We start from the raw sequence: 55,706 nt of genomic DNA, 5'->3' as shown, positions 1-55,706 counted from the left end.
CCTTTGGAAGGCCGGGGGTTGAGTTTCTGGGTCTGGGCTTGGGGTTGCTGCTGATGGCCACTCAGGTGTGGGTGTGGGCCTCTTTCCCCTCCGCCGACCATGAGCTCCACACCGCCAACGCAGTTGTTCCAGCAGAGGTGCTGTTGACAGTGACGTTTGGCTGGGGGTTCGGTCTGGTGGGAATCCATCGGCTGTTCCCCGCTTTAACGGAGTCAGAATGGCTGACGGCCTTGGGGGTGCTGCTGTTGTTCGCGACAGCGGTGCGGAGCACTAGCGGCTGTCGCTACAGCCTAGGGACTCCGTTCCACTACCTCTCTCCCCGCCTTCGGGCAGCTTACCGACCGGTGCTGGATGGCTTTGGCTTTCTGCTGGGGATCGTACTTTTACTTTCCCTAACGTTGCAGACATTGCAGCCAGAAGCAGGTCGCATCGGTGGTGGAAAGTACCTGGATTCCCCAGTGGCTCTGACCCTGGCCTCTGGGACTGTCCTGGTGGCCATTGTTTTGCGGCTTTGGGTGGAAGTGGCTCCCGCTTTTTATCGCGACGGCGGTGTCCATCCTGCTGGCTTGGAGAGCGAAAGCCCGTCTCCTTCCAGGGCGGAGGATGTCTCAACTGGCGGCAGCGGTCAGGAGGCTTCGTCGGCCATCTCATGGTCTGTAATGGAGGGGCTGTCCTATGGGCTGATCTGGGCTTTGGAGCTGTTGGTGGCAAGCGGCGTGTTGTGGGCTGTGCAGGGATCCCGTCCTGTTGCCCCTCTGCTTGCCGTCATCAATCTAAGCCTGGGGATCCTCTTTTGGATTGGGCCGGAAAAACTCCTCTTTGAGCGGCCCGATCGCGCTGGTGGGACGGAGTCCTCAGGGGGACAACTCCTGCAGCGGGTCAAGGCTCTGAGTTGCTGGGGGACAGCGCCGCTGATCTATGCCGGCTTGGGCTGGCTGGGATCCCATCTCGAACTCGAATGGAGCGAGCTGACAGGTCTGGGCAGCTTAGGTCTCTCCATCGTGCTGCTAGGCGTGGGGCGCCGACAGTCACCGGAGCAGCACCCCTGTCGCGAACAGGAAGGCCCTCCTCCTACCAACCGGAAGGGGATCCTGGGAGCTTTCGGAATATCGCTGGCGGCCTACGAGAGCTGGGTCTACTTTCTCGGCCAGCGAACTGGGGAATTCTGGGAGGACGAAGCGGCGGTGCTGACAGCTTTGCTAGGGCTGCTCTTGGCAGTGGGCTACTGCCTCTGTCCATCTTGGCTGGTGGCGACCCTGCGGCTGAAAGCGGCCTGGCTGCAGCGGATAGGTGCCGGCAACTGGGGCTTGGCCAGCCTCGCCCTTTGGAGTTTCGCTCTCAGCCCTTGGGGGAAGGGGCTCTGGGTGCTGACGGGATCCGGCCTGGTGGCCTATGCCGCCGGACAGGCGAGAACCTCAACTCTAGAATCTCCAACAGAGCAAAATTGGGTGCCAACGGTCTGGGGTTACCTCAGTGCATGGCAAGGAGCTGGGGTTCTGCTGGGCGGTGTGTTCCTGGGGCTGCCGCAGCTATCCATAGCGCGATGGGCCGGATCCCTGCTCTGTGGGCTGGGGCTGGTTTACCACGGCTTGCCCTGGCGACGGTGGGGCTGGCCGGCGGCTCCTTGGCAGAATACAGCCCTGGTGCTGCCCCTGGCCGCTTTTCTGGTAACCGCGGGAGGAAATAACACCCTTAATCTGCTGCTGGGGGCAACCTACTATGCCCTGCTGGCTATCTGGAGATCCCAAGTGCGCCTGGGCTATGTCAGCCTGTTCTTGAGCAACTGGATCCTGTGGAATTACGGCTGGCATCAGGATTGGGCTTCCCTGACGTTCTATACCCTGCCCCTGGTGGGATCCCTGCTCTATGTGGCCCAGGTGGATCCGGGATTACAGGAAGCCAGCGGGCGACAGGGGCGGCATTGGCTGCGGCTGGTTTCCTTGGGCACATGGCTGCTGGTGGTGCTGGTGGAAACCCACGGGCAACGGTGGACGGGATTTTGGCCGGTAGGGTTGGGTTTGGCCTTGGGTCTGCTGGGCTTGGCCTTGCGGGTAAGAGCCTATCTCTTCGTGGGCACGCTGGCCTTTGGGCTGGGGATCCTGCGGCAGGGATGGCTGTTGGTAACAACTGATGCGCTGCTGCTCTGGGCCACTGGGATCCTGCTGGGCCTGCTTCTGATTTGGACGGCAGCCAATCTTGAAAGGCGTCGAGAAGAGGTGGGATCCCGCCTCTCCGCTTGGCTAGGGCAACTGCAGAGCTGGGAATAGCTCCCCCCGTGGGAGAGGGGTCGAGAGTGAGCCAGTGGGGCAAGGGGCATGTCAAACTGGTGCTGGCCTTGCTTTGGAGGATGGGGTCTATTGCTGGGCAACGTTGACCCAAAGGTGTCTTCTCAGCCTAGGTGGAAAAAGCTTCTGCGGCAGATCTTGGCTCCTTGGCGCGAGTTCGATGGCATGTTGCTGGCCACGGTGCTGGCCTTGACAGGCATCGGCATTCTTGCCATCCGCAGCGCAGTCTGGGAGCGTCCCATCAGCTACTATTGGCTGCAGCAGTTGATCATGGCCGGGATCAGCCTGGTGTTTTTGGCGATGGTGGCGCGGATCCCCTATGAGCGGCTGCTGCGCTGGCACTGGTTTACCTATGGCCTGACCTTGGCGGGCTTGGTTGCAGTGCTCTTTTTCGGCACGGCAGGAGGGGGGGCGGAGCGGTGGATCTCCATTGCCGGCGTCCAGGTGCAGCCTTCCGAGTTTGCCAAGTTGGGGGTCATTATTACCCTGGCGGCCATTTTGCACCACTGGCCGATCAAATACTTCAGCCAAATTTGGGTGGCCGTTGCCGTCATCGCCCCTCCTTGGGTTTTGATCTTCCTACAGCCCAACTTGGGCACGGCCCTGGTGTTTGTGGCCATCTTGCTGGCCATGCTCTACTGGGCCGGGGCCAAGGGCAGTTGGATCCTTTTGCTGCTGTCGCCGGGGGTGGGGGCCATCCTCTACGGCCTGCACACCCGCCCCGAGCTGAGCTGGATGCTCTGGGTCTGGCTGATCTGGTGCTTGGGCATGGCGAGCCTGGCGGCTTGGCGGCTGCCTTGGCGGTGGACAGGAGCGATGACCTTTGGAGTGCTCAACCTGCTCTCCGGGCATCTGGGCCAGGTGGCCTGGCACATCCTCAAGCCCTACCAGCGGCGGCGGCTGGAGATCTTCATCGATCCCATGCAAGAGCCCTGGGGATCTGGCTACCACCTGATTCAGTCCCGCATCGCCATCGGGGCCGGCGGGCTCTGGGGCCGTGGCATCCAGCAGGGCACCCAAACCCAACTGGACTTCATCCCCGAGCAGCACACCGACTTCATTTTCTCGGCCATTGGGGAAGAGATGGGCTTTGTCGGCACCCTGACGGTGCTAATTCTGTTTTGGATTCTCTGTGCACGGCTCATCTGGATTGCCCAGGGGGCCAAGGACAATTTTGGCTCCCTAATTGCCATCGGGGTGCTGGCCATGATCCTCTTTCAGGCAGTTGTCAATATCGGCATGACCATCGGCCTGGCCCCCATCACCGGCCTGCCCCTGCCTTTTTTGAGCTATGGCCGCTCGGCTCTGCTGACCAACTTTCTGGCCATTGGCCTGGTGGAATCGGTGGTCATGCACCGCCAACGCACCACCTTATTCAGGTAATTTCAAGAGTTTTCTTCTCCCTCCTTTTCTGGCGACGCTGGCTCAGGTCGGTAGCCATGCCGCTCCGCAGCGCTCTCCTATCCGCGCGCAACGCTGCTGACGAGCCAGGGATCGACCCCTGCTTCTACTCCCTCCTAGTCTTTTCGTCCTCTCTCCTGGAGGGCCCTGGCGCGGTTGAGATCTCGATGCACCTACCCCACTTGCCTATGCGGTGGGGTAGTCAGACGCTGCCCAAAACCCCCTCCCGCCTAAAGAGCTGGCACGACTGCAACGCCTGCGGCAAGGGGTGTAAATTGCCAACGCGCCAGCACTAAGATGGGGACATCGAGTCCTGGGTTGTCAAGCTCCCATGTCGCCTCTCGATCCCGCGCTTTACTTTGACCACAGCGCCACCACTCCGCCTCGGCCGGAGGTGATCGAGGCCATGCGGCTGGCGATGCAGGAAAGTTGGGGCAACCCCTCCAGCTTGCACGCTTGGGGCGAACGGGCGGCCATGGCCATGGAACGGGCGCGGCAGCAGGTGGCCGAGCTGCTCAACTGTGAGCCGGAGACGCTGCTGTTTACCTCCGGCGGGACGGAGTCCAACAACCTGGCCCTGTTTGGGGTGGCGCAGCGCTACTCCACTCCCCAGCACCTGATCATCTCCAGCGTCGAGCACGCCTCGGTGGAGAATGCCGCCCGCCGCTTGCAGGCCCAAGGCTGGAAGGTAACCCGCCTGCCGGTGAACGCCGCCGGCCAGGTGGATCCCCAAACCCTGCTCCGGGCGCTGCAGCCCACCACCGTGCTGGTCTCCATCGTCCACGGCCAGAATGAGGTGGGATCCCTGCAGCCCATTGCCGAGCTGGGCCGCCTCTGTCGCCAGGCGGGAGTTCTCTTCCACACCGACGCGGTGCAGACGGTGGGGCGGATCCCCTTGGATCTGGCGCAACTGCCGGTGGACCTGCTCTCCCTGTCTGGGCATAAGCTTTACGGGCCGCAGGGGGTGGGGGCGCTCTACGTACGCCCGGGGGTGGAGCTGCAACCGCTGCTGCGGGGGGGCGGGCAAGAACGGCGGCTGCGAGCTGGCACCCAGGGGATCCCTGCCATTGTCGGTCTAGGGGTGGCAGCGGCCTTGGCAGCCCAAGAGCTGCAGCAGGAGACGGCCCGCCTGCGGCAGTTGCAACGGCAGCTGGCCCAGTTGCTGGCCTCTGTGCCAGGTTTGCGGCTAACTGGCCCCTCGGATCTGGAGCAACGCCTGCCCCACCACCTCAGCTACTGCACTGCCGCCATGCCGGGGAATGTGCTGGTGAGGGAGATGAGCCGCCAGGGGATCGCCATCAGCGCCGGCTCTGCCTGTAGCAGCGGCCAACGGATCCCCAGCCGCATCCTTTTGGCCATGGGCTATTCCGAGGCCGAGGCCCTGGGATCCATCCGCCTCAGCCTGGGCAAGGCCACCACCCAAGCCGCAGTTGAACAGGTGGCGCAGTCGCTGCGGGCTCTTCTCCTCTCGGCTGCGGGCGCTGGATCCCTTGAGGAGAAGGCAACCCAACCCCTGCCAGCGGCTCCTGCCGCTGAATTGGCGGCTGGGCTAAGGTGATAGAGAGTTACAGGGCTGGTCGTTATGGCTGAGATGAGTCCCTATCAAGTGTTGGGAGTCAGCGAAGAAGCCTCCTTTGAGGAGATCCAATCGGCGCGGGCACGGCTCCTGGCCAGCTTGGGTGCGGATGAACAGCAGCAGGAGCGGGTGGAACAAGCCTACGACGCCATCCTGATGCAGCGCCTGCGCCTGCGCAAGGAGGGCAAGATCGCCGTCCCCGACCGCATTCGCTACGCTGAACAGCGGGCTGCCCGTCCAGAGACAGAACCGAGTTTGCCCCGTCCCGCTGCCCAAAATCCCCCCTGGATCAGCCGCTGGCTGGATAGCCCCTCTGCCCCGGATATGCTCTGGCCCGCCGTGTTGCTGGGAGGACTGGTGGGTTGGGTTGTCTTGGCTCCCGATGAGTATCCCTCCCTGCAACTGGCGCTGGGGCTGATGGCCTGTATCTATTTCCTGTACCGCAAAGAGCGCCGCTTCCTTCGCGCTTTTCTCTTGGCGCTGGCAGGACTGAGCCTGGGACTGATGTTGGCCTACGCCATTGCCCTTCCCCTCACCGGCGGCGATGCCCCCGGCGCCCTGTTGGTGGGGATCACGTTTGCGGTGATGTGGCTGGTCACCAGCTTTCTGCGCTAGCTGGGGGGCTTCAGGTACACATTCCTACATATGTGCTGCCTGTCCATCTAAGTCGTTCCCTAACTCCCCTCTCCCTGAGGGAGAGGGGTTGGGGGTGAGGGCAGGAGCGCTTGGGTCGGCCCCTAGTTGGATTTGACCAGGCGGGGATCCGTCAAGGTCTTATCTGCCGAAGCGCCGCTGCCGCGACTGATAGCTGAGCAGGGCTTGGTGAAAGGCGGCGCGGTCGAAATCCGGCCAGAGGATGGGGGTGAAGTACTGCTCGGTGTAGGCCATCTGCCAGAGCAGGAAGTTGCTGATGCGCATCTCGCCGCTGGTGCGGATCAACAGGTCGGGATCCGACAAGCCAGTGGTGTAGAGAAATTGGGAAAAGAGGGCCTCGTCGATCTGATCCGGTTGCAAAAGCCCCTGCTGCACCAGGGTGGCAATCGAGCGGCAAGCCTGCACGATCTCCTGTCTGCCGCCGTAGTTGAGGGCCACCGTCAGGCAAATGCCCTCGTTGTGCTGGGTGCGTTCCACCGCATGCAGGATCGTGTCCTGCAAAGATCGGGGCAGGGCCGACAACTGGCCGGCAAACTGGATGCGCACCCCCTGCTGCACCATTTCCGCCAGTTCCTGCCACAGCACCTGCTCGAACAAGGTCATGAGGAAATCCACCTCCTCGCGGGCGCGGCCCCAGTTCTCCGTGGAGAAGGCGTAGGCGGTGAGGAGGGGGATCCCCCAATCGTGACAGCAGCGGAGCAACTCCTTCAAAGCCGCTACCCCGCGCTGATGCCCGACACTGCGGGGCAAGCCTCGTTTTTGCGCCCACCGCCCGTTACCATCCATGACCACTGCCACATGGCGGGGCAATAACTGCGGATCTAGGTCGGCAGGCAACTGCAGAAGATGGACAGGAGAAAGGGTCATGCGGATCAGTCTTTAGGAAGGGTTTTCTCAGGTTTGCGAAGGAGTTTGGCTAGATCTGGCAGGGATCCCCACCAGCGCAACAGCCCATTGTGAATCCACGGGTGGGCCCACAATCCCTGCAGAGGAGCATCCCGTTTTTTGGCTTCGCGCGGATGGCGCAACCGCTGCACCAGCAGTTCGTGGAGCTTGGCACTGGTCAGAGGTCGCTCGAGGCGTCCGCCTTCTGCCAGTGAGATGGATCCCGTCTCCTCTGAGACCACAATACACAAGCAATTGGCCTGTTCTGTGATCCCCATCGCCGCCCGGTGCCTCGTGCCCAGTTGGCGAGAGGCAGTTCGCTCCGAAACCGGCAGGATCACCCCTGCCGCGCGAATCCGATCCCGATGGATAATTACAGCCCCATCGTGCAGGAGCGTCGAGGTCTGGAAGATCGTCTGTAAGAGCTCCCGGGACACCCGCGCCTGGAGAGGAACCCCTTTATCGGTGAACACCCGCGAGTCAATGGGCTGATCTGGCTCGATGACAATCAGCGCCCCTGTCCGATTTTGGGAGAGTTCTCGCACCGCCTGCACCACCTCCTCCACCAAATCCTCCTTAGGGTCATCCTCGTCATCGTCTGTGCTGTTCGGCCACTCAACGCAGATGGCCCTCGCCAGTTGCTCCAGGAGCCGCCGAAACTCCGGCTGAAAGAGTACCCCCATCGCCACAGCCGCGGCCAGGAGCAAGCGATCCAAAATCAGGTGCACCAGCGGCAGCGAGGCGGTGGCCAGATACAGGACCAGCAGCACCATAAACCCCCGCACCAGCACCCCGGCCCGGCTCTCGCGGGTGTAATAGAGGGCCAAAGCCAATAGCAAGACGGCCAGAGCCCAGTCCAACAGGCTGAGAACATTAAACTGCTGTAGCCAAGCCCATAAGGCCGCCAGCATGCCGAAAAACCCCGTTCACGCTCCCCTCGTTGCGGACCCTTTGCCTACGCCATCCTGCGCCCCAGAACCTTTTGGCTCCGGAACCCCTGTTGGACTGCGGCCCCCTGACCAGCCTACCACTCACCTCCTACCTGTCTTCCAGTCTTTCCTGCCCCAGAGCCAGCGGGGTCGCCGCTGCAGAGAAAGCCGGGCCCCGCCCTCAACGGCAACGGTTACAGGCAGCCGTCTCTGCCCTTCACCGCTGCAACCGCTCCGGTAAGATGTCCTGACGGATCAGATCTGCATAAGTTTCCCGCCGCAGGATCAACTGGGCCTTCCCTTGGTTGACCAGCACTGCCGCGGGCCGAGGGAAGCGGTTGTAATTGGAGGCCATGCTGTAGTTGTAGGCCCCGCTGGTCAACACAACTAGGACTTCGCCGGGCGCTGGGTTGGGCAAAAGCACATCTTTCAAGAGCACATCCCCCGACTCGCAGTGTTTGCCGGCCACTGTCACCCGCTGGGTGGCCTCGGCCTCAGGGCGGTTGGCCAGAAGGGCGGTGTAGCGGGCTCCGTAGGTGATAGGGCGGGGGTTATCGGACATGCCGCCGTCAATGGTGACGTAGAGACGCCCTTCGGGAAGGTCTTCGCTGGGCGGGATCCACTTCTTGCCCCCCAAAGTGTAGGCGGTTACAGCCGCTGGCCCAACCACAGACCGTCCAGGCTCGCAGAGCACCTTGGGCAGCGGGATCCCGGCGGCGGTGAAGCTCTGCTGCACTGCAGTGGCCACGGCTTCCACCCACTCCGGAATGGAGGGGGGATCGTCGGATTCGACATAGCGGATCCCTAGTCCGCCGCCCACATTCAGCTCCTGCAAGGGCAGCCCCTTCTCCAGCCCTTGGCGCCAGACCTGGGCCAGTACCCCTGCCAGATCCCGGTGGCCTTGTAGGTCGAAGATCTGGGATCCGATGTGGGCGTGGAGCCCGACGCATTGCAATTGGGGATGGGCTGCCAAAAAATCAAATACCTCCGGCAGTTGCCACTGGCCGATGCCAAATTTGCTGTCGGTTTGGCCAGTGCGGATGTACTCGTGGGTGTGGACGTCAATGCCGGGGTTGACCCGCACCAACAAGCGGGCCGGTCGTGCAGGGGTAGCCAGAGCGGCCAGTTGCTGTAGCTCGTAGAGGCTATCGGCCACCAGGGTGCAGCCCACCTCCAGGGCCATGGCCAGCTCCTCCGCCGACTTGGCGTTGCCGTGCAGGTAGAGCTCCTCACCCCTGGCTCCTGCTTGAATAGCGGTATAGAGCTCCCCGCCGGAGGCCACGTCCAGCCCCAGCCCTTCTTGTAAGGCCAAAGCGCAGATGGCCAAGCAGTTCCAGGCTTTCGTAGCATACAAGACCTGGGATCCCCCAGGGTAGCAGCGGGCCCAGGTGTCGCGGTAGAGCCGGCAGGCGTGTCGCAACGTCCACTCGTCCAGGATGTAGAGGGGAGAGCCAAACTGGCGCACCAGCTCTACCACGTCGCAGCCGCCGATTTCCAGGTGGCCCTGGCTGTTGGTGCGGCTGGTCAGGGGCAATAGCGACTGGTTGGGAGAAACTTGTTCGACGGAGGTGGAAGTGCCGAGGGTTGAAACCATAGGGACAAGTGAAGGGACTGTCCTCCACCCTATCAAGTTTTCTCTCCAGTTTGGCCAAATGCCCTCAAGCCCCTTGTTGCCAGCAGCCCCCGCAAGGTAGGGCATGATGTCTTGCCGGGAACTCCCTCCCTGTTTAGCTCCCGTCCCCAAGACAGCTCTTCTCGCCTGGATTCGATCTTGGGCAGCACTTTCTGCTAGTATAGGAAGCCAGTGTCCAAGGGTCGATGCCCGAGTGGTTAAAGGGGGCGGACTGTAAATCCGCTGGCTTATGCCTACGTTGGTTCGAATCCAACTCGGCCCACCATGCCGCCCACGTAGCTCAGTGGCAGAGCACCCCCTTGGTAAGGGGGAGGTCACGAGTTCAATCCTCGTCGTGGGCTTACGTGCAGGCTCCAAGTTCCGCCGCTTGAGGTTTCTCTTCCCCTGGCTTGACGATCTCGCCGCTGAGGGAAAAGGCCCGTGTGGCAGTGATGCGCACTGGCACCAGGGATCCCTGCAATTGCTCGGGATCGCCGTCGAAGAAGACGATGCGATTGCCGCGGGTGCGCCCCATGGCCTGGCGGGGGTTTTTGGGATTGGGGCCTTCCACCAGCACCTCCTGCACCTGGCCCAGCAGCCGGGCGCTGCGGGCGGCAGCCACCTCCGCGACCAAGCGGTTGAGCCGTTGCAGGCGGTCGCTTTTTTCCTCTTCCGGCACCTGGTCAGGCCACTCGGCTGCCGGCGTGCCAGGGCGGGGAGAGTAGGCGGCAGTATTGAGGAAATCAAAGCCGATATCCTGAACCAGTTGCAGGGTTTCCTGAAACTGGGCTTCCGTTTCGCCGGGGAAGCCGACGATGGCATCGGCGCTGATGGTGGCCTCGGGCATGTACTGGCGGATGAGCTGGATGAGCTGGCGGTAGCGCTCCTGGGTGTAGCCCCGCCGCATCCGCTTGAGGACGGCGTCGCTGCCCGCCTGGAAGGGGATGTGGAAGTGCTCGCACACCTTGGGCAGCTCGGCACAGGTGGCGATCAGCTCTTCAGTAAAGTAGCGCGGGTGGCTGGTGGCAAAGCGAATCCGCTCGATCCCTTCCACCGAGTGGACAAAGCGCAGCAGGCTGGCCAGGTTGGTCTTGGGATCCAGATCCCGCCCGTAGGCGTCGATGTTTTGCCCTAGCAAGGTGACCTCGCGGTAGCCGGCCCGGGCCACGTCCTCAATCTCGGCGCGGATGGCCTGCGGCTGGCGCGACTGCTCCCGTCCCCGCACCAACGGCACAATGCAGTAGGTGCAGCGCTCGTTGCAGCCGTAGATGACGTTGATCCAGGCTGTCACCCGGCTATCCCGGCGGGGCTTGGTGATGTCTTCCGGGATCTCGACAGGCTCGGTGGCCACCACCTGGTTGCCCGCCTCCACCTGGGCCAGCAGATCCCCAAGGCGGTTGACGTACTGGGGGCCCATGACCAGATCCAACTCGGGGACGCGGCGCAGCAACCTTTCCCCCTCCTGCTGGGCCACGCAGCCGGCCACGATGAGCTTGATGGCTGGGTTTTTCCGCTTGCGCTGCGCCTGGATGCCCAGGTAGGAATACACCTTTTGCTCAGCGTTATCGCGGATGGTGCAGGTATTGAAGAGAACTAAGTCCGCCTGTAGCGCGTCTTCGGCGGGCACATACCCCAGCGACTCGAGGATCCCGGCCATGCGCTCGCTATCGGCCCGGTTCATTTGACAGCCGAAGGTGATGGTGTAATAGGTGGGAGCAGCCATGGCAAGACCAGAAGACAGGGTCAGCAATCTCTACCTTTTTTGAGCTTAGCGGATCCTTATGGGGCGGTAGCGGCAACGTAAGGGTTGGGGGGCAGATCCCTCTCCCTTGGCTCCCTCTGCGCGGCCCAGGCTGGTTTGCTAAGCAGTGTCCCTCAGCAGAGTAGCCACTGAGCTAGGGCGCGTCAGTCGGGCATGAGGGCGTGAACTTGCTTGCGGCCGTTGGGGTAGAGCAAGGCGCGCTTGGGGCCGTGGATGGGATCCTCCACGATAATGGTTTGGTCGCGGCTGGCTCCCAGGGAGACGATGGCAATCGGCACCTGCATCAACTGGGCCAAAAACTTCAGGTAGTCGTAGGCTTCGGGAGGCAAGTCCTCAAGGGAGCGGCAGTCTTTGGTGGAGCACTTCCAGCCGGGCAGGGTTTCATAAATGGGCTTGCACTGGGCAAAGACGCGGGCATCGCTGGGAAAGTGACGGATCTCGCGCCCCTGGTACTCATAGGCCACGCACACCTTGATCTCGTCTAGGCCGTCCAGCACATCCAACTTGGTGATGGCCAAGCAATCCAGGCCGTTGATCCGCACGGCGTAGCGCCCGATTACGCCGTCGAACCAGCCGCAGCGCCGCTGCCGCCCGGTGGTGGTGCCAAATTCGGCTCCCGCCGCCCCCAGGTAAGCGCCAATCTCGTCCTTGAGCTCGGTGGGGAAGGGGCCTTCGCCGACGCGGGTGGTGTAGGCCTTGGCTACCCCAATCACCCGGTCAATGCTGGTGGGGCCGATCCCGGCCCCCACGCAGGCGCCGCCGGCGATGGGATGGGAGGAAGTGACGTAAGGGTAGGTGCCGTAGTCGAGATCCAACAGCGTGCCCTGGGCCCCCTCAAAGAGGATGTTCTGCCGCTCCTCGATGGCCTGGGTGAGGAGTAGGGCAGCGTCGGTGACGTAGGGGCGCAGCCGCTCCGCGTAGGCCAGGTATTGCTCGATGATCGGCTCGGGATCCAGAGGGGGTAGGTTGTAGATTTTTTCCAGCAAAACGTTCTTGTAGGGAATGGCCCAACTGAGGCGCTCCCGCAGTTGGTCGGGGTACATCAAGTCCAGGACGCGGATGCCCATGCGCTCGGCCTTGTCGGCGTAGGTAGGGCCAATGCCTCGCCCGGTGGTGCCCAGCCGGTAGATGCCGCGTCGCTCTTCCTCGGCCACGTCGATGACGCGGTGGTAGGGCAAGGTTACGTGGGCTGTCTCGGCGATGTAGAGGTTGTGGGTGGAGATCCCCAGTTGGTGCAGTTGGTCGATCTCGGCCAGCAACACCTCAGGGTCGATCACCGTGCCGCTGGCGATGATGCAGCGCTTGTCGGGGTAGAGGATGCCGGAGGGGATCAGGTGCAGCTTAAAGATTTGGCCCCCCACCACCACGGTATGTCCTGCGTTAACCCCGCCTTGGTAGCGGACGACCACATGCGCCTTTTCACTGAGGAGGTCGGTGATCTTACCTTTTCCTTCGTCGCCCCACTGGGCACCGACAACCACAACGTTTGCCAAGGGCTTCTCCTACAGTCTCTGAACGGCACAAAAAATCCCCTTTGCGGGGTCGCTGCACTAATTTACCGCATTGCTCCAGGCAGTGTTGAGGGCTTCGGACAAAAACGTTAACAATCGATTAATTTCGACCCCTCGCTAGGGCAGCAGCCCGCTCCCTTTAGCTCCCCGGCTTGAACAGGCCAATGGCGGTGACCTGGTTGGATCCCGCCGCAAAGGCAAAGGACAGGCCAAGGGCGTCGTAGTTGACATAGTAGCGATCGTCGCGCAGATATTCTCGGCTCCCCTTGGGGTAGGGCACCACCTCGTTGTAGCCGTTCTCGCCAGGCCCGCCGTAAATGGCGATCACTTCCGAGTAGGTGGAGCCGATACGGATCCCTTCGCCAGTCATGGCTTCGGGTTGGGTGGTGTAGATGCGGTCGGCAAAAAAGCTATTGAGAACGCCCGGACGGCGGTAGGCAAAGAGGATGTAGTCCTGCAAGTAGAAGATCTTCAGGTCGCTGTTGGACTGAAATACATTTGCCCGCGATTCGGCCGGGATCAAATCCACGTTGCCCAAGAGGTGGGTATCGACGTTGCGGGTATCCATGCCCAGGACAAAGCGACCAACACGGCCCTCTTGCACCAGGACGGTGGGGCGGGGGGGAGGGCTGGGGCGGCGGGGCAGGGCCAGCGCTTCTAGGGCGGCCTTTAGCCAGGCGTTCTCATCCCCCTCCACCTTTTGCAGGGGCACCAAACCCTGGGCTAGGGAGCGTCCATCGCCTGTCTTCCAGGTGGCCACGGCCAGTTCCACCGCCGCGCCAGAAGGAAGGGCAAAGAAGCGGGTCTGGCGTTCGCTGCCTTGAGTGGGTTGCCCTACTATAACGGTGCTGCCGCTGGCTCCCAACTGGGCCGCCAGGAGGGTGGCCCCCTGGCGGGTGTTGCCGTCGACCAGGACGGCCGATGGGATCCCAGCAGCCAGTGGCAGGTTTTCGCTGTTCCAGGGGGTAGGCTGGCCAAAGCGGTCTTCGGTAACCAGCAGCGGCTGCACGGAGCGGGGCAAGAATAGGCGTGCCACATCCGCTATCACTTGCGGGTCATAGCCCACCGAGCTGCGCAGGTCGAGGACAATGCCTTGGCTGTAATCCTGGGTGTAGAGGGCTTGGCGGATCTGCTGGGCTGTGGCAGGGGTGAGCTCCGGCACTGCCAGGTAAACCTGGCGCGGCCCAATCTGACGCGCCTGCAGGGGTGGACGAGGGCGGTTGAGCAAGTCCCTGAAGCTTTGGGGATCCCAGAAGCGATCGGCGGGATCCCCGTATTCGCGCAGAACCTCTCGAATCAGCTCGTACTCGACTTCGATGGGCGGACGGGGATCGCTGTAGGTGCGGGCCAACAGGCGGGTGTAGAGGTCGTTGTAGTTAACCGCAGCGGCTTGCTTGCCCGCCTGCCAAGACTCGTTGATGAACAACTCCACCAGATAGCGCAAATCCTGGCCCATTGCTGGCAAAGGAGGAGCTGCCGGGATGCCCAGATCGGGCGACGCACCCTGGAAGGGAGAAATCGGATTCGCAATCGGATCCTCAACTGAGGGCATGACCGGCACAGGGGGCAAGGCCGCTTGCCCCATCACTCTGCCAGAAAGGACTCCGCTGAGCGCCCCGACTGTGCCCCACACCTGAACTGCCCGCGCAAATCCCTTCATGGTGGCCTGCCCTTGTTTGCAGATGCTGTGAATAGGATAAACTCTGGGCAATCTCCTCTACCACTGTCGGCAGGGCCAAATGCTTGTTTTTTAAGCCATTAAGACACTACCAGTTGTTTCCCCTTTTGCGGATCCCTTAGCTCTCGGCAGACCAAATTTTGCGGATGGGCAGGGTGAAGCCGGGCAGCACGTCTTCTCCCGACAAGGTTTCTGGGTCTTCCAACAGTTCCGGCGCCTGTCCTGCTCGGTAGATCATCACCCGCTTGGCCTTGGCATCCAAAAGCCACCCCAAGCGGCAGCCGTTGTCCAAGTACTCCTGCATCTTGGCCTGGGCTTGAACCCAAGAATCGGTGGGCGAGAGGATCTCCACCACAAAGTCAGGACACAGGGGCAAGAATCCCCGGCGGGTCTGGGGATCCAGAGCCTCCCACTTTTCCAGCGGGATCCAGGCCAGGTCAGGAGAGCGGTCGCTGCCTGAAGGCAGAGAAAACCCCGTGGAAGAATCAAAGGCTTTGCCTCGGCCCGCTTGGCGGTTCCAGACATAGACTGCCCCCGCAATTTCAAAGTTGAGGTTGCCAATTTCACCTCCGGTTGGAGACATAATCACCAGCTCTCCCTGGGCGGTGCGCTCCAGCTTCAGCTCAGGATTGGCCGCACACAGCCGGACAAAATCCTCTCGCGTCAGAGTCATCAAAGGGCTGAGATTGAGCGTCAAGGCCGTCATGGCAGGAACTGGAGCATGCAAAACCGGATTGCTAGAATGACCCCACTGCTGAAGTGCGACAGGAAGAAATTGCGATCCCTGGTCTTAGTTTAAGAGTCTCAATCTAGTTTACTTTTGATTCAATGTTTTCCAGGGCTTGAGGATGGATCCCTGCTGCGATGGCTTGCTGCAATACGTGACGACGCACCTCTTCAGTGTGCCTGTCAAGCACCATTTTCAGAGCATAAAACCGGTTGATGGCAAGCTCGTTGAAATGGGCCAGCGCCGCTGCGGCAAAGGATCCCTCTGCACCCCGATAGAGGTATCGCACCAAGGTATCGGCGGCTTCTATGGCCAGTTCCCCTTCCAGAGAATGCAGAGCTTCTAGATTCTTTTCCACTTCTGCCAGGGAGTTGCCACAGGATACCCGTGTCAGACCCATCGATACCCAGCCCACCAATGGCTGCCGAATCTTGAGCCAGCCGTTGAGTACTTCCATGACCCGCACTTCGGTTCCATTGGGCAGTTGACCGATAACATTGCCTGCGGCTACAGCGGGTGTCGACCGTACATTAGTCGGCGGATTGGGATCCTCTATCTGAGTAATGCAGGGCAGGGGGACATCTGTGTACAAGGTGTCGTCGATCTCAACCTCCTTGCCGGCACTGCGAAGTGTATCAATTAGCCGACTGACAACATCTTTGGGCACATCTAGCACTGTCGAGAGCCAACTTGGATTAATGCTTAGCCCTGGCTCCCAGCCCGCCTGAGCCACCACTACCCACTGACCACTGTGTTTTTTAAGCAAATAGCAGCCATCAATTACCGGAAGGTCGCCAACTCCGGCAGAGACTTCAACCAGAGCATAGTTTTCGGCAATGGCGATTGCTCCGGTTTCCAGAGGATGAACCGGCACACCGGGAGATCGAGCTGCTGCTTGTCGGAGATACTCGTTGATCAATGGGTCGGTGAGCACAGCTTGCCTTATGGCAGTGCGATCACCAGAGCTGCCGGGGTTCGGCAAGGTTTGCGCGACCCAAGTTCTCGCTGTGGCAGCTGGCAAAGCCGACAAAACTTGAAGGGAAGCTGTAGGAGCTTCTGCCTTGGATCCACCCTTGTCCAGGAATTGCGCTGTTGGAGAAAAGACATTGCCGCCCAAAAGTAGTAGCGTTGGTGCTATCGACAATGCTGATGGGATTTTCCTCAAGCTCAATATCGATCGGCAGCTTTGGGATAGAAGAGCTTGCATTTTCATCAACATCTGCTGAAATGGTTTGCCCTGCGGAGTTTTTGGAATCTACGCTCTTCTCTAGATAGCAAGCGAGATGGGATCCCGCCGCGATTGCCGCCTGCTGGGTGCTTTAGCCGACGTGAGCGGTGGGGTTGACTAGGCCGATCACTTGAGTGTAGGCGCCGCGAGCTTGGGTCACTCCAATGGTGCGCTCCGCTTTTTCAAGCATGGGACGGCGCAGGCTGACCACCAAGAATTGCGCCTGGCGGGATTGCTGCCAGATCATGTCGGCCAATTTTTCTACATTGGCCCCATCCAAAAACATGTCCACCTCGTCAAAGGCATAAAAGCTAGAGGGGCGATAGCGCTGCAACGCAAAAATAAAGCTGAGGGCCGTCAAGGATTTTTCTCCGCCCGACATGGCGCTGAGACGACGCACTGGCTTGCCTTTGGGGCGGGCCACCAGGGTCAAACCCCCGGCCAACGGATCCTCTGGGTTCTCCAATTCTAAATAGCCCTCTCCCTCGGAAAGCTGGGCAAAGATGGTCTGGAAATGGCCGTTGATGGCATGGAAGGCATCCAAAAACGCTTGGCGGCGCAGGGTGGAAAAGTTCTCGATGCGCAGCAACAATTCGGTGCGCTCTTGGTGCAGGGTTTCCAGTTTGGCGCTGAGATCCCCTAGGCGGGCCTGGATCTGTTCGTATTCGGCGATGGCCAACATGTTCACCGGCTCCAGGGATCGCAATTGCTCTTCGATTTTGCGTTTTTGCCGTTGCAGCTCGTCCAGGGTCAGGTGGGGGGGCAGGGGGGGAAGGGGATCCGGCAGCTCTTGGGCCGCGGCTTGCAGTTGGGCTTGCAGTTGGGCAAGGATGGCCTCTTTTTCCTGCTGTTGGGTGAGGGCGTGGTAGCGTTCCCATTCCAGGCGTTGGAGCTGCTGCTGTTGGGCGCGCAGTTGAAATTCTTGCCGCTCCCGCTCTTGGCGCAGGTGGGCGAGGCGGGCTTCGCTCTGGCCCATCTGTTGCCGTTGCTCGGCAATGTGCTGCTGGATGTGGGCGAGAGTGGCCTGGGCCTGGGCGATTTGCTCTTGAAGTTGGGCCTGACGCCGTTCGCCCTCTTGCAGGCGCTCCTGGTGGTGCTGGATCTGGGCCTGCTTCAGGTGTTGCTGGCTGAGGTTCTCCTGCTGCTGTCGCTCCAGGTGGGCCAGGTGGTGTTGCAGCTCCGCCAGGTGGCTCTCCTGCTGCTGTACCGCCTGCTGCAGTTGCTGCCAGTGCTGGTTGACCGGGGATCCCTCCAGTTGGCTGAGCTTGCGGGCGAGATCGGCCAGGCGCTGTTGCAAGGGATCCCAGCGGAGTTGAATCTGGTGCAGCCGCTCTTGGATCTGCTGGCTTTCGCTTTGCCATTGCGCCAGGGATCCCTGCAGGTGTTGCAGGCGGGCCTGCTGGTTTTGGCAGTCGGCCTGGTGCCGCTCCAGGTATTGCTGGGCTTGCAGGGCGTCCTGGCGGGCCAGGAGCAGGGCCTGGGCCAGTTGTTTTTCGCGGGCTTGGGCGGCTTGGAGGCGAGGGGCGAGGGCGGCCAGCAGCGCTTCCAGATCGGCCAGGCGGGCGCGCAGGGCTTCCCCTTCCGAGTGTTCGCCCGCAGAAAAATGGATCCCAGCTCGTTGGGGGCCGGTGCCGCCAGTGATGGCTCCCGAGGTTTCCAGCAGCTCCCCTTCCAGGGTGACCATGCGGTGCTGGCCGATGTAGGGCCGGGCCAGCTCCAGGCTCTGGAAAACCAGGGTGGAGCCGAACACAAAGCCAAAAACATCTCGGTAGCGCTCTTCAAAGTGCACCAGGCGGATGGCGTAGTCGATCAGACCGTTTAAGTTGAGGGGGGCGGGCGGGCGGGCGGGCTGCAATTTGTTGAGGGGCAAAAAGGTGGCGCGCCCCAGTTTTTCCCGCTTTAAGAGGTTGATCGCGCTGACGGCGACGCTTTCATCTTCCACCACCACAAAGTGCAGTCGGTTGCCTGCCGCAATCTCCAGCGCCAGTTGATACTGGGGATCCACCTGCCCCAACTGGGCCACCAATCCCAAAACCCCCGGCAGGCGGGCGCTCAGGATGGCCTGGGTGGCGCGGGATCCCTGGGATTCTTGCAGCAGTTGGCGGCGGGTCTCCCACTTGTCCAGTTGCCGCTGCTTGGCGTGGAACTCGGCGGCCAGCCGCTCGTGGGTGGCGCGATCCAGCTCCAGGTTGGCTTGCAGTTGCGCCAGCTCTTGCGCCAGGGCCTGCACCTGGGCTTCCGACTGTCGGCAGGCCTGTTCCAGCTCGGCGGTGAGGGCCAGGTGGGATCCCAGCCATTCTTCAATCTGGGCGATCTCAGTTTGGGTGTCTTGGACTTGTCGCGCCAGTTGCCGTTGGCGCTCTTGCAGGCGAATTTGCTCCTGTTGCAAAGGCTCTTGTTCGGCGCGGATCTCTTCCAGGTGGCGGGTGAGGTAGCGCTGCTGCTTGACCCAGGCCTCGGCAGATTGGGCCAGGGCCCGCAGTTGTTCGCGGCTTTGTTCTAGGCTGATTTGGGCTTTCTGCACCTGGGCTTGCAGGGATCCCTGGGCCTGGGCCAGTTGCTCCTGTTGGCTTTGCAGGCGTTCCAGCTCTGCCTGCAGGTGCTGCTGTTGGGTTTGGCGCTCCTGCTGCAGGCGCTGCGTTTGCTCGATTTCCTGCTGCCAGGCGGCGATCTGTTGGCTGAGCTGTTGCCGTTGCACTTCGGCGGCAGCGATCTGGGCTTGCAGGTGCAGGTATTCTTCCTCTCCGAGGGCGTGGATGCGGCTTTGCAGCTCGCTCAGGGCGGCTTCCGCCTGCTGTAACTGCTCGCTCAAGGTCTGCACCTGAGCAGTGGCTTGCTCCTGAGCCTCCAGAAGCTGCCGAATGGCTGCCTGGGTTGCTTCCACTTGGGCTTGCAAATGCCGCCAAAGCAACACCCGTTGCTGTCGCTCCAGCGTTTGCCACTGCAGCCGCAACTGCTGGTACTGCTGCGCCTTTTCGCTTTCCCTGAGCAGCCGCTCTCCTTGGGCTTGCCATTCCTGCTCGATGAGCCGGAAGCGCTCAATTTGTTCGCGCACCACCTCCAGCTTGGCGTTGGCCTGGGCGATCTTGCGGTCGAAGGTGGCCACCCCCGCCAATTCGTCGAGGATCTGCCGCCGCTCCTTGGAGTTCATGGAGATGATGCTGGTAACATCCCCCTGCAGGACCACGTTGTAGCCGTTGGGGTAGATGTGCATCGCCTCCAGTTGCTCGTGCAGCTCGCTCAAGGTGCAGGGCACATCGTTGATGTAGAAGGTGCTGGTGTAGGGCAGGGAATCGGGATCCTCTCCCTTGCCGGGGCTGACCCGCAGCCGACGGCTGACTTTCCATTCTCTCGGCTGGCCGTCTTCTCCCGGCCCCAGATCGAAGGTGACGGCGACGTGGGTCTCTACCCGCCGGTTGCTGCTGAGGCTGCCAGAATGCACCAGATCCGAAAGCCTCTCTGCCCGCATCCCCCGCGAGGACGATAGCCCCAGCGCGAACAGGATCCCATCCAGGATGTTGGACTTGCCGGAGCCGTTGGGGCCGGAGATGACCGTAAAACCCGGCAACAGGGGCAGCGAGGTCGTGCTGCCAAAGGACTTAAATCGGGTCAGCTCGATCCGCTTGATGTACATCCCGCCCCATATCTAGCGCAGCCAGCAGCAGATGATGGCACCAGGCTAGCACGGGTAGCGCAGCCTGCCCAGCTTCTAAGAAGGCTCAGGATCTGGGCTCGGGCTGACGAGCAGATCGGCCTTTTGCAAAAGACGATGCACCTCTGCCTGTAGCTCTGGCCACTTATAGGTGAGCAGGTTGGGCTTGGAGATGAGCAGTAGCCGGTATCCGGGTTTCAGGTTTGGGCACAGGGGCCGCAAGATTTCTCGCAACCGGCGTCGCAGCCGATTCCGCTTGACAGCAGATTTGCTCACCTTTTTCCCGATCACCAGCCCCACCTGGCTGGGGATCCCTTCGCACCCCGCCGGCATCGGCTGAAACAAAAGGATCAAGCCTGCACCGGAACGGCGCTGCCCCGCCTGGTAAAGCGCCTGGAAAGCTCGCCGATCTCGCAAGCGATAAGGAGCAGGCAGCATTGGGCACTGAAAGGGAATCCCAGGCAGGAGTCAACCCGTCTTGGACGCCGACACCCCAAGAGTTTGAGATGGGATCGGCTCTGCTAACCCTTAAGAAACCGCCAGGCGATAACGCCCCTTGGCCCGCCGCCGCCGCAAGACCTGCCGCCCGCTTGCCGTGCGCATCCTGGCCCGAAACCCAGAGACGCGAATGCGTCTGCGATTGGTGCCACGAAGGGTACGCTGAGTCATGGTGGAGACCAACTCATCCTGTCAACAAGGCCTGCTGCGACTGGCGAGGGAGAAGCCCAGTTCACCGGCAGACAATTAGCAAAGCTTTATCGTAGCAGACTCGACGGAAAATCGCTAGATTGGCCGCCTCACGCCGAGCAGCTAAATTGGGGATCCTACAATCCCAGTCGAGAGAGCAGAGGCACCGGGTTGGCGCCCCTGTCTTTGCTGGGCTTTGGCTGTGTCGCTTTGGGTGTGTGGTGTGGACATCTCCCTAGATCGACTCTGGGACGAAGCTTTGGGGCATCTACAGGTGCAGCTCAGCCGTCCAACTTTTGAGGCTTGGATCAAGACGGCGCGAGCTGAATCCTTGGTGGACAACCGCCTCACCATCTCCACTCCTAGCGAATGGGCGCGGGGCTGGCTGCAAAAGCACTACGCCTCCACCATCACCGAGGTGGTGCAGCGGGTGGCCGGAATCCCTTTGCAAGTGGAGTTTTCCGTCGCTCCCCAGGCTTTGGTCGAGGAAGAAGCTCCTTCAACGGCTGTGGCCTCAACCTCCCGCAAGGCCGGCAGTTTTCCTGCTTCCGCCCCCTTGGGGCTGGAGGTGAGCGGCAGCCTGCCCATGCGAGCCCCGGATCTCAACCCCAAGTATTCCTTCTCGCGGTTTGTGGTCGGCCCCAACAACCGCATGGCCCATGCAGCGGCTCTGGCCGTGGCCGACAAGCCTGGGCGGGCCTACAATCCCTTGTTTCTCTGCGGCGGGGTAGGGCTGGGCAAAACCCACCTGATGCAGGCCATCGGCCACTACCAACTGGAGGCGAATCCGCGGGCCAAGGTCTTTTACGTGTCCACCGAGCGCTTTACCAACGATTTAATCGATGCCATCCGGCGAGACAGCATGCAGTCTTTCCGGGAGCACTATCGAGATGTGGATATTTTATTGGTGGACGACATTCAATTTATCGAAGGCAAAGAGTACACCCAAGAGGAGTTTTTCCACACCTTTAATACGTTGCACGAGTCGGGCAAACAGATCGTGCTAGCTGCCGACCGCTCCCCTCACCTCATCCCTCGGCTGCAGGAGCGGCTCTGTTCTCGGTTTTCGATGGGCTTGATTGCGGAAATTCAGCCGCCGGACATCGAGACCCGCATGGCCATTCTCAAGAAAAAAGCCGAGTACGAGGGGATGATCCTACCGCCTGAGGTGATCGAATACATTGCTACCACCTACACCAGCAACATTCGCGAGCTGGAGGGCGCCCTCATCCGTGCCGTTGCCTACGTCTCCATTTCTGGCCTGCCGATGAGTGTGGAGACGATTCAGCCCATTCTCAACCCCCCCAGCGAGCCCAAGGAGATCACGCCCGACATGATTATTGACGTGGTCTGTGAAGAATTCGGCGTCGACCGAGAAAGCTTATTGGGATCCTCTCGCAAGCGGGACATCAGCCAGGCGCGGCAAATTGCCATGTTTTTGATGCGTCACCATACCAATCTTAGCTTGCCCAAAATTGGCGATTACTTTGGCGGGAAAGATCACACCACCGTTCTCTATAGCTGTGAAAAAGTTAGCCAGTTGCAGCGGGAAAATCTGCAATTTGAGCGGCAACTGCAAAACCTGGCCCAGCGGCTGCGAGTCATGGCCAACAGCCGAAACCGCTAGTCTTTGCCTTGCCATTGTTGAACCGTCCTTGGGGTGTCATCCTACGCTGCTGAGAGCCGCGGCGCCCGCGAGCTGGCGTGAAAGCTCCTATTGGAAGCAGCTACAGTTAAGGACGGGAGGGGCGGGGGTTGCAGGTGGTAGGGCAATCTGGCAAAGGACTTTGCTTGGGTATGCTGCTCCTTGGGGCTGGGCTGATGCCAGCATGGCCGGCCTGGGCCCATTCGACCCAAGCGGGCCGCAAGGAAGCAGATCCGCGGCCAACCGCGCTCTCAGGCGTTTTAGATCTGGGGCTGGATAGCCAAATTGTGGAGGATAGCCCCGTGTTGCGCCGCTGGCTGCAAAGTCCGCCCAATCTCCTGGAAGAAATCCGCAATACTCCCGTCTTGCCCACCCGTTTGCAGGCGGGTTTCGAGTCGGCTTCTGAGTGGCGAATCAGCCTGCAGGACTTGCGCCTGGGAGATCGCCTCACCCTCAGCGGCGACTATCGCCAATCTTCTGAGAACCCAGAAATCCGCCAGTACGGGTCAGAGGTGCGCTACTTTCTCGCCCCTATGGGCTCCCGCTTGAACCTGGCCCCCCAACTGGGCTATCGAGCCTTGGAAGAAAAAAACCGCCGCCTCAGCGGGGTGAGCTATGGGGCCTTTGTTGTTTTGGCCCTGGCTCCCGGAGCCGCCGACTTGACTGGCAGCTACACTTGGGTGGCCCCGCAGGAGCCGGAAGAAGGACAGGCCACCCTAGCGGAGATCACCGCCGCCTACGCCATTAGCCCTTCCCTTCGTCTTGCTGCCCGCTACAGCCTGCGCCACTCCACCTTGGCGCGGGAATCCAGCTTTGGCGTTGGCCTGGAGTGGATCCCCTAGAGGCGCACTGCCTGCACAAAAGCCACCCAGCCGAAGCTGAGATAGCGCTCCAAGCGCAACCCCACCTGGGCAAAGTGCCAGCGCAACTGGTCTGCGGAGAAAAAGCGAAGGCCGGTCGCCTCCAGCAACTGCTGCACCCTCTGCCCCCATCCCTGCACCTGCTGGCTGTGCATCGAGACAAACACCCCTCCCGGTTTCAAAACACGGGCCACTTCCCGCAGACAGGGATCCAACGGCACCTCGTTCAGGGTGGCGCCGCTGATCACCGCCCCAAAGGCTCCAGAGGCCAGGGGAAGCTGCTCCGCCCGGGCTCGCACCAGGCTGTAGCGCTGCCAGTGGGGCTGGGCCTGCTGGGCCGCCTCCGCCAGCACTCCCGTCGCGTTGTCTAGGCCGATCACCGTCCGCTGCGGATCCCTGGCCAAGAGGAGGCGGCTCCAGTACCCCCCTGCCGTGCCCAAATCCAAGACGGGATCTGCCTCCCCCACCAGTTCCGCCAGCAATTGGCCTTCCCGCTCGCTGCCGAAACGCTCCCCCGACAACAGCGACAGCGCCCAAGGCCGCCAGAGGCGATCGTAGCCCCAGGCAAACCCGGGCAGATGGGCAATGGCCTGAGCGGGAGTGAGCGGCAAGTCCCGCGCGGCGGCCAAAAAATCCACCGCTCCAAAGGCGGTGATGGGGTAGATCTGGCCGCAACGGGGACAGTAAACCCGATCCGCCGCGGCTCCCGGCTCACGTCCCGGTGGCAGGTTCAGCCCTTCCTGACCACAGCTCAGGCAGCGGTAGAGGTGAACCGGCAAGGCAGAGAGAGAAGAGAGCATGACACAACCTGACGACAGCCGCAAAACAAAAGGGCAGTTGCCGGGCGCCGGCCCCAACAACCACCCTCCCAGGTTAATCAATCCCGCAGCGAGAGGGGATCCCTCAAGCCGTCTTCGGGCTGGGCAAGCCGATCTTCTCGGGGATGGGCACGTATTCTGCCACAATGGCCCGAAACTCGTCCCCATCTAGGGTTTCCCGTTCCACCAGGGTGTCGGCCAGGCGATCCAGCAGCGCCCGGTGCTCCAGCAGGATTTGCTTCGCTCTTTGGTAGCAGCTCTCCAGGATTTGCCGCACCTGCCGGTCGATCTTGGCGGCCACATCTTCGGAGTACTCGACGCGGTTCATCCAGCCGCCGCCCAAAAAGATTTCGTTGTTGGGCGGATCCCACATCAGGGGCCCCAGCTCGGACATGCCAAAGCGGGTCACCATTTGCCGCACCAGGTTGGTGTTTTGCTGCAGGTCGTTGCTGGCCCCCGTCGTCACTTCCGAGTAGCCAAAGACGATCTCCTCCGCCGCCCGACCGCCAAAACCGACCACCACCCGATCCAACAGCCAGGCGCGGCTGTACATGCCGGAGTCGATCTGCTCCTCGTTGGGCAGTTGCTGGGCAAAGCCGCCGGCACCTCCGGAACGGGGGATGATCGTTACCTTGTTCAAGGGATCCGCATGGGGCAAGAGGGTCATCAACAGAGCATGGCCGCACTCGTGGTAGGCGATGAGGCGCTTGCTTTTGCCGTCTAATAGCGGCGGCTTGGTCAGGCCAATGGTGATGCGGTCGATGGCGTCGTCGATGTCCTGGTTGGTGATGGCTTTGTGCTGACGGCGGGCCGCCAGGATGGCCGCCTCGTTGAGCAGGTTGGCCAGATCGGCGCCGGCAAAGCCAGGGGTGCGGCGGGCAATGGCCTCCAGGCTGACCTCTTCTGCCAGCTTCTTGTTGCGGGCATGCACGCGCAAGATCTCGTAGCGCCCCTTGAAGCTGGGCCGATCCACGGTGATCTGGCGGTCGAAGCGTCCAGGCCGTAGGAGCGCCGCATCCAGCACATCCGGGCGGTTGGTTGCGGCAATAACAATTACCCCTGAGTTGCCCTCAAACCCATCCATTTCCGTAAGCAACTGGTTCAGGGTTTGCTCGCGCTCGTCGTTGCCGCCGCCAATGCCCGCTCCCCGCTGCCGGCCCACCGCGTCGATCTCGTCGATGAAGACGATGCAGGGAGCATTCTCCTTGGCCTTCTTAAAGAGATCCCGCACCCGCGAGGCCCCCACGCCGACGAACATCTCCACGAACTCGGAGCCAGAGAGGCTGAAAAAAGGCACTCCCGCCTCGCCAGCAATGGCTTTGGCCAAGAGGGTCTTACCCGTCCCCGGCGGCCCCACCAACAGCACGCCTTTGGGGATCTTGGCCCCTACGGCAGTGAAGCGCTCCGGCTTCTTCAGGAAGGTAACCACCTCTTGCAGCTCTTCTTTGGCCTCCTCGATCCCGGCTACATCGTCAAACTTGACGCCGGTTTTGGCTTCCATCTGGAAGCGGGCCCGCGACTTGCCGAAGTTCATCGCCTGTCCAGGACCGCCTGCTCCTCCGCCAGCGCGGCGCAGGAACAAGAACAACCCCCCCAGCAGCAGCACCGGGATGACCAGGTTGCCCAAGATCGCCCAGAAGGCGCTGCCATCGCGGGTGGGCACTACAGCCACCTCGATCCCCTGCTCGGTGAGGCGATCCACCAGTTGCGGCACGGTGTTGGGCAGCAGGTTGACCCGGTAGCGGGTGGAATGCTGCGTTTGTGGGTCAACAGCCGTCACTTCGGCTACCAGGTTGTTATCGAGGAGGCGCACATCGGTAACGCGACCCTCCTCGACATAGCGCAAGAAGCGGTCATAGGTGAGGGCAGAGGCCAGAGCGGCGTGGGCAGGAGCTAGGCCGGATCCCTGCCAGAGACAAAAGCCCAGCATGAGGGCAATTAGCCAGCGCTGGGGAGATAGAGGTTTGTTCATGGGGAAGGGGAACACCTGGTTATTAAAAGTCCTTCAACAAACTTAACCTGTCGCTCCCCCAAGATACAACCCTGCCGCACGAAATGCCCGGAATTGCGCTGGGAAGGGATCCCTGCAATCGGCGACTAGGCCGATTTGGGGGATCCCAGGGCATCCAGGCCGTAGACGCGCCGCCACATTTGGTCGGCCAGAGCGGCGGGCAGCAACCGCATCAGCCCCAGCGCCAGCTTGCCGCCCGTAAAAGCGGTGTAGCGGTCGGAAGGGTGGGGATCCGTCATGGCTCTCAGGATCGGCTCCACCACCTTCTCCACCGGCCAGGCCATTTTGTGGAACGAGCTGGCCAGCTCGGCAGCCTTGTCCAAGATCGCTTTGTAGGGGCCGTTGGGATTGACAACAGCAGCAAAGGTCTCTTCGGCCACGCGGCCAAACTCGGTGGCCACCGGCCCTGGCTCGATCACGATAACCTTGATGCCAAAAGGGGCCACTTCCACCCGCAGGGCGTCGCTGAGGGCCTCCACGGCGAACTTGGTGGCGCTGTAAACCCCACTGAAAGGCATCGACATCTGGCCGGCCACGGAGCTGAGGTTGAGGATGCGGCCGCTGCCCCGCTCCCGCATTTGGGGCAAGAGGGCGCGGGTGAGGGCGTGCAGACCAAACACATTCACCTCGAACTGCCGCCGCATCGCCGCCACATCCACCTCTTCCACCGGTCCCATTTGGCCGTAGCCGGCGTTGTTCACCAGGATGTCCACCCGGCCAAAGCGATCCAGGGCCTTTTGGGCCAGCGCCTCCACCTGGGCTGTATCGGCCATGTCGGTGGGCACCACCAGCGCTTCTGTCCCCTGCTTCTCCACCAAGTCCTTGACGTTTTGTAGCAGCTCCTCCCGGCGGGCCGCCAGCACCAAGCGGGCCCCGCGTTTGGCCGCTTCCAGGGCGACGGCCTTGCCAATGCCGGCAGAAGCGCCGGTAATCAGCACCACCTGATTGGCTAGTGAAAGCATGGCTTTCCTCTCTGCAAACTTTCTTCATCCTAGAGGGACTTCCGGGATCCCTGGAAAGAGGCAGCCTCGCTCCTTGGGCTGCGGTGCTGGGCCGCTGTTTCTAACTCAAGGGGTGCTCTGCCAGATGGATGGATCCCTGCGGCCCAGAAGCTGCTCAGACGGTTTTTCGCGCCCAAATTGCAGGGGGGGTTGGGAAAAGCGGTATGATCGATGGACAACTTGCTGGGACAAACTCCCTCGCTCGAGTGTACGCCTAGTCTAATGTCCTTGCCACAGGTACGAGGTGCAGTGACCGTAAGATATTTCCGCAGGCGGGCTAGCCGAGGCCGATCTTCCTTGCCGGAGGAGCGCTGGGCTCTCGCCGAGGCCTGCTTGGATCGATTGCTCAGAGTGGCGGAAGCCAACCTAAGGGCCAATTCCGAGCTGCGCCAACAGCAGCAGGAGCAGCAACGCCAACTGGAGGCCGAGCGGCGCCACAGCGAAGCCCTGCGCGATGCCACCGCCGATTTGCGCACCAGCGTCATGGAGTTGCGAGAGGGGCAAGCCCTTTGGCAAAACCAGGTGGACGAGCTGCGTACCTGTTTGCGAGAGTTGCTCAAGGAACAGAGCGAGCTGGTGCAGATCATCGCCCAGCAGCAGCACATCCTGAAGGACTGTAAGGAAGTCATCCGCGCCATTTTGGAGCAAATGCGGGATGACCACCGGGACTTCCGCTCCGCCATCGGCATTTTGCTGGAGGAACTGCACCAAACTGTGCGCTGCCTGGTTCTTAAGTCAGGTGGCACTCTCCCTAAGCCTGTCCGCCATCCCGAAGCGCCGGATCCCGGCTCCCAGCCGCCTGATTCTGCCTCGCCTGGGGATGGCTCTCTGTCCTAGCGATCCAGACTTCTGCTTTCCCCCAAAAGCTCCAGAGCTATCCAATCCCGCCCTCCGGCAGCCACTGCGGCCAAAACAGGCGCAACTCCCTAACCTGCTCCCCCTTGACCAACAGGGATCCGTCGCCGGACCGGCCTTGCAGGGGAATTTCCTCAGGAGAGAAGGAGTGTACCCGCTCGGACTCCGCGATCACATCCACTTGCAGATGGGGGTGCGCCGCCAGATCGGGGGGAAAACCCACCAAGCCCACCAAGCCATCCCCTTTGTTGGAGAAGTGAAAGGCCGACACGCCCACTTTACCCTGCTCCAGGATGGGGATCTCGCCCAGGGGTAGCCGCTTCAAATACCCCGACCGGCTGGCCAAAACTAAGATCCCTTGCGGGGGCAGCAGCGCCATACCGACGATCTGTTCTGTGCGCCCCAAACGTAGAGCTGGGGATCCCATAGCTGCCCGACCCATCAAGGGGATCTGTTCGGCGTCCAGCCGCAGCACCCGCCCGCCGGAGGTGGCCAGGACAACGCTGTAGCCTTGGTGGCCGGGATGCCAAAGGGCCGCCCAGCCCAGCTCGTCTCCTTCTTTGAGCTTCAAGACGGCGGCTCCCCGTTGGCTGAGGCCCACCAGCTCCGCCAAGGCCACCCGCTTGATCCGCCCCTGCCGGCTGAGCACCACCAAGCTGGCCTCGCCGGGAGAGTGCTCCGCACCGCTGACGCGAACGGGATCCAACGGGAAGGCGGCAACAATCGGCTCGGGGTTGGGGAGAAGGGTGACCAGAGGCACCCCCCGCGAGGAGCCGGTGCTGAGGGGGATCCCTTCGATGGGCACGGTGAAAGCCCTGCCGCTGGCGGTGAGCACCAAGATTGCCTGCTCTGGGGTCACGCATTCCAGGCTGACCAGGGTATCTTCTCCCAATTCCCGCTGCGCCGGGTTGCTGCGGGAGCGAGGCCCAGGCAGAGGCAGGCGGCGCACGTAGCCTTTGCGGGTGAGTTGCAGCAGAAAGCGGCTGTCTTCGCCGGCTTCGCCGCCGGGGATCTGGGCCGCCTCCGCTTCCAGTTCCGAGGCCGAGAGAATCTGGGTGCGCCGGGGATCCGCAAAGGTTTTTTTCAAGTGTCGCAGCTCTTTTTTCAGGTAATTCAAGAGCTTGCGGCGATCTTGCAGCAGTCCCTGCAGCTCGGCGATGCGGGCCTGCAGCTCGGCTTGCTCTTGATAGAGGCGCTCCCGCTCCAAGGTTGTCAGGCGGCGCAGGGGCATGGCCAAGATCGTCTCCGCCTGCTGGGAGGTGCAGCCCAAGCGGGTTTGCAGCTGGGCTTTGGCCGTGGCGCTATCGGGCGCTTGCCGCAGCAGGTCGATTACCCCTTCCAGATCGGCCAGGGCCAGCACCATCCCCGCCACCTCTTCGGCTTTGCGCTGTACCTGCTGCAGTTCGGCGCGAAACATCCGCTTGAGAGTGGCCTCGCGAAATTGCAAAAAGTGCTGCAAAATCTGCTTCAAGCTGAGCTGCTGGGGTTTTCCCTCCACCAAGGCCAACAGGATCACCCCAAAGGTGCTCTGCAAGGGGGTGAGCTTGTACAACTGCTGCAAAACCGCCTGCGGGTTGGCCTCCCGCTTCAGCTCCACCACCACGCGCATGCCGCTGCGATCCGACTCATCCCGCAAATCTGCGATGCCGCTGAGACGGTCTTGGGCGACCAGCTCGGCCACCTTCTCGAGCCAGGCAGCCTTGTTCACCTGATAGGGAAACTCGCTGATGATCAGGGCGGGCCGGCGGTGGCGTCCTCTGCCCGGCTGGATCTCCTCAAAGCGGGCCACTCCCCGCAGGGTGATGGAGCCGCGGCCGGTGAGGTAGGCCTCGCGGATCCCCTGGCCATCGACAATTTGGCCGCCGGTGGGAAAGTCCGGCCCCGGGATCCAGCGCAACAGCTCCTCAGGGCTGAGATCGGGCTCGTCGATCAAAGCCAGCAGGCCGTCCACCACTTCCCCCAGGTTGTGGGGCGGGATGTTGGTGGCCATGCCCACGGCAATGCCAGCAGAGCCGTTGAGCAGCAAGATGGGCAGGCGGGCCGGCAGGACGGTGGGCTCCGCCTGGGAGCCGTCGAAATTGGGCATAAAGTCCACAATTGCTTCGGAGATCCCCTGCAGAAGGGCTGTGTGGCTCAGCTCCGCCAGCCGACACTCCGTGTAGCGCATGGCCGCCGGCGGGTCGTCGTCCACCGAGCCGAAGTTGCCGTGCCCCGCCACCAGGGGGTAGCGGCTGGAAAAGTCTTGTGCCATGCGCACCAGCGCGTCATAGACCGCCTGATCCCCGTGGGGGTGATATTTCCCCAGCACGTCCCCCACGACGCGCGCGCACTTGCGGTAGGGGCGATCCGGCGTCAGGCCCAGCTCGTGCATGGCGTAGAGGATGCGGCGATGCACCGGCTTGAGGCCATCCCGCACATCCGGCAAGGCCCGCCCCACGATCACGCTCATGGCATATTCCAGGTAGGAGCGCTGCATCTCCCCCTGCAAATCGGTTACGATTACTCGCCCTAGACGGGATCCCCCACCCGATCCAGATCCCAGTCCGTCGAGAGTCAGTTGCTGAGTCATGGCTCATTAGGAGCGGAACGCTTTCCAGGTTACTGTAGCCGTTTCCGCAGCTTTTGCGACCCCACCCAGCCGCTGCCGTTTTTGAAACGGGGGAGTGGGGTGGCGGCTCCGCCGTGCTATTTGACACTCCCACCGCCTAAAGGCAGGGGATTCTTACGCAGTTCAACAACGACCTCGTAAAGGCGCTGTCAAGACGCCCCCAGACAGTTCCTCGAGGCAAAGCCCCAAGGTTCTGCTTACTCTTCTGATGGCGTCAGGGGGACGAAGTCTTTGCAGGTTGGCTGAGACGTTCGGACGCTTGCCACCGGTCGGTGCTCGCCTGGGAACGGTACGCCTTGGTGGCAACTCTTGGCGAGCCACTAAAGTTGCTTACGGGCTTTTCCGCCCTGCCCTCAAGTGCAGGGCTACCAAGCTATCCTTCTCTGTAGTCGGGGTGGATCTGGGTGCAATCATGGCCGGGAACTCCATTCGTTTTGGCACTGACGGCTGGCGAGCCGTGATCGCCGATGGCTTTACCTTCCAGAACTTGGGCATTGCCGCCCAGGCCAGCGCCCAGGTGCTGGCCCGCACCTATCCTGGGGCAGGGATCCTGATCGGCTACGACAACCGCTTTCTCTCAGAAAAATTTGCTGCCCACGCTGCCGAGGTGGTGGCGCGGCTGGGGATCCCGGTTTATCTCTCTGCCTGTGTGGCCCCGACACCGGCCTTTAGCTGGGCGGCCAAAGAGCGCGGCTGCCACGGCGCCTTGGTGATCACCGCCAGCCACAACCCGCCCCACTATTCCGGCCTCAAGGTCAAAGGCGGATTTGGCGGCTCCGTGCCGCCGGAGGTTACCGCCGCCATCGAGCAGGAGCTGCACCACCTGCAACCTCTCGCATCCAACCCAGCCCCCATCGAAACCTGGGATCCCTGGCCCGGCTACCTGGCTCAGCTCAGCCGCTTTGTGGATCTGGAGAAGCTCAAAGGATCCCCGGCCAAGATCTGGGTGGATGTCATGTTTGGCTCTGGCGCCGGGGGCCTCAGCCGCCTGTTGGGGGAGAAGGTGATCGAATTGCAGGCACGTCGGGATCCCTTGTTTGGCGGGTTCCCACCGGAGCCGCTGCCGCAAAACCTGCAGACCTCTGCCCAGATCATCGCAGCGGATCCCGCCCCGTTAAAGATGGGTCTGGTCTTCGATGGCGATGCCGACCGCATTGCTGCCCTCGATGGGCAAGGCCATTTTCTCAGCCCGCAGATCCTCATTCCCATCTTGATCGACCACTTGGCGGGGCGGCGCGGCCTGCGGGGCGAGATCGTCAAAACCATCAGCGGCTCGGAGCTATTCGTGAAGGTGGCCGAGCGCTATGGCCTGCCAGTTACGGAAACGCCGGTGGGCTTTAAGTACATCGCCGAGCGCATGCTGAGCACACCGGTGTTGCTGGGGGGAGAAGAATCGGGCGGCATCGGCTATCTGGGCCACATCCCCGAGCGGGATGCCCTCCTCTCTGCCCTGTACTTGATCGAAGCCGTCACCGAAACCGGGCAAGATCTGAGCGCCCTTTACCGAGCTTTGCAAGAACGGGAAGGGTTCACCTCAGTTTACCTACGCCGCGACCTGCACCTGGCGGATCAAGGTCAACAAACCCGGCTCTTCCAGCAGCTACAGACGGATCCCCCCCTTGAGATCCTGGGGCAAAAGGTAATCAAGCATTTCGATCGCGACGGCCACAAGTTTAGCCTTGCCGACGGCAGTTGGGTGATGATCCGGGGCAGCGGCACCGAACCTCTGCTGAGGCTCTACTCGGAAGCCAGAACCTCAGAAGAAGTGAACCGTCTTCTCGATTGGGCAGCTGGGCTGCTCAGCAAGATTGCTTAGGGCTACAGAAGGACGCCCACGGCCCCTAGCTTGCTTGTGCGCGATAGCAGTTCAGAGCTCAAGCACTTGCCTCGGCTGTCTTGGCCTTGGCTTGGTCAAAAGTGCCTGGCGGCTCGTACAGAAACTCAAACAGGTTGCCATCGGGATCCTTGCCATAGAAGGAGGCAGTGCCATCCCGATGGCTGTGAATGGCCCCTACCGGGATCCCTGCGGCTTGCAAGCGCCGATGCTGCTCCTCCAGCTCCTCCCTGCTGCTGAAGACAAAGCCAAAGTGGGGCCCTGCCGCCCGGTAGCCCGGCCCCAAGAGTGCCAGCCCATCGTCTCCGGCTTTCATATAGGCCCAGTCGGGATCCTTCCAGACGTTGACCATCCCCAACTTTTCGTAGAACTCTACTGCCTTAGAGATGTCTTCTACGCGGACGGCAACATGTCCAAGTTGCTTCAGTGCCATGCTCTTCTCTCTCCTCCACAGAGACAACCGCAAGGGTTTCTCTATAACCCAGCATAGCTTGCAGAGAGAGCCCCTCCCCACTCCCCCGAGAGCAGGGATGGAACCAAGGTCGATTCCAACTTCGTTCGAGGCCCAGGGCAAGCTAATGCCTAAGCTGTTGACTGCTTGGCCAAGAATCGCTCCAGCTCGCTCAACGCTTCTGCGTCCATTTTGGTCTGCATGGGGCAGAACTTCGGTCCACACATCGAGCAAAACTCCGCCGTTTTGTAGATATCTGCCGGCAAGGTCTCGTCGTGATATTCTCGCGCCCGCTCTGGGTCTAAAGACAACTCAAATTGTCGGTTCCAATCAAAGTTGTAGCGGGCTCTGGACATCTCGTCATCTCGATCCCTGGCCCCAGGACGGTGGCGGGCAATATCGGCAGCGTGGGCGGCAATTTTGTAGGCAATGAGGCCGTTGCGCACATCCTCGGCATTGGGCAAGCCCAGGTGTTCTTTGGGAGTTACGTAGCAGAGCATCGCCGCCCCGTACCAGCCGGCCAAGGCCGCCCCAATGGCAGAGCTGATGTGGTCGTAGCCAGCGGCAATATCGGTTACCAGCGGCCCCAAAACGTAGAAAGGAGCCTCGTCGCATTCCTCCATTTGCTTGCGCACGTTAAACTCAATTTGATCCATCGGCACGTGCCCTGGCCCTTCCACCATCACCTGCACATCGTGCTCCCAGGCCATGCGGGTCAACTGCCCCAGGGTTTTCAACTCCGCCATCTGGGCCTCGTCAGAAGCATCGTGCAGACATCCGGGCCGCAAAGCATCGCCCAGGCTAAAAGAAACATCGTATTTCTTGAAGATCTCGATGATGTCGCGGAAGTGGGTGTAGAGCGGGTTTTGCTTGTGGTGGGCCAACATCCAACGGGCCAGGATCCCACCTCCGCGAGAGACAATTCCTGTGAGACGGTTGCGCACCAATGGCAGATATTCGATGAGGATCCCGGCATGGATGGTCATGTAGTCCACCCCTTGCTGGGCCTGCTTTTCGATGATGTGCAAGATATCTTCTGCCGAGAGTTTTTCGACATTGCCATGGACACTTTCTAGAGCTTGGTAGATGGGCACCGTGCCGATGGGCACCGGAGAAGCTTGGATAATAGCCGTGCGAATTTCGTCCAAGTCGCCGCCGCCGGTGGACAGATCCATAACGGTATCGGCGCCGTATTTAATGGCCAATTTCAGCTTTTCCAGCTCTTCGGCTAATCCAGAGGAGCTGGGGGAGGCGCCAATATTAGCATTGACTTTGCAGCGGGAGGCGATCCCGATGCACATGGGCTCTAGGTTGGTGTGATTGATATTGGCAGGGATGATCATGCGGCCCCGCGCCACTTCTGAGCGGATCAGCTCCGGCGGTAGGTTCTCTCGCCGAGCCACGTAGTCCATCTCTTCGGTAATCACGCCCTGCCGGGCAAAGTGCATTTGCGTAACATTTGCTTGCCCACGACGGCGGGCAACCCATTCGCTGCGCATGGTGTCAACTCCGGTACTCGCTTTCCTACGCTGGTATGACCCAGATCAGGTTCTGAGGATGTAATCTCAGCCTGGGGGCAGCCCCCAGACACTCCTAGCGTGTTGTGATTCTATCACCGAAATTGGAACTGGGTTGGAACTTTGGGATCGATATCAGAGTAGTTTGAGACAATGCCCTGGCGCGTCGCGCCGCTGACCCTTCCAGTCTCTCCCCTCACCCCCAGTCCCTTTCCGATAGGAGCAGCGATACGAGCAGTCTGCCCTGGGGAAGTTGCTGCAGCTAGGGGGCAAAAATATCATCAGAAGCATTAGATGCTGGCGAACCCTTCAGGCAGTGGCTTTTTTCTTTCTAAAACGGGCTTATCTGCCTTCAATAACCACTGTGCCCTGGCCGAAAGCTTTTTGAAAAAGGGATCCGAGAGGATACTTTTTTCTTCTAGCTGTGGGATCCACACATGTTGCCTCTTGGGATCGCTTTGGATCTCGATTTTGCTCGAAGTGAGCAAGTGATCAGTTAATCTCGCCGAGATCTCTGACCAGTCGATTTCCTGCCCTAAGTAGAAGCTATGTTGCTCAAGAACGCAACCGATAATCTTGCTTAGGAGATCGTCCTCTACGGGTTTGAAAAAGCAGTTGTCGTGAATGTAGATTTGGTGGACAACTCTATTTCCAAGCCTCTCTTGGTCGACAACAAGAAAGTCTTTGCCTTCAAATCGGATTTCTAATTCATAGGCGACGGCATCAGTTAGCAAATATTCAGTAAAATGTTTGGAAAAATTTTCTCGGCAAAGTTTCTGAATAGGAGACTGTTCTAGGCATCTTACACGATCCGATAGTCCTTCTAAATCTGGAGAGCAGGCCAGCAATAAAACATTATCCTGATACTCTCCATAAATCTTTGAATACCAGATCGCGCCGACGTTTTTAAATGGCTCTAAAATGACTCGCAAAGACACACTTGCGCCGCTGAGAGATAGGTTGGGGTAGCTAAGCTGGGTGAGCCGTTGCCGCGACCACCAGTCTTGAAGCTGCAGGTCGATCATGGGATCCCGCCCAGCCAGCGCCGCCAGCTCCACCAGGGATCCCCTCTCTTGCTGGCCCTGAACAGCTCGGCCACTTCTTCGCCGCTGGGCCGAGCCCTAAAGGTTTTGAGGACGCTGTAGAGGCCGGGCTCTTCCTGCTGCCACACGCTCCAGGGATCCGGGTAGGCGCGAAACAGGGCTCCTTCTACCAGCGAGCGCAGGTAGTAGCTGGTCTCAAAGGTGCTCAGGAAGCGTTGCCGCAGCCGGCGCCCGGCCAACCCCACCCCCACTGCGGCGGCATCCTGAAGTTGCGGGTTGAGGAGAACGACGGGCTTGGGATCCCGGCCTTTGGCCGCCAGCCCAGAGGGATCGCCGCCGCTCACCAACTGGCAAACCCGCTCCACCTGATCCAGGCTGTAAACCGCCGGCATCACGAACAGGACACTTTGTTCTGGCGTAGGTTGGGTGCGGGCAGTCAGGCTCTGCAGTTGGATCCCGTCGGGGAGGGATCCCCATTCCCGCTGGGCCAGGGCCGCTCCGCCGGCATCGCTGAACAACACCAAAGCCGGTGGCGGCACCAACTCCAAAAATGGACGAGCCAAGACTTCCGGCTTGATGTCGGGGGCCAGGATCTCGATGAGCAAGCGGCGGTATCCCGCTTGCAGGGCCAGGCGTGTGGCCTGGATGGCCTGCTCGCAGGCTTGGGCCAGATCGCCGGGCAGGTGGGGAAATTGGGTCAGTTGCAGTTGCTCGGCCACAGTCCAATCCAACTTAGATTCAATAAGATTCAAAAGACGCTCAGCCGGATAGGTCTTCCCAAGCTCTGTGGGTAAGCAGCTCCTCCAGCACCCGCACCCCCCGCAGTTGGTTGGAAAGGGGCAGGTGGCCCTTGGGAGCGGACAGATCCCAGGTGAACTCGTCGGGATAGCGAGTCCAGTGGTAGCCTTGCTTCCAGCCAATCAGCGGCCAGAGGCGCTCCCAGTTGCGGTTGACCCCCAGCCAGAGTTGCCGCTGCACCGAGTAGCCGAAGCGATCCCCGGAGGCCGCCCGCCACAGGCCATCGATGGTGCGCAGATCCTCTGCCGGGATCCGGCTCACCTCGGAAAAGTACAGCCAGCCCCGCCGCGCCGCCCCCTCCCCCGCCGCCCGGCACAGCAGTTGCAGGCTCAGCCGATCCGCTTCCAGCCAAGCTCCCGCCGCTAACAACTCCTGCAAAGGCCGGTAGTCGATGTTCAGGGCTGAAATCAGAGGGACTGTCACCATTGCCGTTGCAAAGGGTTTCTTTCGAATTCTAGTCCCTGTCGGCCAGCCCCTCAGCTTTCGGGCGGGTACTGGGGCGGATTCCCAAAGAGGATGCGATAGCCAATATAGGCCACCCCCAACAACCCCGCCAGGATCCACAGAAAGGCCGAAAAGGGTAGGTAAGAGAAAAAGACAACATAGACCCGGCGGCTGAGCCAAGAGAGGATGAGATAGACCGCCGCCAAAATGCTGATCCCTTGCAAGGTGCGGAAAGCCGGCACCCGCGAGAGGGGCATGCGCTGCCGTGCCACCCAGATGGAGCTAAGGAAATAGTAGGGAGGCACCAGCAACAAGAACATATCCGCCTGCTTGACCACCGCCTGCCAGCCGGCCGTGTTGGTGGCATAGGCCAAGTAACCGGCCCAGAGGACAAGGCTTGCCGCTGCTAAGCCAATGTTCAAGCTGAGCAAAAAAGGCTCTTCCCACTGCCCTGGGATCCAGTAGCAGAGAACCCAAACCAACCAAGGAGCTGCAAAGAGCAGGATGGCAATCGTTAAGCCGTTGGCGTTGAGCTGGGTAAAAAATGTTTCCAGGGTCATGACGGCTGAGGGGACGGGAGGTCACTTTCAAAAATAGTAGTGTAGTCCAATCCCTCACCAGAATCCGTAAGTAATACCCTGAAAAATTACAGCCAAAACATTGCATCCTCGCTGGGTCAGGGTTTCCGGGCGCGCGAAACGGGATCCTTTTGCTAGGGCACTACTGAGTACATCTGGAGGGATCCCGCAGGGCACCCACAAAGTGATAGGGGGGCAGGGACTCGCTCCAGTCCAATTGCCAGTGGGGGTGTGCTGCTACCCAGGTTTGGGCGAGCTGGGCTGCCGTTTCCCGTTCGGCAGGGGTGAGCAAGAAGTAAAGCCGCAGGACTTCTCCCGGCTGCGGATCCCCTCTTTGCACTGGCCAGGTAGAAGGCCAAAGCTGCTGCAGGGCCGCCAGCTCCTGTTCTTGCCGCTCTTGGGCCTGTCGTTGCTGGAGATAGGCTTGTTTGCGGGCCAACAGATAGGCTGTGCCGCTGGGAGCGGGTTGGGGATCCGGGGGGGGCTGGGGCGACAGTTTTCCTTTCAGGCAGTACTCGGCTCTTCCCCCGATGGCCGCGAGGGCCTGTTCGTACTCCGCCTGCTGGGCCAATAGGTGGGATCCCAGCTTTTCGGCTGAGAGAAAGCAGGTGCCAAAGCGCAGGGGCAGCAGCGGCATCTGGGCAAACAGCCGGCAGATCACCTGGTCGTGGCGCAGGGCAGAACGCAGCAGCACCTCATCCGAAGCCTGCAGCGACGCAGGATCCGGCATCGGCTCCACAGCAGCGGCAATTCGGCCTCCTGTGGGAGAAAACACCTGCAGCGGCCCGCGGATCCCTTGAGTTTGTTGAATGAAATGCCAAAGCGGCGCGTCTGGCATCGGCAAGAAGGCATAGGTGTAAAGGGGGCTGCCGGCGCTCTGTTCGCTGGGTTCCGGTAAAACTGGCATTGGCTCGGATCGAGGCGTAGACTTTTCCTCTCAGTCTAAGCAAACTTGCTGGCGCTTTTTGCCCTGGGGGGCTGCTACTGGCGACCTGAAGATGCGGTAGACTAATCCTGGCAGGGTTTTTCAGGTCTGGGGTGTTCAGGGCCGCAAGGCTGCCGGGGGGTAGGTGGGATCCTCTCTCTCCGTGCCTCTACAGGTAAAACTATGACCAGCCGCTCAGACTTCAAACCCTTGGAAACCTTTCAAAAAGAAGAGATCGAACGCTTGCGGGATCTGCTTCCCGCTTCTCTCCGGGCCTTGATCCGCGTTGTCCCCCACTCGGGAGGTGAGGCCCTGTTGTTCTCCCGCCGCAAGGCCCCTTGGCAGCCGCAGGGCATCATTGCCATCGATTTTCGCCGCTGGCAAGGGATCCCGCAGCCGCAGCGGGATCTGCTGTTTTTGCGGGAGGTGGGCTGGTTCGACAACCGCAACTGGCTACAGCCGGGGTTTTACCAGTCGCTGGCCTTGCTTGGTGGCATCACCACCGTGGCAGAGCTCTCTTTGCAGCACCCGTTTTCTGCCCTGTTGGCGGGGGGCATCACGGCGCTCTCGGTGCGGCAGATCTGGCAAAACCTGAATCGGGAGAGCGCCCATTTCGATGCCGACGAGTTTGCCTTGCGCCGCGCCCAGTTCCGCGGCTACACCCGCCAAGAGGCAGCCCAACACCTAGCAGATGCCCTGGAGCAGGTTCTCAAGCTGGATCCCACCGATATCCTGACGGCACTGCGGCTGCAGCGGCTGAGAACCATCGCCCGCAACCTCACCCCCTCACCTGGGAGCTCCTGAGCACAGGTGCACCTGGGTGATGGCGATCCGACCGGAGAAGCAGATATCGGTATCGGTCTGGGGATCGCGGGCTCGCTCTGCGTAGCGCCCCTGGTAGCGAAACCACAGCGATGCCAAGCCTTCCCCCTCTGCTTCTACGGCGTAATCGAGTGGCAGCGGCTGCGTGCAGAGGGGGCAGTAAACTCGCTCCGGCAAAGGGGATCCCGGTGGCAGGTGGGGCAAGTTGACATTCCAGAAGGAGCCGGCTGGCAGGGGTTGTTCCATCAGCTCGGCCAGGATCTCCCGCGTCCACCGCTGGGCCTGCTCCCAATCGATGGGTTGGCTCCCTGCCCGATACTGGGAAATGGCGATCCCTCCGATCCCACGCAGCGCCGCCTCCCGCACCGCCGCCACCGTGCCGGACAAGTACACATCCGATCCCAGATTCCCTCCCTCGTTGATGCCAGAAAGCACCCAATCCACGGCAGGGGCGAGCTTAAACAGGGCCACCCGCACACAGTCGGCAGGGGATCCCTCGACGGCAAAGGTGCGCTCGCCGCGGGCCCAGGCGCGAAAGGGCCGCCCCGTCGTTACCTGGTGGCTACAGCCGGAAATCGGCTGGTGGGGGGCCACAATCCAGCAGTTTTCCTCGGCAACGAGAGCGCTGAGGGCCAGTCTGAGGTGTGCCAGCCCCGCCGCCTCGATGCCATCATCGTTGGTCAGCAATACCTTCATCTGAATTCCTCTACCCGCAATTCCTGGGTTAGCCTAAATCGCAAATCTCCGTTGGGATCCAAATCTGGAGATCTGAAGTGCAAAGGCAAGGCGGATCCCGTTCTTCTTCTAACCTATCCCTAAGGGGTTGGCGTCTCCTGCGCCGCAGCCCTCGACCCATGACCATGAACTGATACCGGAGGATTGCCATGACCACACGGGTAGCCATCAACGGATTTGGCCGCATTGGCCGGTCGTTTTTGCGGGCGCTGCTCTCCCAGCCGGGGCGAGGGCTGGAGGTGGTGGCGGTTAATGATCTCACCGAGCCGGAGAACTTGGCCTACTTGCTGCAATTTGACTCCGCCTACGGGCGCCTGCCCCAGACGGTGAGCGTTGTGGATGGCCACCTGCAAGTCGGCAGCCACAAGATCCGGGTTCTGGCAGAACGGGATCCGGCGCAACTGCCCTGGAAAGACCTCGGGGTTGACCTGGTGATAGAGTCCACCGGCCTGTTTACCAAGCGGGAGGGGGCGGCCAAACACCTAGAAGCCGGCGCCAAGAAAGTGATCATCTCCGCCCCTGCCAAAGGCGCCGACCTGACGGTGGTGATGGGGGTTAACGACGACCAGTACGACCCAGAGCGGCACCATATCGTCTCCAACGCCTCCTGCACCACCAACTGTCTGGCGCCGCTGGCCAAGGTCCTGCTGGATCGCTTTGGCATCGAGACGGGCTTTCTCACCACGTGCCATGCCTACACTGCCACCCAGGCCATTGTGGATCGCCCGGATCCCAAGGACTATCGCCGGGGCCGCTCGGCGGCGGTGTCGATTGTGCCTTCCACAACAGGGGCAGCTACGGCAGTTGCCGAGGTCTTGCCTGCCCTGAAAGGGAAGATGGACGGCCTGGCACTGCGGGTGCCCACCCTAACCGGCTCGATCGTGGACTTTGTGGTGCGCACTGAGCGGCCCATTACCAAAGAGGCGGTCAACCAAGCCTTTGTGGAGGCAGCAGAAGGGCCGATGCGCGGTATCCTGGCCATTGCCCCGCCGCACATTGTCTCGGCCGATATCATCGGCGATCCCCACTCTTCAATTGTGGATCTGGAGTCGACGATGACGCTGGGGGATCGCACGGTGAAGGTGCTCTCCTGGTACGACAACGAGTACGGCTATGCCTCGCGGCTGGTGGATCTGGCGGCGAAAATGGCGGCTGCGCTAAAGAGCTCAATCCCAGCCTAGGTCAGTGCGCTCCAGCCAGGAGCTATCCAGGGCAGCCAGCGCCTCAGCTGCGGCTATGCCGGTTTCGGGGTGGCGCCAATGGGGAGCAATCTCGCACAGCGGGGCCAGGACAAAAGGGCGCTCCATCATGCGAGGGTGGGGCAGGGTTAGCTCAGGGCTCTTCAGGATCCGGTTGCCCATTGCCAGCAGATCCAAGTCCAGGGTCCTGGCCTCCCAGCGGATGCGCCGCACTCGCCCTGCCTCCTGCTCGATGGCCAGCAGCGCCCTCAGCAACTCCAGGGGCGATTGGTAAGGGGGAAAGGGATCCAACGCCACCACAGCATTGAGGTAGTCGGGCTGGCCGGGTGGCCCCCCTTGGGCGGGGCTGCGGTAGAGGCTGGAGCGAGCCACCACCTGGCCCAACCTGAGCAACTTCTGCCCAGCCGAGCGCAATTGCTGCAGCGGATCCCCTAGGTTGCTGCCCAGGGCAATGTAGGCTAGGTCGGGCTGCATCGAGGGTTAGCTATTGGGAGAACGGTGGCGGACAATCTCCACGTAGACATCGTCGAACAAACCGGGCAGGGGGGCCTGTGGCTTGTGCACCCGCACCGTCAGGGCTTCCACCTGGGGATAGCTTTGCCACAGCCGCTCAGCAATCCGGTCTGCCAACGTCTCGATCAGCCGGTAGCGTCGCTGGGTTACCTCTTCCCGCACCGCCTCGTACACCTGGGCGTAGTCCACTGTGTGGGCCAGGTCATCCGCTTGGGGAACCCAACCAAGCTGCATCTCCACATCCACCACAAAGCGCCCTCCCAACACGGCCTCCTCAGGACGATAGCCGTGGTGGGCATGGAGGCTAAGACCCCGCAGCACCAGCCTAGTTGGGTTCATCGTGGAGACCTGCCCAGGCCGCCAGAGCCGAGACATGAGCGGGGACGTTGTGCACCCGCACCAGGGTAGCGCCCCGGCTGGCGGCAAAGAGGTGCACGGCTACGCTGGCGCTATCCCGCTCTCTAGGCACAGCAATGCCGGCAAGCTGGCCGACAAAACTTTTGCGCGAGGCTCCCACCAGCACCGGGTAGCCATAGGCCACCAGCCGCGGCAGCGCTCTGAGGAGGGCAATGTTCTGCTCGGCGGTTTTGGCAAAGCCCAGGCCGGGATCCAAAACCACGCTGGGAACACCGGCTGCCAGGGCCCGTTCCGCTTGATCCTTGAGAAACCCAAAAACTTCTCCCTCCAGATCCTCGTAGTGGGTAAGCTGCTGCATGGTGCGGGGCTCTCCCCGCATGTGCATGATGATTGCCGGCACCCCCTTCTCGGCACACAGCTGCATCATCTGCGGATCGCGCAGGCCGGTGACGTCATTAATCATGTGCGCTCCAGCCGCCAGAGCTGCCGCTGCCACCTCCGTTCGGCGCGTATCGACGCTGATGAGAATGCCGGATCCCTCTAGAGCCCGAATCACGGGCAAAACCCGGTCGCATTCCACCTCCACCGGTACCGGCTCTGCCCCCGGACGGGTGGACTCGCCGCCGATATCCACAATCAAGGCCCCCGCCGCTGCCATGGCTCTGGCTGCCTGCACGGCAGCTTCCACGGATCCCCACTGGCCGCCGTCGCTAAAGCTGTCGGGGGTTACATTGAGTACCCCCATCACCGCCACACCCCGCCAGGAAAGGCAGTACCCCTCCGGTGTTTGTTCTGCCCCAGGCAGGGGACGGCGAGAGAGCAAGCTGGTAACGCCCATAACTCCTGCAAGCTAATTCGCTGTCAGAGCAGCCGCCCCAGATAGGACCAGCGCGTGCCTAGCTGAATTCTAGAAGTAGGGAAGCGCAGGGGGCAGTAATCTATACAGATCCCTCGCTCCGTTTGTTTTGGGGTATTGCTAGGTGTCTCCCGTGAAGGGGAGGAGTGGCTGCGTGGCGCGGGCCGCGGTTGTGTATCTGCCTTGGTATGACCCTCAGTTGGTTGAGTGAGTGAGGGGAAACGTCACCTGAGGTCGGCAAAAAGCCATACCTAGGAGGGATCCCCTGCCAGCCTAAGGCCAAGGAGTAGCCTTAGCTCGCAGAGGAACCCCTCCCGCTTGAGCTAAAACATGATGTCGTCTTCCGAACGACCCCAGATGCACCAGATGATGGAGGCAAAAATTGCTAGGTAAACCCAGGCCATCGGCCCGTATTGCAGCAGATCCATCAATACATCCCTTAAAGTACTTGTTTATCTAGTCCAATTATTGTGATGTTTCGTTACAGCGTCAACAGTTTTCTCAGGAAAACGGTTGCGTCAAGCAGACCCCTTGGAAGCAGGGATCCCTGGCTAGATAAGTCGTTTTGCCTAGAGGCACTGCTGAGAAACCACGGCTTGGCTGAATAGGCTAGGGAGTCCTAGACATGGAAACGGAAGAGCATCACATCTCCTTCCTGAACCACGTAGTCTTTGCCCTCGCTGCGCACTAGGCCCTTCTCTCGGGCGGCACTCAGGGATCCCGCTGCCACTAGGTCCTCATATGCTATCGTTTCCGCCCGGATAAAGCCCCGCTCAAAATCCGAGTGAATAACCCCCGCTGCCTGAGGAGCAGTGGCACCGGCAGGGATTGTCCAGGCGCGGGTTTCTTTGGGGCCGGAAGTAAAGTAGGTGCGCAGGCCCAGCAGCTCGTAGGTGGCGCGGATCAAAGATTTCAGCCCCCCTTCTTTCACCCCCAGCGAGTCTAGATAAGCCTGTCGCTCTGCAGGCGGCAGCTCCACCAATTCCGCCTCCACCTGGGCTGAGACCACCACCACACGCGCCCCTTCTGCCTGGGCCACTTGCCGCACCTGCTCCACCCACGCGTTGCCAGTGGCCAGCTCCGTTTCCGCTACGTTGGCGGCATAGATCACCTTCTTGCGGGTGAGCAGCCCTAGCCCTTTGATGGAGGCCTCCTCTTCTGGGCTGAGGGGCACCAGGCGGGCCGGCTTGCCCTCGTCCAAAGCGGCCTGCAGCTTCTCCAGGGCCTGCAGCTCTACTTGAGCCGTTTTGTCGGACTTGGCCTGTTTGCGCACCCGTTCTAAGCGCCGCTCGATCTGGGCCAGATCCGCCAGGGCCAGCTCCAGGTTAATCACGCCCATGTCTCGCACCGGATCCACGGAGCCGGCCACATGCACGATGTTCTCATCTTTGAAGCAGCGCACCACATGTACGATGGCGTCCACCTGGCGGATGTGGGAGAGAAATTGGTTGCCCAGCCCCTCGCCTTTGCTGGCGCCGGCCACCAGGCCAGCAATGTCAACAAACTCAATCTGGGCGGGGACGATTGCCGCCGAGCCGCTGATCTTGGCCAGCACCTGCAGGCGTTCATCCGGCACTGCCACCCGTCCTATGTTGGGCTCAATGGTGCAAAAAGGGAAGTTGGCCGCCTCGGCCTTGGCATTTTCGCAGAGGGCGTTAAATAGAGTCGATTTGCCCACATTGGGCAGGCCAACAATTCCAGCTCTGAGCATCGAGATCGCGGAAGAAAAACTAGGGTAATGGAAAGGGATCCGTTGCGAAACTTTAAGGTCACTATTTTGACGTTAGCATTTGTCGCCTCTGGCTGCTGCGTTTACCAAGAGGGCGGCTCTGCGGCAAGCTGGGCAAGGTTTTTGGAGTTGCCCTCAGACCCGCTCCAAAAAGGCCACCCCCTCTACATGGCCTGTTTGGGGAAAGAAGTCGGCCGCTCGCCATTGGGTTAGGCGGTAGGATCCCTCGGCCATGAGAATTTGCAGGTCGCGCGCCAAGGTGGCAGGGTGACAGCTAATGTAGACAAGGCGCTGGGGTTGTCGCTGCTTTAGGATCTCGAGTACCTGCCGCTCGCAGCCGCGCCGCGGCGGATCCAACACCACAATATCGGCAGGAGGCAGAGTTGGCAAAACCGTTTCCACTGCGCCCTGGAAAAATTGGGCCGAGGGGATGCCGTTGAACTGGGCATTGTAGCGGGCCTGGGCCACCGCCGCCGGCAGGACTTCCACCCCTATCGCCCGTTTGGCCCGCCGGGCCAAGAGCAGGGTTAGGGTGCCGATGCCGCAGTAGGCGTCCAGGACGATCTCCTCGCCGCGCAGCTGGAGCTGATCCACTATCCAGGTAAAAAAGGCCTCCGCCTGCTCCGTGTTGACTTGAAAGAAGGAGGTGCTGTCAATCCAAAAGGAAAGACCGGCCAATTCTTCCCGCAGGGATCCCCGCCCGGCAATCACCTCCGTTTGCGGGCCAAAGATGGTGTTGGTGCGGGCCGGGTTGAGGTTGAGACAAACCCCCACCAGGTCGGGGTAGCGCTGCATCCAGCGCTTGGCCCACCTTTCTAGGTGGGGCAGGTCGCGGCTGCAACTGACCAAGGTGAGGAGCACCTCGCGGGTGCGGCGACCAATGCGCAAGCCCAAGTGACGCAGATGGCCCTGGTGGCGGCTTTCGTCGTAGACGCTCCAGCCGGCCTCCTGCAGATCCCGCTTAATTTCCCGCAAGAACACATCCAGCCGCTCGTCCTGCACAGGGCACTGGTTGAGGTTCACCAGGCGGTGGCTGCCCGGTCGGTAGTAGCCCATGCGCAGCGGCTGGCCCTCTGCTTTGGCAATGGGGTAGGTGACCTTATTGCGGTAGCGCAGCGGCTGCGGGGATCCCAAAATCGGGACAGGCTCCGGCAGAGTAAGACCGCCAATTCGTTCCAGCGCATCCCTGAGGATCTGCTGCTTGGTAACCAATTGCTGAGCGTAGCTGACGTGCTGCCACTGACAGCCACCGCACTTGTCCGCCACAATGCAGGCCGGCCGCACCCGCTGCGGCGAGGGAGCTATGAGGGAGCGAATTCGCCCGACCAGATAGTTGCGCTTGATCTCAGTTATCTGAGCCACCACGCGATCCCCTGGCACCGCTTGGGCGACAAACACCACCCGACCCCGCCCGTGGCCAAGCGTATGGGCAATGCCATCGCCCTCAGGGGTTAGGTCGGTGATCTCCAGGGATAGGAGATCCCCCGGCTTGATGGGATCAGGGGCCAGAGAAGGGATTGGCTGCTCCATGGAAAAAGGTGGTTGACGTTCTCCCCAGCCCTATTCGCGCAAGCGGGACAGAGTCCTCAGGGCGGGGCCTGCGCCGCCAAAGTTTTGGTCAATCGAAATCGGGTGAGACCATCCAAAGCTAAACTCGATACGTAAGAAAATCCGGCAACCGAAACAGAGTAATCCCAGAAAACCCAAGGGAGGAACTCTATTGTGGCATTGACCGGGGTGCCTGGGGATCCGCCGGAACCCTCTTTGCCTGGCTGCAGCGGAGCTCGAGGCTGGCCCCCCAAGCTGCGCCCAAGAGCAAGGTGATCAACAGGTGAAGGCGGCCATCCAAGATCACCACATCCAAAAGCCCCGCAGCAAAAAACGCCGTCAAGGCCAGTAAAACTCCCAAGAGGATCTCGTCTTGGGAGCAACGCCAGGCTCGCCAGCCCCGCGCCAAGATCCAACCCCAAAGGGCCAAGTAGCCCAGCAGCAGAGGGATCCCGCCTTCTGCCGCCAGATGGAGGTACAAGTTGTGGCAGTGGCCCAGCAGCTCTGGCGGATCCTGGGCATTGTAGAGGGCAGGAAAGCTCTGCCAGCCCCAGCCGGTCAGGGGCCGCTCCCACACCATCTGCAGGGCAAAGCGCCAGGCATCGAGGCGGTTGGCCGTCGAGCTGAAATAGGGGGCCTGGGGGTCAAAGGTGTCTGCCAACCGGCTCCAGATCAAGGAAGGGACAACCGCCCGCCAGCCGGGCCAGTCCAAAGCAGCGGCCAAGCCGGCTAATCCCAAGCCGGCCAGGAAGGCGAGCCCCCACCAGCAGCGCCGCAGGGCCAGCCCAATCAGTAGCGCCAGCCCCCCTGCCCCCCAGCCGTTGCGGGAGGCTGTCAGCAGCAACAGCAGGGATCCTAACCCCAGCAGCGCCGCCAGCCCTGCTCTGGTGGGGTGAGATTGAGTTGCCCCCCACAGCCCCGCCGCCAAGCCCAGATGGATCACAAGATAAATGGCCAGGAGATTGGGGGAGGTGAAGGCTGCCGCCGGGCGCTCCCCACCGGCCACGCCCGTAATCCAGAGCGGCCCCAAGAAGAGATGCCCCTGCCACCCCCACAGCACTTCTCCCCAGCCCAAGAGCAGCATCAGGCCACTGCCCAGCACCAACACCTGCGCCAGGCAGCGGCGGCTGAGGGGATCCCTCAGCGCTGCAGCAAAGGCCGGCAGCATCAGGAGAAAAGGCCAGTAGTTGAACATCCCCGGCAAGCTCAGCCGCCAGTCCTCCCCCAGCAGCGCTGTCACCACCACCGCCAGGCTCAGCAGGCCCGCCAGCCAAAAGCCGGGATCCCGCCGGATTTGCTGCCAGTAGCGGCCATAGCTTTGCACCGTCCCCACCACCGCCAGCAACAGACTAGGGGCCAGGTTGACCGGGATCAGCGCCGCCGAGCCCAACAGCCAGCCCTGGAGCTGCCAAGGCCGGGGGGACGGCGGCAGGTCTTTAGAGGCAACTGAGGCAGAAAAATTACTCATCGTCGAGGGGGATCCCCGCTCGTACCCGCCCCTGGCCAAAGTAGCGGCCAAACTGCAGCTCGTACACCTCATCTTCATCTTGCGTTTCCACCCACAGCTCGGAGCGGGCATAGCCCACGCACAGCAGCCCGTAGCCCTGCTCCTTCAGCTCCCGCGAGATCCCCATTGCCTCCGGCTGGTAGAGGGATCCCTGCCGGATCCGCACCGCACAGGTGGTGCAGGCGCCGTTGCGACAGGCAAAGGGAAGCTGGATCCCTTGGGCTTCGGCAGCCTCCAGGATGTATTGGTCGGCAGGCACCTGGATGAAGTAGTGGGCGTCTTTCTGGCGGTCGTGGATGTGAACCGGGTAGGAATGCATGGAGAAGAAGGGCCTTTTCCCCCGATGAGGAGACTTCTCCATGATCCCACAAGATTTGAGTGGAGTTGGGCTACTGCCCAGCTCCATAGGATAAGCTGAAGGCAGGGCCCCCAGGAGAGCAGCCTATGCTAGAAACTCCCAATTCCCCCATGCCCTCAGTGGAAAAACTGCCAGCTACCTTCTCGGCTGAAGTTTTTAACAAGCTCATCGAGAGCAATACTGAAACTCGTCCCTGGGGCAGCTTTACGGTGCTGGACGAGGGCCCCGGCTACAAGATCAAGCGGATTGTGGTGCTGCCCAAGCATCGCCTCAGCCTGCAGATGCACTACCACCGCAGCGAACACTGGATCGTCGTGGCCGGCACCGCCAAAGTGACCTGCGGCGATGAAGAGCGGCTGATCACCACCAACCAGTCCACCTACGTGCCCCCCTGCACCAAGCACCGCCTGGAAAACCCCGGCGTCATCCCCCTGGTGATCATCGAAGTGCAAAACGGCCAGTACCTGGGCGAAGACGACATTATCCGCTTCAGCGACGACTACGCCCGCGCCGACAGCGGGCAGTCGACCTCATCCTGAGCCCGTCCTAGAAGGGGAAAACGGTCATCAGCAGCAAGGCGGCCATCAAGCCCAGCGCCACCTGCACCGCCTGTCCAAAGGCCGGATGGCTGGTCACCACTTCGCCATAGCGGCTCTGGAAGCGGGACAGATCCAGGTAGGGAGCTATCCCCCGCCGGAACCATCCCACCACCGTCCCTTCTTGACCCACCAGCCTGCCTGCCCGGCTGGCCCCAAACAGGAAGTTGCCCAGCGGCCCAAACCGAGAAACATAGCGCAAGAAAATCATCCCCGTCTCATCCTGGAACTTGAGATCGGAGCCGAAGCGATAGCCCGCATCCCCCCGCCCGATCACCCGCCCCTCTAGCTGCATCGGCAAGCCGCGCAAGGGGCTGGCGTAGGGGTTGCTCATGGCCTTCAACACCGTCAATGCCGGCGGGTTTTCCAAGCTGGGGTACATCACCGTCATCTTCAGCAGCAGGCCCAAGCTGGCTCCCGCCAGAACCAGGCCGGCAAACATGCCGTAAGACCCCGCCTGCAGAGCGGGGATCCCAAGCACCATCCCCAAGATCGCCCCCAGCCACTCGGCGTTTAACAAAACCACGTCCAGAAGAAAATTGCCGTAGAGCTGCTGGCGGTTGAGCTGCTTGCCCTGGGCCACCACGCTGGCCATGTCGAACTCCACCGGCAGATCCAGTTGTTCGGCATAGGTGCCCAGCGCCCGCACCCGCTTGCCGGTGAGGGGATGGGTGGAGTTCAGCTCCATCCACCCGGCCCAAGGGTTAAACAGATCCCACAAAAACACCCTGCCCACCTGGCTGGGATCCGCGGCCACCCGGTAGGCTGTCCCCGCCATCACCGCCGCCTTGGCATCGTAGATCCCCAAGGCCCGTGTGCCTTCCAGCAGGCGAGCGCTGCGCTGTCGGGTTTCCTCATCCTGTTGCCGCTCCCCTTCTTGCACAATGCCAAAGGCTATTTTCACCAGAGCCCGCGAGAGGGCATTGGGGTTGCCGGTGATTTCGGCGGCAAAGTGATCGGCAAAGTACTCCCGCACCCGCGACAGGTACAGCACCAAGTAGGAGCCGGCCACGTAGAAAAAGTAGGCGACCAGAGCCAAGGAACCTACGTTTTTGCCCCCTCTGCGGTCTCGGCGCGTGTCGCGCAGGTAGACGTAGAGGAGGTAGAGAATCTGCACCAACGTGGAAGCCAGGGTCATGACAGCAAAATCCCAGTGGATCACATGCCCCAGCTCGTGGGCATAGACCGTGGCCACCTCCTCATCTTCCAAGTAGGTGAACAACCCTTCGCTGACGACGATGCGGGCCGTATCCGGCAGGCTGCCATAGGTAAAAGCAGTAGGGTTTTGGTCGCGGATCAAGCCCAGCTTCGGCTGCTTCAGCTTGTACTGGCGACAGACGCGGGCGATCACCTCCGCGCTCTCTGGGCTGCGACGCCCAATTTCCGCCAAGCTCACCCACTGGGTGCTGTAGAGGCTGTGCTGGATCCAGTCCATCAACCAGGGAGACAAAAAGAAAATGAGGGCGTTGAAGGCCAGGGTGAGCAGAACGGCGGAAAGAAAAGAGCCAAAAGAGAACCCCCCTTCCAAGGTGCCGAAAACGGCCAGGGCCAACACAAACACCATGCCGAACAACAGGCTCAGGGTCACGCCGGCGGCCAGAGTGAGGTTGCCAGCAAAGCTGGCCAAAACCAGCGAGACCCCTGTCTGAGGAGTGCGGTACCGGCGTCGGGTCTGACCGGTTCTGAGATTGGAGGTGGCGGGATCCAAGTCGGCCAAGGCGCGGCTGGGGTTGAAGCAATAGCGGCTCAGCCAAACGCTCAACAGGCGCAGCTCGTGGGGATTGAGGCTTTTCAAGGGCTCTAGCCACAGGGCCGCATCCACCGACAGCATTGCCGTCGAGACAGCACCGGGGTTGCGGAACAAGGTGGGCAACAGGGGCAGCACTTCTTCCTTTTGCCCAGCGGTGAGGTTATGAAAACCCAAGACCGCCTGGCGCACCACGCTGGAGGGTTGAGGCAGGTCAGCGGTGAGCAACTGGCGGTCTTGGACAAAGCAATAGCGGCTGAGATCTGGACTGTCGGCGGGATCCCCCCTGCCCGTCGCCGCTTCCGGAGCCAGCCTCACCTGAGTTTTCCAGTTGGCCTGCTGTTGGCCGATGGGGCGGCTGTAGAGAGCCAAGCGCTTGACTTGGGGATAGCGGCTGGGAATTGCCTTCTGGAACCAGGCCGTCAGCCTCTCATGGTCGAGAGCAACGTGAGCAGGGTGGTTGATCATGATCACCAAAGCGTAATCCCCAGGACTGCTTTGGAGGGGCTGGGCCTTCACCTGAACTCTCAGACGCAGGTCTGCCAGAGCTTGCTCTAGCCACTGCGCCAATTCCTGCTCGTTCATGGCCGTCTCCCGGAGGGGGTAGGGTAAGCTGAGCTATTGCTTCAATTGCCAATGGCTTTCGACTTTACAGCGGCTATTCTGGCATTTTCTCTACCAAGGGATCCCCATCTCCCCCCAAACCCAGTACAGAACGCCCAGGGCAAGCATTTATCCAGGAGCTGAGCTGCAGAAATTGTTTGGCTACAAGATCGAGCGCTGTCCCTCCGGGCTGATGCCGATGATGGTGAGCTGGCAATCCAGCACTTTAAAGCCGTACTTTTCAGCCACCTTCTGGCTGATATTCAGGATGGCGTTGTTTTTGAACTCAATGACCTTGTTGGTCTTGATGCACACCAAATGGTGGTGGTGGTGGGGGGCCGGCTGGTTGATCTCGTAATGCTTGTGGCCTTCGGTCAGTTCCAGCTCGCGCAAAATGCCCATGCGCGCCATCAGCTTGACGGTGCGATAGATGGTGGAAAGGCTGATGTTGTGGCCTTCTTCCCGCAGCTTTTTGTGCAGCTCCTCGGCGCTCAGGTGAGTCCCCTCAGGCAAGTTTTGAAAGGTCTGGAGGATGATTTCCCGCTGCCGAGTGGCTCGCCAGCCTTTGGCATTTAGCTCCGCTTTGAAGGCTTCTTCCGTGTAGACCATGATGCCCCCCTCCGCTGTTGGGCAACGTCGCCGTAACAGTCAATAAGTTCTGTAATTGATAATAGCCTCATTTAAGATAGCGCCACTGACTTTCGGCTGCCAAAGGGATCCTGTTGCCTTCTTGAGAAGCAACGGCAGCGCCTGGGCCGGCAGAAGAAGGGGTGCGGGAAACCGGATCCCGCGTCTATTGGAAATGAGCTAGCCTACAGGGTATGCCCAGGTGGCCTTATAGTTCGAGTGAGTCTGGGCTAACATAACTCGGGAAAAGGCCCGCGGCATCCCGGCGGCGTTGCTAAGCGTAGTCAATACGGGAAGGGAAAACAAAGATGCGGTTTGAGCAGCCCAAAACCTATTCCATTTCTCTAACCGGCTGGGGCTTCTGGCTGGGATCCCTGGCCTTGGCAGCTTTGCTGACCCGTGTCGGGCTGGGGTGGCTGGTCGCCGGGTTGGTGGCTCTGTTGCTGTTCTTGCTCTCTCTGCCGGTGCTGGTGCTGCTGGCCTTTCGCTGGTGGGCGCGCCGCTGGATCGCCACGGATCGCTGCCCGGTGTGTGGGTCCGAGTCTCAGGCCATCGAGGGCAGCCGCTTCTTTTGCCCCAGTTGTGGCGAGCCGCTGTTTGTTGCCGATGGCCATTTTTATCGGCAAACGCCCCCCGGCACCATCGACGTGGAGCCGCTAGAAGAAAGCGGCTGGGAGTTGCCAAGCTGAGGGCTCCGCTCTGGGGGTGGGTTGGCGTTTTTAGAGGGCATTTTGGGTGAAAAGTGCTCCGCAACGCTATTGCCAACGACAGCGGCCGGGCTGGCGGCTGGTTGCGATCTGGGGGGGGACGCTCTCGGCGGCGTTCCTTCTGCTGAGCTCAGCTCAGGCGACGGCGCAGGGATCCCTGCAACCTCAGGTGGAGACCTACCTGGCCCAGTTGAGCGGCCGCGGCTTTGCTTCCACGGCCCAGGGGGTTTGGCTGCAGAGGGGCGACGAGGTTTTGGGGCAACATCAGGGATCCAAGGCTTTGCCGGCGGCCTCCCTGACCAAGGTGGCCACCACCCTGGCTGCTCTGCAGCAGTTTGGCCCGCACCACCGCTTTGTGACCACCTACTTGGCAACCGGTTCGCTGGGAACGGACGGAGTTTTGCAGGGCGATCTCTGGGTGCTGGGGGGGGAGGATCCCTTCTTTGTCTGGGAGGAAGCCTTCGCGGTGGGGAACGCCCTCAACGCCCAGGGGATCCGCCAGGTGCGCGGGGATCTGGTGGTGGTGGGCCGCTTCTACATGAACTTTTCCCGGGATGGGGCCCGTTCGGGATCCCTGCTGCGCCAGGGGCTGGATGCCCGCCTCTGGCCCCCGGAAGCCCAGGCGCAATTCCAGACCTTGCCCCCCGGCACCCCCAGGCCGCAGGTGGAGATTTTGGGGTCGGTGCGAGTTGCCCAGCAGATCCCTTCGGAGGCCCAGGTCTTGCTCAGGCATGAGTCGCCTCCCCTCATTCACCTGCTCAAGCTGATGAACCTCTACAGCAACAATGCCATGGCCGAGATGCTGGCAGAGGCGGTGGGAGGAGCGGCCCAGGTTGCCCAAATAGCCCGCGCTGCAGCAGGGATCCCGGCAGAAGAGCTGCACCTGATCAACGGCTCGGGATTGGGGGTGGAAAACCGCATCTCCCCGCGGGCCAATGTAGCCATGTTGCGGGCAACCCAGGCGTTGCTGGAAGAGCGCGGCTTGTCGCTGGCGGATGCCTTTGCCGTCGTCGGCCAGGATGTGGGCGTGCTGGAGCGGCGGCTTCTGCCGGGGATCTTGATCGCCAAGTCGGGCACCCTGAGCGGCGTCAGCACCTTGGCGGGCGTGTTGCCAACTGAGCGGGGCGATATCTGGTTTGCCGTCATGAACGGCGGGGCCAACTTGGCCGACTTGCGCACCTGGCAGGGAGAGTTTCTCAGCCGGCTCCAGTCCCGCTGGGGATCCCCCGCCGCCTTGCCCGAGCGCTGGCTGCCTCGTCCCTTAGATACGAGATCCCGCAGGGAGTCGAGCCCTCGCCTTTGACGGTTTGCCTGGGAGGGGTCGCCTCAGCAGCAAAGCGCCTGGGGATGGCAAACCCTCGCAAGCCGGTTTCAATTCAGCCAGAAGCCGCAGGAGCCCCGCCCCCCAGTCCCCCCGTGTACGGGGGGATATAGGGGGGATTGAGGGGGCAGTCGGAGTCGGGTAGTTTACAGCCCTTCTCCGGAGAGGGTTGCGGCGATGGGGCGTACAGGAATCGAACCTGTGTAAGGCAAATTATGAGTTTGCTGCCTAAACCGCTCGGCCAACGCCCCTTCTTCTTCTACTTTTTACTCTAGCGCCCTTGTTCTTTCCAGAACCGGTGAAAAAGAGCCCCGCTACAGGATAAGCTGCATGTCGGTGGTTAGCGGACAGCAGAGACCATGGCATCAGCGCGTTCCTGGCAGAGGCAACTGGCTTTAGGCTTGGGGCTGACTGCCTTATCCTTGGTTCTCGGTTTGGTTTTTTGGGCCGTTGGGCAGCACTATCTCCCCTGGAACGAAGCCGCCTCTGTGGACTGGCAACCCACCGGCCAGAACCTGGCTCTGTCTCCTGCCCTGGAAGCGCAGACGGTGCCGTCCCCCCCTGAAGCGCCTTCCGCCGTCAACAACCCGCCAGAGGGATCCCCGCTACAGCTCTGGCTTGTTACCTTTTTAACCGTGTTTGTGGCGGAGATGGGCGATAAGACTCAGTTGGCCACCTTGCTCATAAGCGCCCAGTCCAAGTCTCCCTGGGCGATCTTTTTCGGCTCTGCCAGCGCCCTGGTGACCGCCAGTTTGCTCAGCGTAGCCTTAGGGGGATCCCTGGGGCAGGTGATCCCGGCAGCCTGGCTAGAATGGTTGGCTGGCCTCGGCTTCCTGGCAATCGGGAGCTATGTTCTCTGGCGAGAATGGCAAGGGAAGCGTGAGCCCTCTGGAGGAACCGAGGATGGCCTGCCAGGGAAAATTGACACTCCCACCCAGGGGATTCTTACGCAGCCCAAAATGGACTCGCGAAGGCGCTGTCAAGACGCCCCTAGACAGTCCTTTGAGGCATAACCTCAAAGTTCTGCTTACTTCGGACTTAAGTTCCTCCAGGTTAGTTATTGCCGCGCGGGTTTTGCACCGCAGTAGGTTGTTTTCCTGGAGAAGCTCTGTACTAACTATAACAAAGAAGCAACTAAAGTTGCTCAAGGGCTTTTCCGCCGCGTACTAAAGTACGGGGCTACCAAGCTATCCTTTTGTGTAGCGCGGCTCGCAGTTGCATTCTATCTTCTGGGGTGGCACGGCGTCGTTGAACCAAAGCGCGAGGGTCTGTATCTCTGTTAAGCAAGCATGAACTTTTTTAACGATCCGGATAGCGGCTGCTGAGACGAGAACTGAGGCCCCGTAGAATGAATCCCAAAATTCCAGCCAGGATCTTCGGACATGGATTACATTCGCACCTTTAACGACGATCCCTGCGAGGGCCATCTTTCAACGCCCATCAGTGACTCTCCTCTCACCCGTCTGTTTATCAACAACCTCCCCATTAACCGGCCTGGCCTATCGCCGCTGTTGCGAGGGCTGGAGATTGGGTTGGCGCATGGCTATTTTTTGGTGGGGCCAGAAATCGTGGTGGGCCCGCTGCGCGACTATCCTGAGGCAGCCAATTTGGGCGGGCTGGTCACGGCGATGGCGATTGTGCTGCTGGGAACCGCCTGTATGTCCGCCTATGGCAGCGTTACCTTTGGAAACAAGCCGGAAACGCCGGGCGCCAATCCTCTATCTACGGCCCGTGGCTGGGGGGATCTGACAGCAGGATTTTTCTTGGGAGGTATGGGTGGCGTGTTTGCTGCCTACTTCTTGTTGGAGAACTTTGCCGGGATCGACGCCATCTTTCGAGGGTTGGTGAATTAAGGTTAATTGAGTTGTCAAACTTGTCAAGGCACTGGAGAGGAGCAAGATCATGACCGGTTCTTACGCTGCTGCTTATCTTCCTTGGATTTTCGTCCCCATTGTCGGTTGGCTGCTGCCGGCAGTAACCATGGCTGTGCTCTTTTTGTACATTGAGCGCGACTAACTGGTTCTCATCTCAATGGGTTTCGGAAGAGGGATCCCTAGCTAGACAAGGGATCCCTCCCTTTTTGGCACAGCGGCTGTTTCTGGACGCGCTGCCGTCTTGCCTGGGGCAGTACCCGACCAAGGTTGGGTCTTCTTGCTTTTGGGAAAGGGGAACTTCCAAAGGACTTTAGAGTGGAGCAGGATCCGGCGAGCTGATCCCATACCAACAAGGAAAAGGGCAGCTTGCGCAACCCCCTTTCAACTTTTAACGAGAAGAAGAAGTCGATGGCCAGCCTTACAGCCTTTTAATTTAAAATAGGGTACAGGTATTCAAGAGGAAGGAGAGAAAGGAATGCCGACTCATTCTTTGGATTTGCGGCAAAGAGTTGTAGCAGCCTATCAGGCAGGTAACACCTCCATCCGCCAGGTAGCTAAACGCTTCATGGTTACCAAAAGAACAGTACACCGCTGGGTGTGACAGTACCAACAAACTCAAGATTTAGCCCCTA

At 61.1% G+C, this 55,706-nt stretch carries 48 protein-coding genes, 3 tRNA genes, 1 pseudogene and 1 riboswitch (1 of these 53 cut by a window edge); of the genes and pseudogenes, 19 read left to right on the top strand and 33 right to left on the bottom strand.

Annotation, left to right across the window (positions count from 1 at the left end; all coding sequences use genetic code 11):
* From SYN60AY4M2_RS07820 to SYN60AY4M2_RS07805, 4 genes are all read left to right on the top strand, one after another.
* A protein-coding gene (locus SYN60AY4M2_RS07820) for a TM2 domain-containing protein (protein ID WP_099812658.1) crosses the window boundary here: on the top strand, positions 1-2,267 show its end. 2,401 nt of this gene lie to the left of the window's left edge; 2,267 of the gene's 4,668 nt are visible here — the last part of the coding sequence; the start codon falls outside the window, past its left edge; it ends in the stop codon at positions 2,265-2,267.
* 90 nt (positions 2,268-2,357) lie between these two features.
* The gene (gene rodA / locus SYN60AY4M2_RS07815) at positions 2,358-3,668 is read left to right on the top strand and encodes a rod shape-determining protein RodA (RefSeq protein WP_099812657.1); all 1,311 of its coding nucleotides are present in this window, start codon (positions 2,358-2,360) and stop codon (positions 3,666-3,668) included.
* 349 nt (positions 3,669-4,017) lie between these two features.
* A complete protein-coding gene (locus tag SYN60AY4M2_RS07810; protein ID WP_011431661.1) occupies positions 4,018-5,244 on the top strand; it encodes a cysteine desulfurase family protein in 1,227 nt (408 codons plus the stop codon).
* Between the two features lie 33 nt (positions 5,245-5,277).
* Positions 5,278-5,877, top strand: a complete 600-nt coding sequence (locus tag SYN60AY4M2_RS07805; RefSeq protein ID WP_099813293.1) for a CPP1-like family protein — start codon at positions 5,278-5,280, stop codon at positions 5,875-5,877.
* A 159-nt stretch (positions 5,878-6,036) separates the two neighbouring features.
* Here the strand turns inward: SYN60AY4M2_RS07805 and SYN60AY4M2_RS07800 are convergent, their stop codons facing one another.
* From SYN60AY4M2_RS07800 to lysA, 3 genes are all read right to left on the bottom strand, one after another.
* Positions 6,037-6,783 (bottom strand): isoprenyl transferase, encoded by a 747-nt coding sequence (locus SYN60AY4M2_RS07800; RefSeq protein WP_011431663.1) that lies wholly within the window; start codon positions 6,781-6,783, stop codon positions 6,037-6,039.
* Between the two features lie 5 nt (positions 6,784-6,788).
* The gene (gene cdaA / locus SYN60AY4M2_RS07795) at positions 6,789-7,712 is read right to left on the bottom strand and encodes a diadenylate cyclase CdaA (RefSeq protein WP_011431664.1); all 924 of its coding nucleotides are present in this window, start codon (positions 7,710-7,712) and stop codon (positions 6,789-6,791) included.
* A 235-nt stretch (positions 7,713-7,947) separates the two neighbouring features.
* Positions 7,948-9,324, bottom strand: coding sequence for a diaminopimelate decarboxylase (gene lysA / locus SYN60AY4M2_RS07790; RefSeq protein ID WP_011431665.1), 1,377 nt, complete (start codon positions 9,322-9,324; stop codon positions 7,948-7,950).
* A gap of 218 nt (positions 9,325-9,542) precedes the next feature.
* Between lysA and SYN60AY4M2_RS07785 the strand changes: the two genes are divergently transcribed.
* Both SYN60AY4M2_RS07785 and SYN60AY4M2_RS07780 read left to right on the top strand, forming a co-directional pair.
* A tRNA-Tyr gene (locus SYN60AY4M2_RS07785) sits at positions 9,543-9,628 on the top strand.
* Positions 9,629-9,632: 4 nt separating this feature from the next.
* Positions 9,633-9,704: transfer RNA gene (locus SYN60AY4M2_RS07780), tRNA-Thr, on the top strand.
* Here the strand turns inward: SYN60AY4M2_RS07780 and miaB are convergent.
* The 8 genes from miaB to rpmH all read right to left on the bottom strand — a co-directional run bounded on the left by miaB (position 9,704) and on the right by rpmH (position 20,569).
* Positions 9,704-11,065 (bottom strand): tRNA (N6-isopentenyl adenosine(37)-C2)-methylthiotransferase MiaB, encoded by a 1,362-nt coding sequence (gene miaB, locus SYN60AY4M2_RS07775; protein ID WP_099813292.1) that lies wholly within the window; start codon positions 11,063-11,065, stop codon positions 9,704-9,706. The genes SYN60AY4M2_RS07780 and miaB overlap by 1 nt on opposite strands.
* A 182-nt stretch (positions 11,066-11,247) precedes the next feature.
* Positions 11,248-12,597 (bottom strand): adenylosuccinate synthase, encoded by a 1,350-nt coding sequence (locus SYN60AY4M2_RS07770; RefSeq protein WP_099812656.1) that lies wholly within the window; start codon positions 12,595-12,597, stop codon positions 11,248-11,250.
* A gap of 157 nt (positions 12,598-12,754) precedes the next feature.
* Positions 12,755-14,275, bottom strand: coding sequence for a S41 family peptidase (locus tag SYN60AY4M2_RS07765; protein WP_099812655.1), 1,521 nt, complete (start codon positions 14,273-14,275; stop codon positions 12,755-12,757).
* A gap of 136 nt (positions 14,276-14,411) precedes the next feature.
* Entirely contained in the window at positions 14,412-14,999 is a 588-nt protein-coding gene (locus SYN60AY4M2_RS07760) for a Uma2 family endonuclease (protein ID WP_099812654.1), read from the bottom strand.
* A gap of 103 nt (positions 15,000-15,102) precedes the next feature.
* Positions 15,103-16,233, bottom strand: a complete 1,131-nt coding sequence (locus SYN60AY4M2_RS07755; RefSeq protein WP_168173325.1) for an SH3 domain-containing protein — start codon at positions 16,231-16,233, stop codon at positions 15,103-15,105.
* 106 nt (positions 16,234-16,339) lie between these two features.
* Complete coding sequence (gene smc, locus SYN60AY4M2_RS07750; protein WP_099812652.1) at positions 16,340-19,882, bottom strand: chromosome segregation protein SMC; 3,543 nt, start codon at positions 19,880-19,882, stop codon at positions 16,340-16,342.
* A gap of 75 nt (positions 19,883-19,957) precedes the next feature.
* On the bottom strand, positions 19,958-20,338 hold the full coding sequence (rnpA, locus tag SYN60AY4M2_RS07745) for a ribonuclease P protein component (protein WP_011431672.1): 381 nt from the start codon (positions 20,336-20,338) through the stop codon (positions 19,958-19,960).
* Between the two features lie 90 nt (positions 20,339-20,428).
* Positions 20,429-20,569 carry a 50S ribosomal protein L34 gene (gene rpmH / locus SYN60AY4M2_RS07740; RefSeq protein WP_011431673.1) on the bottom strand — a complete coding sequence of 47 codons (141 nt, stop codon included), beginning with the start codon at positions 20,567-20,569 and terminating at the stop codon, positions 20,429-20,431.
* 241 nt (positions 20,570-20,810) lie between these two features.
* Between rpmH and dnaA the strand changes: the two genes are divergently transcribed.
* The gene (gene dnaA / locus SYN60AY4M2_RS07735) at positions 20,811-22,214 is read left to right on the top strand and encodes a chromosomal replication initiator protein DnaA (protein ID WP_011428926.1); all 1,404 of its coding nucleotides are present in this window, start codon (positions 20,811-20,813) and stop codon (positions 22,212-22,214) included.
* Positions 22,215-22,408: 194 nt separating this feature from the next.
* Entirely contained in the window at positions 22,409-23,074 is a 666-nt protein-coding gene (locus SYN60AY4M2_RS07730) for a hypothetical protein (protein ID WP_206336916.1), read from the top strand.
* Here the strand turns inward: SYN60AY4M2_RS07730 and SYN60AY4M2_RS07725 are convergent.
* From SYN60AY4M2_RS07725 to SYN60AY4M2_RS07715, 3 genes are all read right to left on the bottom strand, one after another.
* Positions 23,071-23,892, bottom strand: a complete 822-nt coding sequence (locus SYN60AY4M2_RS07725; protein WP_099812651.1) for a class I SAM-dependent methyltransferase — start codon at positions 23,890-23,892, stop codon at positions 23,071-23,073. The two genes, SYN60AY4M2_RS07730 and SYN60AY4M2_RS07725, sit on opposite strands and share 4 nt — an antisense overlap.
* A 103-nt stretch (positions 23,893-23,995) precedes the next feature.
* Complete coding sequence (gene ftsH, locus SYN60AY4M2_RS07720) at positions 23,996-25,882, bottom strand: ATP-dependent zinc metalloprotease FtsH (RefSeq protein WP_011428929.1); 1,887 nt, start codon at positions 25,880-25,882, stop codon at positions 23,996-23,998.
* A 125-nt stretch (positions 25,883-26,007) separates the two neighbouring features.
* The gene (locus tag SYN60AY4M2_RS07715) at positions 26,008-26,883 is read right to left on the bottom strand and encodes an SDR family NAD(P)-dependent oxidoreductase (RefSeq protein ID WP_011428930.1); all 876 of its coding nucleotides are present in this window, start codon (positions 26,881-26,883) and stop codon (positions 26,008-26,010) included.
* A 390-nt stretch (positions 26,884-27,273) separates the two neighbouring features.
* Here SYN60AY4M2_RS07715 and SYN60AY4M2_RS07710 point away from each other — a divergent pair, with 390 nt between their 5' ends.
* A complete protein-coding gene (locus SYN60AY4M2_RS07710; protein WP_240527883.1) occupies positions 27,274-27,759 on the top strand; it encodes a hypothetical protein in 486 nt (161 codons plus the stop codon).
* Between the two features lie 37 nt (positions 27,760-27,796).
* On the opposite strand, the gene SYN60AY4M2_RS07705 is transcribed toward SYN60AY4M2_RS07710, so the two are convergent.
* A complete protein-coding gene (locus SYN60AY4M2_RS07705) occupies positions 27,797-30,346 on the bottom strand; it encodes a DNA topoisomerase (ATP-hydrolyzing) (protein ID WP_099812649.1) in 2,550 nt (849 codons plus the stop codon).
* Between the two features lie 451 nt (positions 30,347-30,797).
* Here SYN60AY4M2_RS07705 and SYN60AY4M2_RS07700 point away from each other — a divergent pair, with 451 nt between their 5' ends.
* Positions 30,798-32,201 carry a phosphoglucomutase/phosphomannomutase family protein gene (locus SYN60AY4M2_RS07700; RefSeq protein ID WP_099812648.1) on the top strand — a complete coding sequence of 468 codons (1,404 nt, stop codon included), beginning with the start codon at positions 30,798-30,800 and terminating at the stop codon, positions 32,199-32,201.
* A 58-nt stretch (positions 32,202-32,259) separates the two neighbouring features.
* Here the strand turns inward: SYN60AY4M2_RS07700 and SYN60AY4M2_RS07695 are convergent, their stop codons facing one another.
* The 7 genes from SYN60AY4M2_RS07695 to SYN60AY4M2_RS07665 all read right to left on the bottom strand — a co-directional run bounded on the left by SYN60AY4M2_RS07695 (position 32,260) and on the right by SYN60AY4M2_RS07665 (position 37,957).
* Positions 32,260-32,652, bottom strand: coding sequence for a VOC family protein (locus SYN60AY4M2_RS07695; protein WP_011428935.1), 393 nt, complete (start codon positions 32,650-32,652; stop codon positions 32,260-32,262).
* Between the two features lie 149 nt (positions 32,653-32,801).
* On the bottom strand, positions 32,802-34,169 hold the full coding sequence (gene thiC, locus SYN60AY4M2_RS07690) for a phosphomethylpyrimidine synthase ThiC (RefSeq protein WP_099812647.1): 1,368 nt from the start codon (positions 34,167-34,169) through the stop codon (positions 32,802-32,804).
* A gap of 5 nt (positions 34,170-34,174) precedes the next feature.
* A riboswitch (TPP riboswitch) is annotated at positions 34,175-34,275 on the bottom strand.
* A gap of 202 nt (positions 34,276-34,477) precedes the next feature.
* A complete protein-coding gene (locus tag SYN60AY4M2_RS07685; protein WP_041438007.1) occupies positions 34,478-35,245 on the bottom strand; it encodes a hypothetical protein in 768 nt (255 codons plus the stop codon).
* Positions 35,209-35,949: a DUF1995 family protein gene (locus SYN60AY4M2_RS07680; RefSeq protein WP_011428938.1), complete on the bottom strand. Its 741-nt coding sequence runs from the start codon at positions 35,947-35,949 to the stop codon at positions 35,209-35,211. Before SYN60AY4M2_RS07680 ends, SYN60AY4M2_RS07685 begins: the two co-directional genes overlap by 37 nt.
* Positions 35,950-35,989: 40 nt before the next feature.
* Positions 35,990-36,454 carry a GUN4 domain-containing protein gene (locus SYN60AY4M2_RS07675; protein WP_011428939.1) on the bottom strand — a complete coding sequence of 155 codons (465 nt, stop codon included), beginning with the start codon at positions 36,452-36,454 and terminating at the stop codon, positions 35,990-35,992.
* Between the two features lie 50 nt (positions 36,455-36,504).
* On the bottom strand, positions 36,505-37,032 hold the full coding sequence (locus SYN60AY4M2_RS07670) for a hypothetical protein (protein ID WP_099812646.1): 528 nt from the start codon (positions 37,030-37,032) through the stop codon (positions 36,505-36,507).
* A gap of 160 nt (positions 37,033-37,192) precedes the next feature.
* Complete coding sequence (locus SYN60AY4M2_RS07665; protein ID WP_099812645.1) at positions 37,193-37,957, bottom strand: GvpL/GvpF family gas vesicle protein; 765 nt, start codon at positions 37,955-37,957, stop codon at positions 37,193-37,195.
* Between the two features lie 201 nt (positions 37,958-38,158).
* On the opposite strand from SYN60AY4M2_RS07665, the gene SYN60AY4M2_RS07660 reads away from it, so the two are divergent.
* Positions 38,159-38,779, top strand: a complete 621-nt coding sequence (locus SYN60AY4M2_RS07660) for a DUF3318 domain-containing protein (protein WP_011428942.1) — start codon at positions 38,159-38,161, stop codon at positions 38,777-38,779.
* On the opposite strand, the gene surE is transcribed toward SYN60AY4M2_RS07660, so the two are convergent.
* Positions 38,762-39,493 (bottom strand): 5'/3'-nucleotidase SurE, encoded by a 732-nt coding sequence (surE, locus tag SYN60AY4M2_RS07655; RefSeq protein WP_011428943.1) that lies wholly within the window; start codon positions 39,491-39,493, stop codon positions 38,762-38,764. The genes SYN60AY4M2_RS07660 and surE overlap by 18 nt on opposite strands.
* Before the next feature lie 188 nt (positions 39,494-39,681).
* On the opposite strand from surE, the gene gap reads away from it, so the two are divergent.
* On the top strand, positions 39,682-40,713 hold the full coding sequence (gene gap, locus SYN60AY4M2_RS07650; RefSeq protein ID WP_099812644.1) for a type I glyceraldehyde-3-phosphate dehydrogenase: 1,032 nt from the start codon (positions 39,682-39,684) through the stop codon (positions 40,711-40,713).
* Here gap and folK read toward each other — a convergent pair.
* The 7 genes from folK to SYN60AY4M2_RS07615 form a co-directional block, all read right to left on the bottom strand.
* A complete protein-coding gene (gene folK, locus SYN60AY4M2_RS07645) occupies positions 40,699-41,205 on the bottom strand; it encodes a 2-amino-4-hydroxy-6-hydroxymethyldihydropteridine diphosphokinase (protein ID WP_011428945.1) in 507 nt (168 codons plus the stop codon). The two genes, gap and folK, sit on opposite strands and share 15 nt — an antisense overlap.
* 6 nt (positions 41,206-41,211) lie before the next feature.
* Positions 41,212-41,583, bottom strand: coding sequence for a dihydroneopterin aldolase (gene folB / locus SYN60AY4M2_RS07640; protein ID WP_099812643.1), 372 nt, complete (start codon positions 41,581-41,583; stop codon positions 41,212-41,214).
* Entirely contained in the window at positions 41,570-42,439 is an 870-nt protein-coding gene (folP, locus tag SYN60AY4M2_RS07635) for a dihydropteroate synthase (protein WP_099812642.1), read from the bottom strand. Before folP ends, folB begins: the two co-directional genes overlap by 14 nt.
* Before the next feature lie 637 nt (positions 42,440-43,076).
* Positions 43,077-44,168 carry a redox-regulated ATPase YchF gene (ychF, locus tag SYN60AY4M2_RS07630; protein ID WP_099812641.1) on the bottom strand — a complete coding sequence of 364 codons (1,092 nt, stop codon included), beginning with the start codon at positions 44,166-44,168 and terminating at the stop codon, positions 43,077-43,079.
* A gap of 153 nt (positions 44,169-44,321) precedes the next feature.
* Complete coding sequence (gene rlmD / locus SYN60AY4M2_RS07625; RefSeq protein WP_099812640.1) at positions 44,322-45,716, bottom strand: 23S rRNA (uracil(1939)-C(5))-methyltransferase RlmD; 1,395 nt, start codon at positions 45,714-45,716, stop codon at positions 44,322-44,324.
* A gap of 187 nt (positions 45,717-45,903) precedes the next feature.
* On the bottom strand, positions 45,904-47,202 hold the full coding sequence (locus SYN60AY4M2_RS07620) for an O-antigen ligase family protein (RefSeq protein WP_071813484.1): 1,299 nt from the start codon (positions 47,200-47,202) through the stop codon (positions 45,904-45,906).
* Complete coding sequence (locus tag SYN60AY4M2_RS07615; RefSeq protein ID WP_011428952.1) at positions 47,195-47,560, bottom strand: 2Fe-2S iron-sulfur cluster-binding protein; 366 nt, start codon at positions 47,558-47,560, stop codon at positions 47,195-47,197. The genes SYN60AY4M2_RS07620 and SYN60AY4M2_RS07615 overlap by 8 nt, the downstream gene beginning before the upstream one ends.
* Before the next feature lie 125 nt (positions 47,561-47,685).
* Here SYN60AY4M2_RS07615 and SYN60AY4M2_RS07610 point away from each other — a divergent pair, with 125 nt between their 5' ends.
* Entirely contained in the window at positions 47,686-48,138 is a 453-nt protein-coding gene (locus tag SYN60AY4M2_RS07610) for a phosphomannose isomerase type II C-terminal cupin domain (protein WP_206336915.1), read from the top strand.
* A 7-nt stretch (positions 48,139-48,145) separates the two neighbouring features.
* Here SYN60AY4M2_RS07610 and SYN60AY4M2_RS07605 read toward each other — a convergent pair whose 3' ends face one another.
* Both SYN60AY4M2_RS07605 and SYN60AY4M2_RS07600 read right to left on the bottom strand, forming a co-directional pair.
* Complete coding sequence (locus SYN60AY4M2_RS07605; RefSeq protein WP_099812639.1) at positions 48,146-50,527, bottom strand: M48 family metalloprotease; 2,382 nt, start codon at positions 50,525-50,527, stop codon at positions 48,146-48,148.
* A gap of 180 nt (positions 50,528-50,707) precedes the next feature.
* Positions 50,708-51,154, bottom strand: a complete 447-nt coding sequence (locus tag SYN60AY4M2_RS07600) for a transcriptional repressor (protein ID WP_011428955.1) — start codon at positions 51,152-51,154, stop codon at positions 50,708-50,710.
* Positions 51,155-51,480: 326 nt separating this feature from the next.
* Between SYN60AY4M2_RS07600 and SYN60AY4M2_RS07595 the strand changes: the two genes are divergently transcribed.
* A complete protein-coding gene (locus SYN60AY4M2_RS07595) occupies positions 51,481-51,861 on the top strand; it encodes a hypothetical protein (RefSeq protein ID WP_011428956.1) in 381 nt (126 codons plus the stop codon).
* 46 nt (positions 51,862-51,907) lie between these two features.
* Complete coding sequence (locus tag SYN60AY4M2_RS07590) at positions 51,908-53,182, top strand: D-alanyl-D-alanine carboxypeptidase (protein WP_099812638.1); 1,275 nt, start codon at positions 51,908-51,910, stop codon at positions 53,180-53,182.
* Between the two features lie 196 nt (positions 53,183-53,378).
* On the opposite strand, the gene SYN60AY4M2_RS07585 is transcribed toward SYN60AY4M2_RS07590, so the two are convergent.
* Positions 53,379-53,451, bottom strand: a tRNA-Ile gene (locus SYN60AY4M2_RS07585).
* 108 nt (positions 53,452-53,559) lie between these two features.
* Here SYN60AY4M2_RS07585 and SYN60AY4M2_RS14760 point away from each other — a divergent pair.
* The 4 genes and pseudogenes from SYN60AY4M2_RS14760 to SYN60AY4M2_RS07565 form a co-directional block, all read left to right on the top strand.
* Positions 53,560-54,213: a TMEM165/GDT1 family protein gene (locus SYN60AY4M2_RS14760; RefSeq protein ID WP_099812637.1), complete on the top strand. Its 654-nt coding sequence runs from the start codon at positions 53,560-53,562 to the stop codon at positions 54,211-54,213.
* 369 nt (positions 54,214-54,582) lie between these two features.
* A complete protein-coding gene (locus SYN60AY4M2_RS07575; protein WP_099812636.1) occupies positions 54,583-55,053 on the top strand; it encodes a photosystem I reaction center protein subunit XI in 471 nt (156 codons plus the stop codon).
* A 49-nt stretch (positions 55,054-55,102) separates the two neighbouring features.
* Entirely contained in the window at positions 55,103-55,216 is a 114-nt protein-coding gene (locus SYN60AY4M2_RS07570) for a photosystem I reaction center subunit VIII (protein WP_011428960.1), read from the top strand.
* Between the two features lie 333 nt (positions 55,217-55,549).
* A pseudogene (locus tag SYN60AY4M2_RS07565) lies at positions 55,550-55,672 on the top strand (helix-turn-helix domain-containing protein); the annotation flags it as partial.
* Between the last annotated feature and the right edge of the window lie 34 nt (positions 55,673-55,706).

It is taken from the genome of Synechococcus sp. 60AY4M2 (genome assembly GCF_002760375.1).
Classification (GTDB): Bacteria; Cyanobacteriota; Cyanobacteriia; order Thermostichales; family Thermostichaceae; genus Thermostichus.
This window is presented reverse-complemented; position numbering and strand designations above follow the sequence as displayed.

What these genes read in the sequence shown, in the direction of transcription:
- SYN60AY4M2_RS07810 (WP_011431661.1), top strand. Translation starts at nt 4,018, where the DNA reads ATGTCGCCTCTCGATCCCGCGCTTTACTTTGACCACAGCGCCACCACT.
- SYN60AY4M2_RS07805 (WP_099813293.1), top strand. Translation starts at nt 5,278, where the DNA reads ATGAGTCCCTATCAAGTGTTGGGAGTCAGCGAAGAAGCCTCCTTTGAG.
- SYN60AY4M2_RS07800 (WP_011431663.1), bottom strand. Translation starts at nt 6,783, where the DNA reads ATGACCCTTTCTCCTGTCCATCTTCTGCAGTTGCCTGCCGACCTAGAT.
- cdaA (WP_011431664.1), bottom strand. Translation starts at nt 7,712, where the DNA reads ATGCTGGCGGCCTTATGGGCTTGGCTACAGCAGTTTAATGTTCTCAGC.
- lysA (WP_011431665.1), bottom strand. Translation starts at nt 9,324, where the DNA reads ATGGTTTCAACCCTCGGCACTTCCACCTCCGTCGAACAAGTTTCTCCC.
- miaB (WP_099813292.1), bottom strand. Translation starts at nt 11,065, where the DNA reads ATGGCTGCTCCCACCTATTACACCATCACCTTCGGCTGTCAAATGAAC.
- SYN60AY4M2_RS07765 (WP_099812655.1), bottom strand. Translation starts at nt 14,275, where the DNA reads ATGAAGGGATTTGCGCGGGCAGTTCAGGTGTGGGGCACAGTCGGGGCG.
- SYN60AY4M2_RS07760 (WP_099812654.1), bottom strand. Translation starts at nt 14,999, where the DNA reads ATGACGGCCTTGACGCTCAATCTCAGCCCTTTGATGACTCTGACGCGA.
- SYN60AY4M2_RS07755 (WP_168173325.1), bottom strand. Translation starts at nt 16,233, where the DNA reads ATGAAAATGCAAGCTCTTCTATCCCAAAGCTGCCGATCGATATTGAGC.
- smc (WP_099812652.1), bottom strand. Translation starts at nt 19,882, where the DNA reads ATGTACATCAAGCGGATCGAGCTGACCCGATTTAAGTCCTTTGGCAGC.
- rnpA (WP_011431672.1), bottom strand. Translation starts at nt 20,338, where the DNA reads ATGCTGCCTGCTCCTTATCGCTTGCGAGATCGGCGAGCTTTCCAGGCG.
- rpmH (WP_011431673.1), bottom strand. Translation starts at nt 20,569, where the DNA reads ATGACTCAGCGTACCCTTCGTGGCACCAATCGCAGACGCATTCGCGTC.
- SYN60AY4M2_RS07730 (WP_206336916.1), top strand. Translation starts at nt 22,409, where the DNA reads ATGCCAGCATGGCCGGCCTGGGCCCATTCGACCCAAGCGGGCCGCAAG.
- SYN60AY4M2_RS07725 (WP_099812651.1), bottom strand. Translation starts at nt 23,892, where the DNA reads ATGCTCTCTTCTCTCTCTGCCTTGCCGGTTCACCTCTACCGCTGCCTG.
- ftsH (WP_011428929.1), bottom strand. Translation starts at nt 25,882, where the DNA reads ATGAACAAACCTCTATCTCCCCAGCGCTGGCTAATTGCCCTCATGCTG.
- SYN60AY4M2_RS07715 (WP_011428930.1), bottom strand. Translation starts at nt 26,883, where the DNA reads ATGCTTTCACTAGCCAATCAGGTGGTGCTGATTACCGGCGCTTCTGCC.
- SYN60AY4M2_RS07705 (WP_099812649.1), bottom strand. Translation starts at nt 30,346, where the DNA reads ATGACTCAGCAACTGACTCTCGACGGACTGGGATCTGGATCGGGTGGG.
- SYN60AY4M2_RS07700 (WP_099812648.1), top strand. Translation starts at nt 30,798, where the DNA reads ATGGCCGGGAACTCCATTCGTTTTGGCACTGACGGCTGGCGAGCCGTG.
- SYN60AY4M2_RS07695 (WP_011428935.1), bottom strand. Translation starts at nt 32,652, where the DNA reads ATGGCACTGAAGCAACTTGGACATGTTGCCGTCCGCGTAGAAGACATC.
- thiC (WP_099812647.1), bottom strand. Translation starts at nt 34,169, where the DNA reads ATGCGCAGCGAATGGGTTGCCCGCCGTCGTGGGCAAGCAAATGTTACG.
- SYN60AY4M2_RS07675 (WP_011428939.1), bottom strand. Translation starts at nt 36,454, where the DNA reads ATGGTGACAGTCCCTCTGATTTCAGCCCTGAACATCGACTACCGGCCT.
- SYN60AY4M2_RS07670 (WP_099812646.1), bottom strand. Translation starts at nt 37,032, where the DNA reads ATGACCCTGGAAACATTTTTTACCCAGCTCAACGCCAACGGCTTAACG.
- SYN60AY4M2_RS07665 (WP_099812645.1), bottom strand. Translation starts at nt 37,957, where the DNA reads ATGCCAGTTTTACCGGAACCCAGCGAACAGAGCGCCGGCAGCCCCCTT.
- SYN60AY4M2_RS07660 (WP_011428942.1), top strand. Translation starts at nt 38,159, where the DNA reads ATGACCAGCCGCTCAGACTTCAAACCCTTGGAAACCTTTCAAAAAGAA.
- surE (WP_011428943.1), bottom strand. Translation starts at nt 39,493, where the DNA reads ATGAAGGTATTGCTGACCAACGATGATGGCATCGAGGCGGCGGGGCTG.
- gap (WP_099812644.1), top strand. Translation starts at nt 39,682, where the DNA reads ATGACCACACGGGTAGCCATCAACGGATTTGGCCGCATTGGCCGGTCG.
- folK (WP_011428945.1), bottom strand. Translation starts at nt 41,205, where the DNA reads ATGCAGCCCGACCTAGCCTACATTGCCCTGGGCAGCAACCTAGGGGAT.
- folB (WP_099812643.1), bottom strand. Translation starts at nt 41,583, where the DNA reads ATGAACCCAACTAGGCTGGTGCTGCGGGGTCTTAGCCTCCATGCCCAC.
- folP (WP_099812642.1), bottom strand. Translation starts at nt 42,439, where the DNA reads ATGGGCGTTACCAGCTTGCTCTCTCGCCGTCCCCTGCCTGGGGCAGAA.
- ychF (WP_099812641.1), bottom strand. Translation starts at nt 44,168, where the DNA reads ATGCTCAGAGCTGGAATTGTTGGCCTGCCCAATGTGGGCAAATCGACT.
- rlmD (WP_099812640.1), bottom strand. Translation starts at nt 45,716, where the DNA reads ATGGAGCAGCCAATCCCTTCTCTGGCCCCTGATCCCATCAAGCCGGGG.
- SYN60AY4M2_RS07620 (WP_071813484.1), bottom strand. Translation starts at nt 47,202, where the DNA reads ATGAGTAATTTTTCTGCCTCAGTTGCCTCTAAAGACCTGCCGCCGTCC.
- SYN60AY4M2_RS07615 (WP_011428952.1), bottom strand. Translation starts at nt 47,560, where the DNA reads ATGCATTCCTACCCGGTTCACATCCACGACCGCCAGAAAGACGCCCAC.
- SYN60AY4M2_RS07610 (WP_206336915.1), top strand. Translation starts at nt 47,686, where the DNA reads ATGCTAGAAACTCCCAATTCCCCCATGCCCTCAGTGGAAAAACTGCCA.
- SYN60AY4M2_RS07605 (WP_099812639.1), bottom strand. Translation starts at nt 50,527, where the DNA reads ATGAACGAGCAGGAATTGGCGCAGTGGCTAGAGCAAGCTCTGGCAGAC.
- SYN60AY4M2_RS07600 (WP_011428955.1), bottom strand. Translation starts at nt 51,154, where the DNA reads ATGGTCTACACGGAAGAAGCCTTCAAAGCGGAGCTAAATGCCAAAGGC.
- SYN60AY4M2_RS07595 (WP_011428956.1), top strand. Translation starts at nt 51,481, where the DNA reads ATGCGGTTTGAGCAGCCCAAAACCTATTCCATTTCTCTAACCGGCTGG.
- SYN60AY4M2_RS14760 (WP_099812637.1), top strand. Translation starts at nt 53,560, where the DNA reads ATGGCATCAGCGCGTTCCTGGCAGAGGCAACTGGCTTTAGGCTTGGGG.
- SYN60AY4M2_RS07575 (WP_099812636.1), top strand. Translation starts at nt 54,583, where the DNA reads ATGGATTACATTCGCACCTTTAACGACGATCCCTGCGAGGGCCATCTT.
- SYN60AY4M2_RS07570 (WP_011428960.1), top strand. Translation starts at nt 55,103, where the DNA reads ATGACCGGTTCTTACGCTGCTGCTTATCTTCCTTGGATTTTCGTCCCC.